The sequence below is a fragment of the Leptospira weilii serovar Ranarum str. ICFT genome (assembly GCF_000332415.1).
GTDB lineage: Bacteria > Spirochaetota > Leptospiria > Leptospirales > Leptospiraceae > Leptospira > Leptospira weilii_A.
Genome location: NZ_AOHC02000052.1, coordinates 1 through 57,671 on the forward strand (window position 1 = coordinate 1; position 57,671 = coordinate 57,671).

Here is a 57,671-nt window from a genome sequence, read left to right on the forward strand (position 1 = left end):
ACACCTAGTATGAAAAAAACTAAAAAACTTTTTCTCTAGATCGTGTCCCCAATGAAACAAAGTAAAAGTTGTGGCGGATTCCGTCGACGAATCCCGATTCCAGTAGAGTAAGGGGAGAAACATCGTAAAACTCGATCCGACTCCGTGGATAGAATCCGTTTTATGGATCAACAAAGGAAAAAAACCGGGAAACATATGGAAACTTTTTTCAAATCCCGGACCGGAAGAACTGGAATTGTATCCCAACCAATAAAAGTTCGTAAACTCTTTGGTTCCTTCCCCTCCATCGACGGGTTGTACGATGTTACGATAATAAATCGGCGAAAGGAAAGTTTTTTCTTCCATTCCGTTCGTTTCCACCCTGCGATAACTGAAAATAGGAAAAAGATAATTTAGGTCGGCCTTTCCGGATTTAGCTTCGATAGAATTATAAAACGGGAATATTCTAAATTGCTTAAATTTAGGATAATCCGTTCTTCGTAAAAACCAAAACGCGTGCCAGGATTTATGTCCGGGCCATTGTTCAACGTCCACAAAAAACATTCTGACGGGATATTTTTCGAACTTTTCGCTTCCGAAGATTTCCTTCTTCTCCTTAACGAGTTCGTCAAAAGGATCCCCCGATTGTGTCTGCGCCGTTAAAATTCCGGGAAGGAGAAACAGAATTGTAAGTAGGATTCGATTTCGCATTCTGAATGACGTTTAACGTTTATGGATCGATTTCGATCGTTTTCTTTTTATCTTTTTCAAATACGGTTTCACGCGGACAATCGACTTCCTATTCTCGTTCAAACGATTCGGTTTTTCCTGCGAAATTTCCCGACTAAAAGGTAGATCCCATCCACCCTAAAAACGAGACTGAAAACGAAAAAAATCAGAACCGCCGGAAGGATTACGACGCTCAGATTGATTCTCGCGGCCTGCACGTAATCGATTCCGATCGATTCCAAATAATTTACGAGCGGGGAATACAAGAATAATCGGTGAAAAAAAAGATAACTTCCTAATAACAAAAACGGAACCGACATTTTGGAAATTTTTTTTATCAGTTCGGCCCAAGGAAATCCGATCCTGTGTTTTTTCAAAAGGGTTCCCAAAAGAAAAAACGTGATCATCGCGGAAATTGCGGAAGAAAGCGCGATCGCGGAATGTTTTAAAAACCAAACCAAAGACAAGTTCAGAAGGATATTGATCGTAAACGATACGGACTGAATTTGCAGAGGCGTTTTCGTGTCTTGAAAGGCGTAATAGGAAGAAATCAATATTTTATTGATACTGAAAAAAGGAATCGCAAGGGAATAAAAGACCAAGGGCAAAGTCGCGGTATGAGTCGCAAGATGATCCCATTTTCCTCCGAAGTAAATAGAATCCAAAATCGGTCCCGCAAGGAGCGCCATTCCGATAGCCGCAGGAACCGTTAAAAATAATGCGAACTCGACGGCGGAGGCAAGCTCTCCGCTCACCGCGGACCATTCTTCTTTTTTTAAGGATTGTAAAAGCGCGGGAAGAATGGTGGTAGCGAGAGCGACTCCGATGATACCGGTTGGCAATTGTACGAGTCTTTGGGAATAATCCAAACTTACGACCGCACCGAGCCCGGGGTTATGGTTCTGCACCCAGTTTGCCAAAAAAATATCCACAAGAAGACTCAGTTGATAAAAACCTCCTCCGAGCGCGGCGGGAAGCATGAGTTTGAAAATCTTTCGAATGGAAGGATGTTTCCAATTCCAGTTGATCTTGGGCATGTCCTTCTTTTTCCAAACGTACCAGACCTGAATCGCAAGTTGTAAAAATCCTCCGGTTACGATCGCGGAACAAAGAACAATCACCCGATCGTGTAAGTCGCTAACGAACGGAAACAAACAGATAAAAACGAACAGATAACTCAGGTTCAAAACGATAGGAGAAAGAGAAGGAACAAAAAAACGATTCTTGGAATTGGAGATCGCCATGAAGATGGCCGACAAACTCGCCGTAACGATTAAGAAAAACAGAATATACGTGAGTTCTATCACCAAATCCGAATATTCTTTCGTTCCACCCACGAGCGCCGGAAGTAAGAAAGGAGCCAAAAGAAAAACGATTCCCACAAGAAGCGATAGAACGAAAAACAAAAAGGACAAAACCGCTCCACTCATCACCTTCGCTTCTTCCTCCCCGATTTTTCCGGACTCCGCGTAAAGAGGCAAAAAGGATTGGGAAAGAGTCCCTTCGGCGAGAAGGTTTCGAAACATATTCGGAAGTCGATAGGCCACCGAAAACGCGGAAGCGATCATACCAGTCCCGAAGGAAACGGCCATAAAATGATCTCGAATCAAACCGAGAATTCTGGATAAGAACGTATAAAAAGAAAGTGCGATACTTCGCGATGCTGCGTTGGACAACTCTCAAGTTCCTAGAAGTTTTTCTAGGTATCGAACTCCGTCCATGGCATTTAGGTCAAACTGAATCTGACAGGCCGGACATTGGTATCTTCCCGGTTTCGAAATCCGAATTCTGGAAGAACAAGCCCCGCAATAGATGATTCTTTTGGGAAAATTCTTTTGGGTCCGAATCGCTTTTTCAAACGCGGACTTTGCCGAATATTGATCGGAAGCGGAAGACTTCGGGATGGAAGGCGTATCGGACAAAGAAGAGGTTTCGGAAGAAGTCGATGATTCTTTCCGAGGAGTAAGAACGCTATTCTCTTCCTTTTCTTTGTTCTCTTCGTTTAAGGACGCCTGCGATCTAAGAGGTCCGCCTACAAGTCCGGAACTTACCGGTTCCGATTTTACTTCCTCCGATTCGGGAACGGTTCGAATTTCGGGAACGTAAACGGAAGAAGAAGCCGAAGCTCCGGAGCCCGCGTTTTTCAAAGAAGAGCCGGAAGAATAAAATTGTACCGGAGAATTTTTTTTGATCTTAGAGATCGGAGTCGATACGGATCTTTGATCCTGAATTTTGATCGAAGAAAGATATTCCTCGGCGCGATGCGGATCTTCAAAGAAGGCGATCGATCTTCCGAAACCTAAAAAACTCAAAAGTGTTTTGCATTCTTCGTTGAACGCGCAATAGGCGGAAGAGGCTCCCCTGTTTTTCAGGAAATTTTCGAACCTTGCCAAAACGGAAATACCCTCCGATTCGATATATTCCAATTCTTCGCAAGAGAATAAGAATTTACGAATTCCTTCTTCCCATTTCGATTTCAGATAAGAATAAAAATCCTCCGCGCTCTCGGAGTCCAAACGCCCTTTAAGTTTGAGCCTGAGAATGTTTTCGGAAAGTCTGGATCTGATTTCCACTTCTGTATCTTATCCTAAGTAAATCGCGTCCAAGACTTCTTCCGGAGAAGAGGCGATCCCTTGCGAAATAACCGGCGCCGTTGGAAGGATCGCGGGCTGAGTCGATCCGACCGGAACCGTTTCCATTGGCGCCGGAAACTGAGGTCCCCGTTCGATCTGAGTTTGAAGAATTGCGGACACGGGCGCCGTTTGTATCGATTCCGCTGCCGACGTCGATACGGAAGTTGTCGTCTCTACGTTTGGAACGAAACTTTCCGAACTTCCGGGAAAAACGATCGAATCCAAGGGACTGGATTGTTTTGCAAGAACCGGAACGTGCGTCTCTTTGGAATGAGAAACTTTTTCCACGAAAGGTCTGGAACTCAAATCCGGAACCGATTCCTTTTTGGAATTACCCAAAGTTAAAAGAAGATAGATGAATTCCAAAAACAAAGCCGCGCCGAGAGCGATCAGAGAATAATTGCGCAACAACCATTCTAAAAGTTCCGTCTGCCGGAAAACGAACTTACGAAAATTCCCCCGATCGTAGATCATGTGAATCGCCGCCACTCTCTCCAATTTTACGGGATGATAGACCGCAGCGGAAAGAAGGATTTCGGGTTCGCTGATTTCCGGAAAAAAACTTTCGAACTTGGAAAAGAAAACGCTCTTGGAAAGAACTTCCTTCTTTTGTCCTAAAAGAACCGGAATTCCGATCTGCCATTTACGAAGACGAAAGGCCCTCGTGTACAAAACGTCCTGATATAAGGCGACGGGTTTTCTTTTTTTCAAGGATTCCCCGAGATACTCCGAATTGGAATGAGCGAGAACGATTCCTTCCTCGCTCGTGAGGAAAATTTCCCGGATCGTATAACCGTCCGTATCCCGATCGGAAACCTGGGTCATTCTGGAAAAGACGAAGTTCATGTCGTCGTAAGAACCGCCCACACCGGAATTTTCCGCCGTCTTAGCAAGAGCGCCTAACGTGTCTCTCGCTCGATTGTCCGAACCGATTTTCAAAAGTTCAAAGGAGGCCAAGGAAGATTCCAAAAAGGACCAAGCGACGGCTCCGAGTGCGATCGATTCGCAGACGATCAGCAGTAAAAGAAAATAGAATATACTTTTGAAAATCTTCACTCGAGACCTCTACCCTACAAATCGGTAAAAAGTGAGTTTTCTCTTGAGGAGAAAAAAGGATTCTAGCTCACTTTTCGCCGAAAACGAACGATTTTAAAGGATTGAGTAGAATACTCTCAAAAATTGTCTCGGAAGATCAACGGATCGTATTGTGAGTTATTTTTGAAATCGGCCCTAAAAAAGAATTCAGATTTTCCCGAATGTGGAAAATCAATTCTTTCTTCTTTTCCAGATCACAGTCCAAACCGAGTTTTTTTACGCTCGTCATATCCGTCCAACTTCTACCGCAGGGATGGATACGACAAAAGGTTGTAAAATCGTTATCAAAATTGAAAGCAATTCCGTGACTCGTAAAAAAAGATTTAAAGTTCACGCCGATGGAACAGATCTTTTGGGAAAGATCGGACTCTACATACAAACCCGGAGAATCGGAATCGGCGACAAGACGCAGATCCCAGGTCGCAAGGGACGCATCGATGACGGACTGCAATAAATTCTCCAGATAAGAACGGATGGAAAGATTTCTCTTTTTTAAGTCCACGTGGGAATAAATGACGAGTTGGCCGGGTTCGTGAGCGGTGAAATCCCCTCCTCTTTGGATGAAGTGGAGCTGAATTCCCTGAGATTCCAGAAATTCCTTTCCAAAAAGAAGATTCTCAGGATTATAATTGATTCCGCCGGTGATTGTAGGAGCGTGTTCCAAAAAAAGAATACATTCCTTCCGGCACTTTCGCAGTGTTTCCTGCATTTCCAAGTAACGGAGGTACGGAATTTTTTTTCGAAATTCGATCATTCTCACAAGATTCTTTATATGGAAAAACTCTTAGAAGTCATCTCTTTTATCCTTCAAAAGTCTCCGAACGGGAGAGATCGCTTGTCCCTTTCTAAACTCATCTATTACGCGGACGGGGTTTACTTCCAAAAGAACGCAAAACTCATCACAAATCAGACCTATATCCATTCGGAGGATTCTCCGTGTGCTCTGGATTTTCAATCCGCCTTGCTTCATTTGAGAAAAAACGGTCTAATTGATATCCAACCCAAACTGACTGAAAAGGGAATCTCCGGATTTCAAATCGTCTGGAAGGGAGAACGGGGAGAAGAGGCCGTGGACCTGAACCGACAAGAAAAAAGAATCATCCGTAAGATTTTGGAAAACTTCAAAAATGCGGTTTATGATGAAAATAGAGTTTATCCCAACCTCTATGAAAATTACATCATTTCTCCTCTTTTTGCGGAAATTCCGTTCAGTATGGATACCTTAAATACCAAAATTCATTTTTTTAAGAGGAAAACGCTTTTAAATATCTCCGGTAAAATTTTTAAGGTACTATTTAGCGAGTAGCGGGGTCCTAAAATGCAAATAACCGTAATGAAAGGTAAAATCCACCGAGCTACGGTAACGGACGCCGATCTAAACTACGAAGGCAGTCTGACCGTGGATATGGATCTCGTGGACGCGGCCGGAATGCGCGTTTATGAGAAGGTTTCGGTGGTAAACGTAAACAATGGGGCTCGTTTTGAAACCTATATCATAGAAGGAAAACGCGGTTCCGGAGATATTTGCCTGAACGGAGCGGCCGCCAGACTCGGGATGAAAGGCGACAAAGTTATCATCATCACTTATGCTCAAGTGGAGGAAAAAGAACTTCCTTCCAACTACTCCCCAAAAGTAGTTCACGTTGACGAAAATAACCGAAAACGTTAATTTTTACCAAAAAACGATTTTCCCAACCTAAGTTCCGGCTTCCAAAGGCCGATATAAATTAGTAAGAATTCCATCGGACCAGAATAACTATGAAATCTTTTTTAAGAATCTCTGTTTGCCTGCTACTTCTTTTCGTTGGCCAAACGACCTTTAGCCAGAACGCAGAAAAACCCGATCCGAACAAAAAGGACGGAGGAACAGAATACTATCCCTTATCCTACTACGACGAACGGCTTGCGGTTAAGAACATTTCCTTTTTTCGCAGACATTCCGACAACGGTAAGGGAGAATTTCTGGATGTAATGGTGGAGATGGAAAACCGAGTTTTCGATCCCGCGAAATTTTCCATTTACATTTTAGCCATAAACGAAAGCTCCGCGATCAATCCCGAAAAAAGAGAGCTCGTTCCTTTTCCTAAGTGGAGAGAATACGACTTGGAAAACAGTACGTTTGTGATTAACTTTCAAAACTTAATGCCTCTGAAGTTGGAATCCAAATCCGTTTGGGGAGAGGAAAGGTACAATAAGGCAAAAAAAGATTACGACGATCGGATCGCTCGCGGAGAAGTCGTAAAAATGTCGATTCCGGCGCTGACCGAAATCGTTACCTACCTTACCAATCACTCGGAAAACGCTCTCGAATTTACGATTTACGGGGAACAAGGTCCGAAAAAAGATCAAGTGCTCATCAGTAACTTCGTGGATCAAACCGAAGAAGAAAAGAAAAAACAAGCTCACGAATCCCTGAACAAACATACTTATACGATCTACAGCGCGAAGTATAAAACAACCCTAATGTCTCACCACTTTACGGAATACAGACCCGGTTATGTAACGTATAATAAAGTCGTGATTTTGATTTTCAATCCTTTGAAAGAAAAGAATAAATTGGTCTATAGAAAATTTATCGACATTAGCGGAATCAAACTTCTCAATTAAGAATTTTTTATAGGGCGGAGAATCTTCCGCCCGTCCTCCACTCGACTTCGACCTCCCAATGTAATTCTTCTTTCATCCTAGAATACGATAACGTTGGAAGAAATCGTAAAAAATCTAATCGAAAATACCTTTTTTGAATAACGCGGGTTTTGGCTAAGAAAGTTAGAAAATCTTTTTCTTTCTGACAATAAAACGACGCCAGCGATTTCGGCACTCAATGGTAGCGTTGATAACGACGGTGTTAGAAAATCGGAATTTCCACGTTTCCAGTGGCGAGCCTAACAAACCCGCAAGTTAGCCGGCTTCGGGTGGAGAGGATTTAGATTTCAGCGTTAGGGCATTCGAACCGGGGAGGATTAGGAAAAGATTAGAACTTGATTCAACGGATTTTCTTCCATCGAACTCAAAATAAAATGAAAAATAAAAGGTTTCAGAGGAATACAAAATACGTTTTCTACGATGACTTACGAGAGGGTTTTGACCGTTTTTGATAACGTTCTATACTCTCGGGAACATAACGTGTCGACCAATCGACCTCGCTCATATTCTTTTCCATCCAGCCGGTACCATGATCCCAGCGCCCATCCGAAAGAAAATCGAAGAAATAGGAAGAATTCATATACCGATACGAATCCATGATATCAAGAATGTCCCGTTTTACCGGAAAACTCTGGATGTTTTCGCTTTCTGAAAAGAAGCTGTTGTCCATTGGTTCAATCCTAAGAATCTCTTCCAGGATTGTCCATCTTTTTATTATGTTCGCATATTGATCTGAGATTAAACCTCACCCCATAACGTCAATTGAACCTCCGCACTTATGCAGTCGACTTGGGCAGTGTTCGTTTCTTCCTTTTCGTTTTTTTTAGGATGAAAAACTTCCTGGCGCCGTTTTTTTACTTTCCGAGCCTCATCCAAAAGTCCTTCCAATTTCTCCTCTAAAAAATAACGAATTTGTCGATCGATTTCGTTTTGCGTTTCTCTGATCAAAGCCATCTTGAACCCTCCAACATCCGATCGGATACTTGGAAAGAATACTCGGAACCCCGGACAAAGATTTTCGGAAAGACTGGGTTTATTTGCGAAACGTGGAAAAAATTGTTCCGAAACGGACAAAGTAAATGTTAAACATACCCGAACTCACAGAGACTCTCCTCGGCGGAAAAGACATAGATATCGAATACAAATTCGTTTCGGAGGAAGATCATCAGCAACTCTATAATTTATTGCTCAATATCCTCGGAAAAATAGACAGACTTTTTTTAACGGAAGTCATTTCAACGATCCTAAAGGAAATTCTGATGAACGCGAACAAAGCAAACGCAAAACGAATTTTCTTTCTCAAAAAGAATTTAGACATTTATAATGCGGATCATTATACGAAAGGAATGAGAACCTTTCAAGAGGAGATAACGCATCATTGGGACGAACAAAAGGAGATTTTGCTGAATAGCAGTTTTCAAATTCATTTTCGCGCAAAGATGGTGAATAACAGTCTCGCGATTTTGGTGGAAAACGACTCTTCGCTTCTCCCGCAGGAATTGGATCGAATCAAAAAAAGGATAGAGTCCGCCAAAAAATACAACGATCTTTCCGACGCGTTCATGGACATATCCGATTCCCAGGAAAGCGCGGGACTCGGTTTGGTACTCATCCAACTCCTTTTAAAAAACTCGGGGATCGGCTCCGATAAATTCAAGATCGATACGGACGGAAAATTGACGAGAGTCACCCTTGTTGTGCCGCAACAAATCGTTCCGATCGAAATCACCACCAAACTCAAAGAAAAAATTCTGGTCGAAATAGAAGGACTTCCTCCTCTTCCGAACACACTTACTAAAATCATTTCGTTGTGCAACAATCCGGATTCCGATCTCGGAATCATAGCAAACGAAATCGAAAAAAATCCGGCGCTCAGCGTAGACTTGTTGAAACTTTCCAACTCGGCCGGTTTTGCGAGTAGAAACAAGGTCAATACGATCGTACAGGCCGTCAAGGTTGTCGGTTTGAAAAACGTCAGGAACCTTCTTTATGTTTCCGGAGTGAGGAAGATCATGGATGGACGTTATGCGAAATTGCAGGAGGTTTGGAATCATTCCAATATGTGCAGTTTTTTCATCCGTCAAATCGCGGGCAGAGGCGGAATGACGAGGGTCGCCGATATCGCGGCGGCCGGGGCGCTTCTTCACGACCTCGGAAAATTCATTCTACTTTCACTCAATCAGAGGTTATTCATTAAACTCACGAACTACCAAAAAGATCGGGACTTCGGAAGTTCCACGATTTTGGAGGAAATTTCGATCGGAATTTCCCATCCTACGTTAGGCGCTCTTCTCGCGAAAAAATGGGATTTTCCTCCCGATCTCGTTCAGATGATCGAATTTCACCACAGACCTTTTATGAGTGTGGGCAGCGTTTATCACGATTTGGTGGAACTCGTTTATCTCGCCAATATGATGATGGATTGTATCGATAAAAAAGCGTCCTTTTTCACGATAGACGAAACCATACTTCGTAAGTACGATCTCTCGGATAAAAAGTTATTCGAGGAAACCTGCGAGAAACTCAGAAAGTTGTATGACATCGCGAGAATGGAGAACTAAAAAATCGTTTGAAAACCGATTCTTTATTATCCGTCCGGGAAATCAGCTACAGACCCGACGGAAAAACGATTTTGGACTCGGTGAGTTTTGAAATCAAAGAAAACGAACACTACGTTCTTTTAGGAAGAAACGGAGCCGGAAAAAGCACTCTTGTAAATCTCATCTACGGAATGATCTGGGCGACCTCGGGAAAAATCCGTTTGTTTCAAGAAACCTACGGAGAAACTCCGATTCAAGACTTAAGAAAACGAATCGGAATCCTCGACTCTTCCCAACAAGAAAATTCCCTTCAAAAAAAACTAACCGTGACGGATGTCGTATTAACGGGATTCTTTCATACGATCGGTTATTATCGCGACCCGTCCCCCGAAGAAAAATCCCAAACGCTTCGAATCTTAAAAGAGGCGGATTTGTTTTCCAAAAAAGATCAGTTTTATACGACCCTTTCTTCCGGAGAAAAAAAGAAAATTCTATTCTTACGAAGTCTTGTAAATGAACCGGACTTTCTCATTTTGGACGAACCCTGCTCCTCTTTGGATCTAACCGCAAGAGAGGATTTTTTAGGATTTCTAAAGGAATATCATTCGAAAAAAAAATTCACTTCCCTCTACATCACGCATAAACCGGAGGAAATTCCGGAATTCTATTCCAAGGCGGTCTTATTGAAGGAAGGAAAGGTGATCCGTTTCGGTTCGATCGAAGAATGTTTTACTGAAAAAAATCTGGAAGATCTCTACGAGATTCCTCTTCAGGTTCAAAAAATCGACGGCACATGGTCCGTGATTCCGAAACGAAGATGAAAACCGACTTTGATCCGTCTTTTCCGCAAAACATTTCAATCCGTCCAAAATCCTTTCCGGAAATTTAATTTTTTAGTATATATAAATTCTAAAATATTCTTTTTATTGAAATCGATTTTAAAACGAGCTCCTCAAAAACGTAGACATATACTCGGAACATAATAGAGTTGTCTCAAAATTCAAAACTCCTTATTGCGGAGTTTGACGATTTTTATAAAACCGAGTACCGTTAACTTTTATCGCAAAATACCGTTTTAATTCAAAATATTAGGTACTGATTATATAGTTATGATCAGTAGCGAAATCTTCTATGCTAAAGTTCGGGGGAGTTCGTAACTTGCGTATTCACAATCCGGAAAACGGCTACACTGATAAAATTCTTTCTTTCGAGAAGTTTTCTTTTTTTGAAGGGAACCTTTTTTACAAAGCGGGCAGATTCCCCAGCCGGTCTCCTTTTTAGTTTTTAGAACCACAACCCATTCTTTACGAAACTTAGAAACAACGGATTTGCTGCCCTGAATTTGGGTTTGCAGATCGGACCAAAGTCGGTTTAATATGGAAAGAGAATCGGTTTCGTTTTTTTCGATCCTGTCCAAATCGGATTCGAGTTCCGCGGTGAACTTCTCCCGAAAAAGATCCCCGAAACCCGATTGAAGAAAAAAATTGACCTTTTCTCCCAAAGGAAGCGGATAAAAAAATTTCTTTTCCTGATCTACATATTTTCTTTTAACGAGGGTTTCCGAAACCGTTGCATACGTGGAAGGTCGACCGATTCCTTCCTTTTCCAGTTTTGCGACGAGGGTTCCTTCCGAATATCGAGAAGGCGGTTCCGTTTGTTTTTTATCACATTCCACTTTTTGAATGGATAAAAGCTCCCCTTTTTCCCAAGTTGGAATCGATTTTGTATCCGCTTCGTTTAATATTTTAAAACCCGGAAAAAGAGTTTTTTTGGTTTCAAGACGGAAATAGTTTTCGGCAACAAAAATAGAATATTCGGTTTTTAGAAACTCTTCCGGAGGCAGGAGAGAAGAAATCGTTCGTTTCCAGATCAGTTCGTAAAGAATCGCGTCTTCCTTTCCTAAAAACTTTTTCGCTTTTTCGGGGATTAAAAACGGATCTGTGATACGAATCGCTTCGTGAGCGTCCTGAATTTTTTTTCCCGACTTTCTAACCTTACGTTCGGATCGGTTCGTAAATTTCTCACCCAACTCGGAAACGATCCAAGAGTTTGCACGTTCTACAAAATCCGGACTCAAACGAACGGAATCCGTTCTCATGTATGTGATCAATCCCTCTCTTTTACCGTTTCCGAGATCCATTCCTTCGTAGAGTTTCTGAGCGATGTTCATCGTTTTTTTAGATGGAAACTGAAATCTTCGAAAGGCTTCCTGTTGTAAGCTCGCAGTTTGAAACGGAGGCGGGGGCGAATTTTTTCCCGGAGATTCTTTTTTTTCCGAAATGCGGAGGTTCTTTTCTTTTTGAACTGCCTTTAGAATTTGATTCGCTTTTTCTTCGGAAAAAATCCGATCACCCGTTCTTTGAAAAACGCCTTCGATCCCCTTTTTGTCCCGAACATACAATAGTATATTATAATATACTTCCGATTTAAAATTCCGAATTTCCTCTTCTCTGTTACAGATCCATTTTAATGCGACGGATTGGACTCTTCCCGCAGACAACCCCGGACCGATTTCCTTCCAGAGAACGGGACTTACAAAATATCCGATCAATCTATCTCCGATCCTTCTCGTTTTTTGGGCGTCGACCAAGGATTCGTTGATCGTATCCGGATTTTGTAAAGAATCAAGAACCGAGTTTTGTGTGATTTCCGTAAAACGAATCCGAAAGACATTCGATTTTTTTTTCAGACGATCTCGGATGTAGGCGCTGATAAATTCTCCCTCTCGATCCGGATCGGTCGCAAGAAAGATCCTTTGGGATTCCTTGGCCGCTTTTATGATTTCGGAAAGAATCTTTTTTTTTCCGGGGAGAACTACGTATTCCGGTTCGAAACGATTTTTCAGATCCAATCCGAGGGTTGTTTTGGGAAGATCGGCGACGTGTCCGAGAGTGGCGAGGACTCTAAATTCTTTTCCTAAATAACCGCCGATCGTTTTTGCTTTGGATGGAGATTCAACGATGATAAGAGAGGACACCGATCTTACGGTTTAGTTTTGTCCCAAGTTTTCAATCAAATATCGTTTTTGTCGTTCCGGTTTTTTGTTTTTGTCGCCGGAGACTCAATCTTCGATCAAAACGTTCCTAACGAAAACGATGATTTTTGATTTCGGAGGAAATGGGTTCTCGTTGTAAAACGCGTGAATGTTCGTTTCAAGGTTTAACTCTACAAACTTTGATGGATTGAACCTCCAAAAAGAAAAACCCCGGGTTTGTAAGCTCCGGGGTTTTTAGCGAAAAGAAATTTAGATTCAAAAACTTTTTACGCGTTCGCAGGAACCGGAAAAAGTCCTTCGATCGAAAGATATCTTTCTCCGGTATCATAAGAGAAAGTTAATATTTTAGATCCTTCCGGAATCTCCGGTAATTTTTTTGCAACGGCCGCAAGCGCCGCGCCGGAGGAAACTCCGATAAAAAGACCTTCTTCTTTTGCGGCTCTCTGTGCGTACTCGAACGCTTCGTCTTTACTGATTTGTATGGTTCCGTCCAAAAGATCCACATGGAGGTTTTTAGGAATGAATCCGGCTCCAATCCCTTGGATCGGATGTGGTCCGGGTTTTCCTCCGGAAATTACCGGAGAAGCTTCCGGTTCGACCGCGAACACTTTCAGTTTAGGAAATTTTTTTTTCAAAACCTGAGCAACCCCGGTGATATGTCCGCCTGTTCCTACTCCGGTAATTACGTAGTCGAGTCCGTCCGGAAAGTCTTTTGCAATTTCTTGTGCGGTTGTTTCAACGTGAACTTTTATGTTCGCTTCGTTTTCGAACTGCTGCGGCATCCAAGCTTTGGGGTTTTCAGCAACGATTTGTTTTGCCTTTTCAATCGCGCCGGGCATTCCTTTTTCTCTCGGAGTCAGTTCGAATTCCGCTCCGTAAGCCGCCATGATTCTTCTTCTTTCAACACTCATGGATTCGGGCATAACTAAAAGCAATTTGTAACCCTTAACGGCGGCAACGAGCGCCAATCCGATTCCGGTATTTCCGGAAGTGGGTTCTACGATGATACTGTCTTTGGTGAGTTTTCCGGTTTTTTCCGCGTCTTCAATCATGGAAAGGGCGATACGATCCTTGATGGATCCGCCTGGATTCGATCTTTCTAATTTTGCATAAACCTCGCTCTTTGTGTTAAACAAGCGATTGATTTTTACATGGGGTGTGTTTCCGATCGTTTCTAAAATATTCTGAGCTTTCATTTCTGTTTTCCTGCCTCTTACAAGGGTTCTTTGAGTTTAGATGTTGTTATATTAGACATTTATTTCAATATAACAAATGGATTCAAGAAAAAAAATCCTTTCCCAAGAACTCTTTTTGTAAAACCGGGGAAAATTTTTGAAACTTCAAGATTGTCCCGAAATGTGGGAACTCCCACGGATTTCCGTAAGAATTTTCAACTGCGTCGTGGGATTGGCTCCGGGTTTTGGAACACGAAAGAATGGCCCGGAGAGGGGGTGAGCGGAGACCTTGGCTCCGCTCAGGGGGAAACTTCCCCCGCCTAACATCTAATTCCTCCTACTGGAAACGTCCGAACTTCCGCAATTTTCTAGGAACTCCTAGATTTCCTGCAAAACAATACTTTGCAAAAAAGATTCCGCTTCCGGCCCGAATGCGATTTCCAGCCCACGAAAAACCGCATAAATCGTCGAGATATGCACGTTGGAGTCGCCGGGAGTCGCCGCATAACCTCGGATCTCTTTTTCCAAAACTTCCAAAGAACCGAGAGGAATCACCGCGTGAGAGAAAATTCTTCCGTAAAGCCCGCGATCTCTTCCCGAGGAAAAAATCGAGTTGGTAGAAATCAATTCGGTCGTCGACAAATACGGATCGTTTTGCAATCTCCTCAGGACGATTTCTTTCGGAATCGTTTTTTTCAACCGAAAACGAAATCGAACCAAGTGCATATACGGAGAATTGATCGTAACCGAGGAAGAAGTCAAAGGCAGTTGGATCCGAATCTGAGAATAGAGTTCGTTTAACAATCGGCTGTGGTGTGTTCCCCACTCCGCCTCGGGTTTGACAAGCAGCGGCCCGGTTACGTGCGGATCATCCTTTGCCATGTCCGCATCCCTTCGGATCACTAAAAAGTCCGCCTCTTCTAAAATCGATTCCAGTTCTTTTGGAGATTCTTCGATCAATAAACGAAGCGAACCCGCTAACGTATGCGTATTGCAGGTGGAAACGTGCAAGAATCTCGGAAGTTCTTTTTTTTCCAGAAACGTTCTCGTATCCGGATACAAAAACTGAGGTCCGAATTTGTGTTCGCTTCCCTGAGCGATAAACATACGAATTTTAGAATATTCTGAAGTATTGTACTCTTCGATTCTCGAATCGGCCACACCCGACGGGGAACAGTCGCAAAGAACTTCCGAACGATCCAACGCTTCTTTTTTTGAGATAAACTCGGGGAAGAATTCTTTGACCCCGTTATCTCCCGTATCGACTACGATTCCTCCCTTTTCCACAAGGGAAAGAATTGCCGGAATTTCGGATTTTTTAAGTAGATACGGCTCTATGTAAACCTGAAATTTGCCGAGTTTTCCTTGGAGTAAAAGCAACAAAGACGCAAGAGGCCAGCCGATGACCCCGATTCCTCGAACGTATACGCCCGGAAGTGATCGAGTCATGTGTAAATCCTTTTTGCGCGAGAGGGTTTTGTCGGAGATACGACCGATTTTTTACTACAAAACAAGTCTCGATTCCTCCTACTCATAACTATATAATAAAGATCTAATCTTTTAGATTGAAACTGTATTTCACGATAAAAGTAAACGGGAATCAATTTTATAGAGATCCGTATCGGACCGATTCGATTCCCTACTTTTAAGTATAAAACGAATCTTGCAGATAATTTTCTTTGTATCGGATATAATTTCCGGTCGTTCGAGTGATGATTTCTCTTTCCTTGTCTGTGATATCTCGAACGATTTTGCCGGGTGATCCCATAACGAGAACTCCGGGAGGAATTTTTTTTCCGGGTGTGACCAAGGCCCCGGCTCCGATAAAAGCAAATTCCCCTACTTCCACGTCGTCCATCAAAGTCGCACACATTCCCACGAACGCGTTGTCTTTGAGTTTACATCCGTGAAGCGTCGCTCTGTGTCCGATGGATACGTTATTTCCGATCTCAACCGGATACACGTCCCTTGCGACATGAATGATCGTGAGATCTTGAATATTCACATTTTCCCCGATCCGGATGTAATTGACGTCCCCTCGGACCAACGTCTGAAACCAAACGGAAGAATTTTTTCCGATCACAACGTCTCCGACTACTTGAGAACCCGGAGCCAAAAAAACGGACTCGTGAATTTGAGGTTTTTTCCCCATATACTCCAGGATTTGATAATTTGATTTCATGGATTCTTTCTCTCTTTCTACTTCCAGATATTTTTCCTTAGAGACGAAGGAACAAGTCTAAAAAAAAGATTTTCTTTTGACCCAATTCCGATCGGAAAAAGAATGCACGCATGGGTAGAAGTTCTTCCAACCAGGAAAAAGAAAAAAGGGAAAAAATAAAATCTCTTCTCAAACAAATCGGAATCGGACTTTCGATCGGTTTGGTTACGGCGATCCTGATTCGATCTTTTCTTTTTTTTCCGTTCACGTTGGAAACGAAAGAGATGCTTCCCGCTTATTCTCCCGGAAAAAGAATTTATTTCTCCCGCTTTGTGAATCGATCCAATCTTTATCTTGGCGATTTGGTTTTGGTCAAACATCCGACTCAAGAAGATAAGGTTGTTTTTTCAAGAATCTCCGGCAAACCGGGCGATACGGTTCAGATGAAAAATAAAATTCTCTATCGCAATCACAACCCGGAAGATTTTTCCGGCAGCGGCAACGGATTCGTTCTTCAGTTCGAAGATAAACGAGGACCGTTTCCCTCAAGTTTTTCCGGTCGGGACAATAGCGAACCCTGGATCCTCAAAGACCGGGATTATTTTCTTCTCTGCGACAATCGGGATTCTTGTTCCGATTCCAGAGACTTCGGTCCGGTTCCCATTGAAAATATTCTGGGAAAGGCGTTCTAAAGGGAACCTCCAAAAACCCGCATTTTTTAAAAATCTATATTATAGAATTCTTTAGAAGAGTATTTTACGTCTGCCCAAAGATCGAAACGAAAGTTTTTAAAGATTCTCTAAAATTTTCTTTCGAATTTCGGATTTTTTCCTTTTCGATTTCCGATCTCGTCTTTTCTATGTCCAATCGCTCCAATATTGTAAATTCGAATATTCTAATTTACGATTTGACACGAATTTATCATTATGATACCTTTATCCAATTCTATTTTTCTTTTTAACGTTCTTACTCAACTCATTGGATAAACAAAAAAATCTCAAATGATGAAACATTCGGAACTTACATTCCAGTTGATGGTCGAATCCGTTCCGAATGCGATTGTATTGCTGAATCGGGACGGTAAAATCGTTTATATCAATAGCCAAGCCGAAAAGTTATTCGGATACGAACGAATCGAATTGATCGGACAAGTTGTGGAAGAACTACTTCCGGTTCGATACCGTCAAAATCATCCCGCGTTTAGAGATTCTTTTTTTCTTTCTCCGAAAGTTCGACCGATGGGCGCCGGTCGGGAGCTTTTCGGTCTCAGAAAAGATAAGTCCGAGTTTCCGATCGAGATCGGATTGAATCCGCTCGTAACCGCGGACGGAACCCTTGTCTTAGCTTCCATCATCGACATCACGGAAAGAAAAAAGGCGGAACAAAGATTTCGTCTCGTTGTAGAATCCGCGCCGAACGCGATGGTCCTCGTAAACGAAGAAGGTACGATTTCTCTTGTAAACGCACAAACCGAAAAACTTTTCGGTTACGGAAGAGATGAGTTGATCGGAATTAAATTGGAAATCCTATTGCCGGAACGTTTCCGAGAGGAACATCCCGATCGAAGAAATCAATTCTTTCAGTCCCCTTCCGTTCGATCGATGGGCGCGGGCCGAGATTTATTCGCGCGCAGAAAAAATGGAACCGAAATTCAAGTCGAAATCGGTCTGAATCCGATCGATACCGACGAAGGTCTAATGGTTCTTGCTTCCATTATAGACATTACGGAAAGAAAAAATCAAGAAGCCACGTTAATCCGAAAGAACGAATTGGAAGTTAAGAATAAGGAACTGGAACAGTTCGCGTTTCTCGCCTCACACGATCTACAAGAACCTCTGAGAACCGTTTCCAATTACATTCAAATTTTGGAAGAGGACTACGGAAACACACTCGACGTAAACGCGACCCATCACCTCAAAACGATCGATCAAGCCACCAAAAGGATGAGCATTCTCGTAAAAGCGCTTCTGATGTATGCAAGAATCGGAAGGGATCAAAAATTAGCTCTTACGGATTTAAATCGAATTCTTTCGGAAGTTCTTTCCGATCTCGAAAATCTGATTCTCAGCTCCAATGCAAAAATCATTTCCGATCCTCTTCCGAGTCTGAACGTTTACGAAGTGGAATTCAGACAACTTCTTCAAAATTTAATTTCGAACGCGATCAAATTCTCTAAAAAAGGAATCGATCCGGAAGTTCGGATTCGTTGCGAAAAAGAGGATGCCTTCTGCCATTTTTTAGTCCAAGACAACGGGATCGGAATCGATCTCAAATATTTGGATAGAATTTTCTTTATCTTTCAAAGGCTTCATCTCAAAGAAGAATACGAAGGTCATGGAATCGGTTTGGCTCATTGTAAAAAAATTATAGAATTACACAACGGTCGGATTTGGGTCGAATCCGATCCGGAAGTAGGAAGTAAGTTCCACTTTATCATTCCTGATTTAAATTAAATTTATGAAATATCCAAAATTGAAATGTATCCTTCTCATTGACGACAACAAGGATGATAATTTTTTTCATGAAAGAGTGATCCGTAAAGGTGAATATGCGGAAACCGTAATCGCAAAACAATCCGGTCAGGAAGCTCTGGACTTTTTAAAAAACAAATCGAAGAACGAATTCCCCTTTCCCGATCTCATTTTCCTAGATATCAATATGCCCGGGATGAACGGTTGGGAATTTTTGGAAGAATATAAAAATTTGGACCCGGAACTCCAAACCAGCACGATCATAGTGATGTTGACTACTTCGGACAATCCGGACGATAAAAATAAATTCAATCAATTCGGTTCCCCATCGGATTTTAAAACAAAACCTCTTACGAATGTGATGATGGATGAAATTTTAGCACGATACTTCGCCGAATCCGATTCCATTTGAACTCTACGGAATTTAGCTCCCTTCTCTTGGATCCGGAACGTATTTGGTAAAGAATTTATTTCCAAGAAGGTTGTAATCTTTTACAACCTTCTACTTTTATTTTCTTTCGAAATGGAATCGAATCCTGTTAAGAAACAATTAGGATGAATTCCGGAATAAGCCTAATTCGATAACCTTCCTCACAAATTAACGTTTCTTTATTTTGCAGCCTGTAAAGCTGGTGCGGGACTATCCAATTAACGCACGAATCTCTTGGAAAAAATCGGAACTCATTCCCGAATTCTCCGGAAAAAACGGATTTTCAAGAGAATGTTCCAAGAAAATACTGTATTCAATCTTAAAAAAATTCTCTCTTCGAGCGTTCGCTGAAACGGGAGATCTTAAAATAAGAACTTTGTTCTCAAAGGACAAAAAATCTTGCGACTTTGGACCTTTTATAAAGAAAATTTGAATTTTGGGACAAGCCGTAAATCTAAAACAACAAAGGGAAAAAAATGACTAGAATAGCCATCAACGGATTTGGAAGAATCGGAAGACTCGTTTTCCGCGCAGGAATCAAAGACCCCAATCTGGAATTTGTCGCAATCAATGATTTAGTTACTCCTGATAACCTGGCTTACTTACTCAAATACGATTCTACTCACGGAAGATTTCAAGGAACCGTAGAACATACCGAAAATGAACTCATCGTAGATGGAAAAAAAGTTCTCTGCGTTTCGGAAAGGGATCCTGAAAAACTCCCTTGGAAAGATCTGAAAGTGGACTACGTGATCGAATCGACGGGTCTTTTCACAGACAGAGCCGGAGCCGAAAAGCACCTGAAAGCCGGAGCCAAAAAAGTGGTTATCTCCGCTCCCGCAAAAGATAAGGACATCCCTACCTTCGTAATGGGAGTCAACAATGAGAAATACAACGCGGCGTCCGATCACATCGTGTCTAACGCGTCCTGCACCACGAACTGTCTCGCTCCGATCGTAAAAGTCGTTCTGGATCATTTTGGAATCGAAGAAGGTCTGATGACCACCATTCACGCTACAACCGCGACACAACCGACCGTAGACGGACCTTCTAAAAAGGACTTCCGAGGCGGTAGAGGAGCGATGCAGAATATCATTCCCGCGTCGACCGGAGCCGCAAAAGCGGTCGGACTTTGTATTCCCGAAGTCAACGGAAAACTCACAGGGATGTCGTTCCGAGTTCCGACTCCGGACGTTTCCGTTGTCGACTTAACCGTAAGAACTACAAAAGAAACTTCTCTCAAAGAAATTTCCGCAAAAATGAAAGCGGCTTCCGAAGGTGCGATGAAAGGCATCCTCGGTTATACCGAAGACATGGTTGTATCCAACGACTTCATAGGTTCCACTCTTTCTTCCATCTTCGATATGGACGCTTGTATCGAACTCAACTCCAGATTTTTCAAATTGGTTTCCTGGTATGACAACGAGATGGGATACTCCAACCGAGTTCTCGATCTGATCCGTTATATGGCGAAGAAAGGTTAATTCATGGAATTACCCAGACTCGAAAACGTCGACCTCTCTGGAAAACGCGTTTTCCTGAGAGTGGACTTTAACGTCCCCGTTGAAAACGGTAAAGTCACCGATACAACCAGAATCGAAAAAACTCTGCCTACAATCGAGTTGCTTCTGAAAAAAGGAGCGCGGATCGTAATTGCAAGTCACCTCGGAAGACCGAAGGGACAAGTGAATCCTGAATTCTCACTGGTCCCCGTTGTGGAAACTTTCAAAGGACTTGTAAAGGCAAACGTTCTTTTTTCAAAAACCGTGATCGGAGACGAGGCGGTCAAACTTTCCAAGGAACTGAAAAACGGAGAAATCCTAGTCATTGAGAACGTTCGTTTCCATAAGGAAGAAGAAGAGAACGATCCCGGTTTTTCTAAAAAACTAGCCGCGCTCGCAGACGTTTATGTAAACGACGCTTTCGGTGCGGCGCATAGAGCGCACGCTTCGACCGAAGGAATCGCGCATCTTCTTCCATCGTATGCAGGACTTCTAATGCACAAGGAAATCGTGGAACTTTCCGCTCTACTTTCCAAACCGGCCCGTCCGTTTGTGGCGATCATCGGCGGTTCCAAGGTTTCTTCCAAAATCAAGGTTCTGACCAATCTGTTTGATAAGGTAAATCACCTTCTCATCGGCGGAGGAATGGCTTACACATTCCTAAAGTCCAGAGCGGTTCCCGTTGGAAATTCTCTTGTGGAAAAAGAATTCGAAGTCCAGGCGTTTCAGTTGATCGAAAAAGCGGGAGTTGCGGGAGTCGATCTTCAACTTCCGGTGGATCATATCATCGCGGATCAGTTCAGCGAAAAAGCAAAAACAAAGTCGGTGGATAAGATGGGAATTTTGGACGGTTGGATGGGAATGGACATCGGTTCCAAAACCGTTTCCAATTACGAAAAAATCATCAAGAACGCGGGAACCATTTTTTGGAACGGTCCGATGGGAGTTTTTGAGATGGATAAGTTTGCGGGCGGCACCATGGCTCTTGCCAAAGCGATCGCGAAGTCCAAGGCCAAAACCGTCGTAGGCGGAGGAGATTCCATCGCTGCGATCAACAAGGCCGGAGTCGCGGATAAGATCACTCATATCTCAACCGGCGGAGGCGCTTCTCTCGAATTTATGGAAGGAAGAAAACTTCCAGGCGTGGAAGCGCTGAAGAAAAAAGAATCCGAGTAAACCAGATTCAACGTTTCTTGCAAAGCTTATGAACCGGGCATTCGCTCGGTTTTTTGTTTTAAGAACAAGAACGCGGTAAAAGTTTCCATGAACGAAAAACGACCCAAATTCAAGATACGACCGCCGTGGATCGAGTATCCAGAGAGCTACCCAAGTTGGGGCGGATGGAGACAAGGCGAGAGCGAAAGTTGGTTCTGCAACACATGGTTGCCTTTCTGGAAAGGATTAGGACCGGAGGAACGAAGTTTGTATCTCGAAGATTGGGCGCCTCCGGATGAAGACTGGAATCTTTATTTGACTCATTACTGGTAAGTTCGGTTCCCCTCCCCCGATTCCACGCCTTGAATTGCAAAAGAGTATCTAAGGAATCAGATCGAACTTTCAAAATTCAAAATATTCTAAAATTTGTATATTATTCAGTCCTATAACTTTTCATTCCCCGCCCGCCCTATCGTCTACCGAATCGCCTATCGATACAAAGGCCCGTCCAAATCGTAAGTACATCGTAAAATATCCGGAAATTCCGATCCGAACTGAAAACGGAATACTCTTTTATCGGACCGGGCGGAAGAATGCTCCGGATTCAATTCTTTTGTTTTATAATCGTTTTTCCCTAAGTCAAAACAAGTTAGGTTACGCCTCCCCCAAAAAAAGAACCTCCGATTTTCCGGAAGGCTCATTTCAAACGTAAGACGAAAATTTTTAGAGATCCATTCCTTAGCCGGCCAAAGATCGTATTCGATCACCCCCCAAAAATCAGGATCTCCGAAAGATAAATATCCAAAACCGGTTTCATTCTGCCCAGGACGCATAACGTATCCGATTTCGACTTCTTGAATTCCTTTTTCCAAATTCAATTGAAACTCCGCAACATGAGGAGTGTCATAGACCTTATGCTCCGGATATTTCTTTTGTTCTTTCATAGAATCGGCGAGTTCTTTCAGATAAGGAGAAAGTTCTTTAATGGATTTTTCCGCCTTGGATACGGATGATATTCCATTTCGATTGTGAAGAATTTCCAAAGTAGCGGAGGCAGGAAGAACAAAGTAGAAAAGATAACGTCCTTTTTGTTCCGAATGGATCCGATACACCGCCTTGATCGAACACAGATTCTCGCAGTGTATAAATAATTTTTCCTCTTCTAAACGAACTTCTTTCGATTTGGAAAAAAGAACACTTCCCGGAGCCGCGTTAACCGCCCTCGGAGCCCTACTGTTCGATTGAAGAGAAAGAATCGGGGTCAGAAAACAGATCCAAAAAAATACTCCGACTCGATTGAATGCTAAGAGTAGATCGGAAAAAAACGACTCCGTATTTCGGTTTGTAGAAATTTTCAATCCAAACATAAAAGCCCTTATCCGTTTCAAAAATGTAAATTCTTCGCAAAGAATCGAATTTTTACAGTCAAAAAAATCAATGAAAAATAACGATATAAAAAATCGGATCAAATGATCGAGCGTAACCTCTGGAAAACTGGAATCCGATCGGTCTCAACCTTTTCCTAAAAGATGGATTGTTTATCTTTATGAGTTGGAACCGGTGTGTGGGAACTCTATAAAATCCGGAAACCGTTACTGAAATTCAAATCGTTTACAAAACGTAAAACTTGCGGGTAAAAACGCATGTAAAAAAGCGGAGGGTTTGAGTAGATCGAAGCGCGACGTAAGACAGATCTTTGCGAAAAAATCCTTGTAGTCATTTCCCTTTCCTCCAAACTCTTCCCATCTTTCATGAAATCATCAACGAGGAACGCATGCGTAAGACAGTGATCGCCGGAAATTGGAAAATGAATCTCTCCGAAAAGGAAGCGATTTCCCTGGCACAATCGATCCGAGAAAAAATCCCGTCCATCTCCAAAAACAAAATCTCGATGGTCTTTCCTTCGACACTCCATTTAACGAAAGTTGCAAACATTCTAGAAGGAAGCGGGATCATCGTCGGAGCGCAAAACTGTTATCCCTCCGGACTCGCCGCCTTTACGGGAGAAACCTCTCCCGATCAACTGCGAGAAATCGGAGTCAAAGTGGTGATGATCGGTCACTCCGAAAGAAGACAATTTTTAGGGGAGTCCAGTTTTTTCTGTAATGAAAAGATCCGTTTTCTTTTGAAGAACGGTTTTACGGCTCTTTACTGCGTAGGGGAAACTCTTTCGGAAAGAGAATCCGGAAAAACATTCGAAGTCATTTCTTCTCAAATCAAAGAGGGCCTCAAAGAAATCGAAAGCAACTCATTCTCCAATTTAATCCTGGCTTACGAACCCGTTTGGGCGATCGGAACCGGAAAGGTAGCCACTCCCGCAGAGGCCCAGGATGTACACGCTTTCATTCGCAAAGAAGTGGCGGGACTTTTTGTGGGCGCGTCTTTGGTGGCCGAATCTCTTTCGATCCTTTACGGCGGCTCGGTAAAACCCGACAATATTCAAGATCTCTTAAAACAAAAGGACATAGACGGCGGTCTCGTAGGAGGAGCCAGTCAGAAAATCGATTCGTATGCGGGACTTTTCTAAAACAACGGGACCCGATCGGTAGACCCTTAAGATGAGTATTTTAATTGTCAACCCTCACAGGCTCCATAATCTGGCAAAGGATTCAATTTTTTTTCAGGAACTGATATGTTAAACGGAGCGATTCTTACCCTTTTTGTTTTTGTTTCTCTCTTTCTGGTTCTACTCGTTATGATTCAGACCGGCAAAGGAGGAGGACTTTTAGGAGGAGGCTCCAGCCAATCCGTTTTCGGTTCTTCCACTGCGGATGTTCTTACCAAGGCGACGCGTGTAACGGCGATTTTATTCATCGCTCTTTCTCTGGTTCTTTCTTTCCTCTTTGCTAAAAAAGAAGACAGACTGATGCCGGAAACAACCCCGAATCTGACCGCACCGCCTGAGGAGACCAAAAGTGAAACAACCACACCGACTACGACTCCCGTTCCTACGACGCCGGCTCCTACCACCAATCCTTAATTTCAAATCGGGAAACAACGAAGAAGAATTTTTCTTTCACCGGGAAAACTCTTCTTCCAATCGAAAATCGGTTTCCTTTTTTTTAAACTTCCTGATTTTCCTTCTCGCATTCATAAACGTTTCCGTATTTTCCCAAAACGACGACAAACATCAGAACCGGTCCTCGGATACGGCTTCCATTTTAAACCGAAGAATCTTAAAAATCTACGAAGAACTGGGAGTCGCTCGGGAGTTGTTGAAATTGGAAAAAATGGAATCCGTTCCAAGCGGAACCTACGTTAGTTTCCTCGGAGCCTACCCGAATCGAAAGGGAATCAAGGTCGTAAAACATTCGATTCAGGAAGGAAAAAACGGAATCGAAAAAGCGGAAAGTAAATCGATTCTTTTGGAATTTACCGGGACCACTCTTTCCAAAGTTGTAACGGAAGTAAAAGCCGAGAACGCGGACGGTTCCGATTCGACTGTGATCCGTTTAACGGACGAAACTCCCTTGGATCAAAATGTAGACGATATTCTTCTACAAGCGGATCGAAACGGAAAGGAAGTTCGATATCCCATTCAACTTCTTCCGGATGATCGAGAGAGATCCGACTTTAAGCAGGGATTTTACTTAAAACTTCTGGAAGATTTTCTGATCCAACTCTTAAGGCTTCAAGAGATGCAAAGCCAGGAATCTGCAAAAAATAAAAAAAAGTTACTGCAAACTTTTAAAGATTCTCTACAATATTGAATCTTCATGTCCTCGTTGCAGGAAAATCTCTTAGAAAGAGCCGGTGAACTTCAATCCATCTTGGATGGGATTACCGAGCCGTTGGTATTGATCGATCCGGGATTTCGGATTCGCCGCGTCAATCGGTCTACTCTAGAATTTTCCGGTCAATCTTCGTTTTCTTCCATTATAGGAAAAAAATGTTACGAGGTTCTATACAATCGCGGCGACATTTGTCCTTATTGTCCGATGAAAGAAATGCAACCGGAAGAGGAGAATTTCAATCGATATTTTGAATATCCGAAATCGGACTTGAATCGTGAAATTTTTCATTCGGTCAAAGGTCAGAAAGAAACTTTTTATCTGGACTTTTATCCGATCGAGAAGGACGGAATGATCGGTTCCGTTCTCGAAAAGGTAAGTAATATCACTCGGATCAAGGAAAAGGAAGAGGAAAATCTGAGGATTCGTAACCTCGCCTCTTTGGGAATTTTTATTTCCGGAATCGCACACGAACTCAACAATCCTCTCACCGGAATGAGTTTAACTCTTCAAAGCCTTTTGAACAACCTGACTTCGATCGACCCGGAATTTTTCCGCAAACGTTTGGACATGATGAAAGAGGATCTAACGCGAGCCGCGATGATCGTTACGGACATCATCAGTTTTGCCAAACCGGATCGATTGGTGACCACAACCGCCGACATATACGATACCATTCAAAAGGCGAAAGAGAACGTGATCTGGGTATATCCGGTCCTTTCCAAAAACATTACTTGGGAAATTCTCAGCGAACCCGGAACCATGTTTCAGTTTAATCCCGTAAAGATGGAACGTCTTTTTATCAATTTATTTAAGAATTCCCTGCAAGCCTTAGACTACGGAGAGGGAAAAATCCGAGTGGAAGTCCGTAAAACAAAAAACAGGGTACATATCATCGTGGAAGATAACGCGGGTGGAATTCCGGACAATCTGATCGATAAGATATTTTCCCCGTTTTTTACGAAGAATAAAACCGGAATCGGAACCGGACTCGGACTTTCCATCTGTCATTCCATCGTCAGAGAACACGGCGGCGAACTATCCGTGAAGTCTTTCGAAAGAAAAACCAGATTTCGAGTTTCTCTTCCCTTCTCACAAAATCACGGATATTCCTCCTGATGTATCATATTCTTATCGTGGAAGACATTCATTCGATCCGAGAGGCGATCAAGGATTTACTTTCCGCTCAATATAAAATTTTCGACGCGGAAAACTACGACGAGGCGATTCGTATATTAAACAGCGAAGAGATTCATTTGGTCATCACGGATATTCGAATGCCGGGAAAAACCGGACTCGATCTGATCAAAACGATCCAAAACGAATTTCCGCACATACTTTATACGCTGATGACGGCTTACAACATCAACGACTATATCAACTTCGCCTACAAACACGGAATCTGGAATATCATCCCTAAGTATTCTTTTCTGGATATAAAATTGATCTCAGTGATGGTCCATAAACTTCTCACCGGAAATATTTTCGGCGTGGAAAAATATTTCGGACCCGGTTTTACCATTGAAGAATCCGGAGCCGAAGACAAGGACTTTTCGGTTCCTCACGCGGAAGGAATCGTTTTCAAAAGGATCTATTCGGACGAACAAAGAAATTTTCTCTGCAATCGAATCGCAAAGTTTTTGGTGGAAAAAGGAGCTCCTAACGCGATCAATCAAATCCTGGAAGAATTGACTTCCAACGCGATGATTCGAGCCCCCAGAGATTCCAAAGGAAATTATAAATACCAGTACGAACTCCCTTCCCGAGATCTTGTCATCCCTCTGGAAAACATCCAACTCGCGGAATCGGATTTTTTCGAGATCGGTTATGGAATCGCCGAAAATACGTTCATCATCGTGATTCGAGATCATTTCGGTTCCTTAGATAAGAAGGAAATTCTAAAACGACTGGATCGTCATATTACCGTGGACGAAAACACGGGATTTCCTCCGGGACTTGCCGACTCACACGGTAGAGGTTTGTATATTTGTAGGGAGATTTCGGATCAGTTGATCTTTAATATCGAAAAGGAAAGAAGAACCGAAATCATCGCTCTCCTCGATAAACAAGCGAACAAAAGTTATAAGTCCCTTTCGATTTACGAAGTTTAAACGGTTCGAAAAGATTCCGATTTTCGAAAATCGTAGACCGGTAAAATTTATCGGATCGTTCGATCTTAGATCCGTAGAATCGACTGAAATTCATTTTTCAAATCTCGACGTTCCCAAAAAAAAATCAACCCATCTCCGGAGGCGTAAGAACGTTATGCGGTTCTTTATCCGTACGTTTTGCCGTTCCTTAAGCGATACAAAACCGGAACCTGAACTGCTATATTAGAATAGGCTAAATTACCCTATTCCTAGTTAAATTTCTATCTCCGATAGTTTCGTAAGGATTCAGTGGACCTCGAAACCTTACGGAGAAAAAATATCGTGAACCGCTTTTTAATTTTTGTTTTTATTTTTCTTTCGGCTTGTGCGCCGGCTAAGATATTCAACGTAGCGGATCCCGGAACCGGCGATTTCTGGATTCAATTTTTACTTCGAGGAACCGCCGATCACGATCCGTTTTTACACGAAACGTTTCGCGAAGATTCGCCGCGCTCCTTGGAACTGGACTGGACCTTGTTGATCGGAGCTGTAAACGCGACCACGCGCAATCAAGGTTTTGTCGTGGATCAAAACGGTTTTATCTACGTCGTCGGAAACACAGAAGGAGGCGTTTATAACGCGGGACCGATCGGAACCAGGGATCTCATTCTTGGAAAGTATGATTCGAAAAAAAATACGGTCTGGACGCAACAAATCGGGTCCGCAGGCGTAGACTTAAAGGTTGTAAATTTAGCGGTCGATTCGAACGGAAACGTCTACGTAACCGGCAGCACGGATAATAACGGTTTTTTCACCGCCGCCCTCGCCGGTTCGGAAGATATGTTCGTAATCAAATTCAATCCGGACGGAACCAGAGCTTGGACGACTCAAGCCGGTCCGGCCGGTCCCGATTCCAGAACGATTCCCTCCGGTATTTCCGTAGATACATTCGGAAATTCTTATGTAGTCGGAGAGTCGTCCGGACCCTTCGGAGGTCCGGAGCTTGGGTTTAACGGATTTATCGTTAAGTTTGACTCGAACGGAAACCAGGTTTGGGTCCGTCAACTTTCAATCCCAAACGCTCGCATTCAATCGAATGGAATAACCTTTGACAAAGTTACCGGAAATCTTTATTTGGCCGGCTGGGGAAACGCGAATTTTGAGACGGATACAATTCCGGGCATCGGAACCGAAGACCTTTTTATTCTCAAATACGACTGCAACAACGGAAATAAACGATTTTTCGCCCAACTCGGTTTGCCCTTAAGGACAACTCAGAGCCATTCCGTAGCGGTGGATCCATTCGGAAACGTTTTTGTAAGCGGAGAGAGCGACGGTGATTTCGGATCCGGAGCGGACGGAACCACTGCACTCGGAACCGTAGTAAAATACGATTCGTTCGGCGTTCGGCAATGGATCCGGCAACTCGGTCCGATCCGCAATCGGAGGCACACCTCAATCCAGGCAATGGTAACGGATACGGCCGGGAACGTTTATACGACCGGCTTTACCGCCGGAAATATAGAGAATGAAAGCGACGCTTCCATAGGAACACAAGACGTTTTTCTGACAAAACACAATCCTTCCGGGCAAAGGGAATGGGTCCGGCAGTTTGGCGTTCCCGGAGGAAGTATGTTCGGCAAAGGAATCGGAGTCGATCTTGAAGGAAATCTCTATGTAGCCGGGAATACGGAGGACGGTTTGAACGGCCTTCCATTTCGAGGAGATATCGATCTATTCGTTGTTAAATACAAATAACTATGGGATCCGTATTTTAAAATATTATAATTTATAAAATTATAAATTTCGATAAAGAAACAATTCCTTTTTCGTTTCCAATAAGACCGATCCGTTTTTACCGGAAGGAAAAAAACGGATCGGCAATTCGGAACCTCGGATTTTTTCTTTTTTTAAGATTTTTCCGTCTTCATCGATGAAAAGAATTTCCTGATTTAACTCGGCGGTAAACCAACTTCCGTTGTGATACGCAGTCTGATAAACGCCGTTGTTCGAAGTTCGTTTTAGATCCAGAATTTTCTTTCCGGAAATATCGTGGAACTCGATCCGATTGGGCGCCGCAACGAGCACCTCTCCCGTATTAGAAATCGCTAAATAAAGTTTATGAGGATAAATCGTATCCAAATCAAAAGTGGAAATCTCCTCACCCTTCTCCCCTAAAACGAGAATCTTATCCTTACCCGCATTCAAAAGATGAACGGCGGTTTTGGTTCCGTCGGGAGAAATCGAAATACTCTTTGCAAATACGGGATTTTTTTCGGAACCGAGACCTTTTTTGATTTGAATCGCCCCCTTTGGATCGAGAACGAACAATTCCCCTCCCGAAAAAAGAACCCCCGTTATGAGAGAGGAAGAAGCGAACGTATAATCGGTCAAAAATCGTCCGTCTATTTTTTCGGCCCCGGTCGTGTTCCCGTTGATATCGGATAAGATTACCTGATTATGATCCCCGGCGATGAGTAACACAAGATTTCCGGAAGGGGAAATACGAGGATAACTTCTGTATTCCTTCGTCCAAAACATTTCTCCGGAGGGGGAATAAAAATTCACTTCGGAGCCTATCTTTTTGTATTCAAGATATCCTTTCGCGTTCAACGGATATTCGATCCTCCTTGTGTCGTCTAACGCGATTCCGTTTGAAGAGAGGATCGTATAATACGAATTTTCGAATTTATATCCGTTGATCGTGTCCTCCGAATTCCATAAAAATCTGGGATCGGGCGCCATTCCCGCGTGCGCCGATTTGGAAAAGGCCCATACTTTTTGGATTCCGATCGCGGTGGGATACGGATTCCCTAAAAGATAAAAAAACAAAACGGAAAAAAATAAGCCGAATCCCGTTATGGAAATGAGTTTCATACCGACCTCTTCAAACGATTGTATAACAAATACATTCCGGTATGAGCCGCAAATTCGCGGAAAGAACTTCTAGGAAACGGAAAGTAATGTTCGTGAATTTCCGTTTCTCCGTTTTTTTGTCCGATCCCGAAATAGACTAGTCCCACTTTTTTTTGAGGAGTTCCACCTCCCGGCCCCGCGATTCCGGTTACACTGATCGAATAATCGACTCCAAGAGCGACTAACGCGCCCTCTGCCATTTCTTTCGCCGTCTCCGCACTCACGGCTCCGAACTCGTCCAACGTACCGCGTTTGACTCCGAGAAGTCCGGACTTTACTTCGTTATCGTAGGAGACAACTCCCCCGTAAAAATACGCGGAGGATCCGGGGACATCCGTAAACGTTTTGGCGATCAAACCGCCGGTACAACTTTCGGCCGTCCCTACTTTGATTTTTCTTTCCACCAATAATTTGGGAAGTTCCTCGAATACGTCCGGTGTGGATTTGAGTCCGTAGACCGTGTCCAGTTTTTGGAGCAGATCCTCGACTAACGCGCGATCGGCGGATTGAAAACTTACTCGGATGTATCCCCTTTTGGCCGCTACACCCCATATCACCTTTCCGGTCGTTATCGTCTCCTCTTTAGAAATAAATTCTTTCTGAAATTGGGATTCGCTCATCCACCATATAAATCGAAATCCTGAATACAATTCCTGCGCGGAGAATGTTTTTGTCATCCAAGGTGCAAGTTCGTCCCGAAACATTTCGGTCATTTCTCCCGGAACCCCCGGCATACAAACCAAGTGCGTGTTTTCTCCCAAGGCAACGATAAAACCCGGAGCGATTCCGACGCCGTTATTTAGGATCGTAGAACCTTCCGGAACGGAAACTTGGCGGATCGCGGTTTGCATCGCTTCCTCAAAATTCTTTCCCCGAAGTCTGTACAACGTTTCGATCCTTTTCCTTGCGACCGAACTTTCTTGGGAAACGACTTCTTTTAATTTACAAACCACTTCCAGAGTATAGTCGTCTTCCGTGGGTCCAAGTCCGCCCGTCATCACGATAAGAACCGGGGTTTCCTTCGTCGCAAGAGCGGCTAACGTTCTTAATTCCTCGTCGATCGCGACCGGATCGTCCGGTAAAACTACGAACTTGGAAACCGTAAATCCCATCCCGAAAAGTTCGTTTGCAATCCAGGAGGAATTCGTATCCCGGCTTCTTCCCGCCGTAAGTTCCGAACCTGTGGACAAAACGACGATCCTAGGCGAAAACATCAACTTTCCTTTTCCATTCTTTCCGGCGCGGAAACTCCGATCAACCCGAGCCCTTCCGCAAGTACGTTCTTAGTCGCAAGACAAATTCTTGCAAGCCCGAGACGCACCTCCGGAGACGCATCCTTTAGTTTATTATTCTTTCCTAAATAAAAACCGGTAAAGGCTTTTGCAAAACTCTGCAGATAATTTGTGACACGATGGGGTTCCATCGCATTAGCAGAATCGAATATTTCCTCCGGGAACCTGGCGATCCAAAATAAAAGCCTTTTCCTTTCTTCAGACATTTCTAATATAGCAGCCGCCTCTTTCGAAGTTTCGTTTCCTACTTCCCGAAAAATGGAACAGATCCTTGCGTGTGCGTATTGCAGATAAAAGACCGGATTTTTATCCGATTCGTCTTTTGCAAGATCGAGATCAAAATCCAAAGGAGCGTCGAGCGATCGCATTACGAAAAAGTAACGTCCCACGTCCTTTCCGTGTTTTCCCAAATACCCGATGAGATCGCTCATCGTTTGAAAAGAACCGGCGCGTTTGCTCATTTTTACTTTCTGTCCCGATTCGAGGAGATTGACTTGTTGTGCGACGACCACTTTAAAATTCTCTTTTTTATATCCCAAAGATTGCACCGCTCCGGAAAGCCTCGCGATATAACCGTGATGATCGGGTCCCCAAATATCGTAGATTCTATCGTATCCGCGTTCGATCTTATCCTTATGATAGGCGATATCCGCCAAAAGATACGTGGGCCTTCCGTCGTCGCGAACGACAACCCTATCTTTGTCGTCTCCGTATTCCGTGGAACGAAATACTTTTTTTCCCTCCTCTTCGAAGATCTTTCCGGATTTTTCCAAATCCTTCATCACTTCGAGAACTTTGTCGGCCTCGTGTAACGTGCGTTCGCTGAAATAATTGTCGAACTCGACTCCGAACGAATCCAAATCCTTTCTTTGCCAAACGAGATTGTTTTCCACGGTCCACACCGAACAAAGTTCAGCCAGTTCACGGTATTTTTTTTCCTTCAACAACGTTTCGATTTTAGGGGATTTAACCGGATCTTTTAAGAGAGTATTTGCAATATCTTTAATATACTCCCCCCGATAACCCTCCGCCGGAAGTATGTTCCTTTCCAGGATCGTCTCGATCGGCGTGGAATCGTCCGTTTCCTGCCGGGCGCCGGATTCGCCTTTTAATTCGCGAATCCGAACCAGGGTCGAGACACCGAGCAGAAAAACCTGGTTCCCATAATCGTTAATGTAAAATTCCTTATCCACCTTATGACCGATCGCTTTCAAAAGGGAAGCCATCGCATCTCCGTTGGCGGCTGCGCGTGCGGATACGATATTGAGCGGGCCCGTCGGATTTGCGGACACAAATTCCAAATTGATTTTGAGAGGACGATCGACTTTCGGAAAATAATTTCCCGATAGGATAGACGATTCTATAAACCTTAAAAGAAACGTCGACGAGATCCGGAAATTCACGAAACCGGGAGGGGTGAAATCCACAGTTTCGAACAGATCCGTTCGTTTTTGCAGTATCGCGACCAAATCGCCGGAAACCTGAATCGGATTCTTTTTTAGAATTTTAGAATTTTCTAATGCAAACGAAGTGGAATAATCCCCGAACCTTTCCTCTCTGGAATATTCGATTTTGATCCGGAGCGTTTTTTTTTCAACGTCCGGAAATGCGACCATCAGGGAATCCACCCCTTCTTCCAATGCTTTTAGTACGATTTGTTTGAGTGTTTCATTTTCTTTCATAGAACACATTTTTCTTTCTAGACGTTTCCCAACTGATTTCCAATTCCTGAAATGCCATTTTTTTAAAATTCATCATGGAAACAAGTATTGATCTTTTTCCGCTTTCTTTCGTTTCCGCAACGACCGGAATTTGCACCGGATTTTTTTGATCCCACCGGATATCTAAAATTACGAGAAAAAGTAAAACGCAGAAATAAAACGTAAAAAGTATCGTTTTAAAAAAATTTTCCAAGATTTTCTCCCAAAGCCTCGTAGAGCGTAAGCGCCGATTTCAGCTTCTTTCTTAAGATGGGTTCGAGCATCCGATTACAAATTCTGTCCAGGTCCAGGATGTTTTCAACGGATATTTTTCTTTCCTTTAACTCCCGAAATCGGAGCATCAAAAACGTCTGAATCCACTGCACCAAACCCAGATCGTTCCGATCCCCATGAAGACAATTTCCGCAGATCAGTTCCAAAGGAGAAGTTTGTAAAGTGACGGATATCATCTCCTTCAACTCCGTCCCGCAGGAATGACACAGAAGTTCCTTGGAAAGAAATCCTCCGGAAACGAGAAGACGTAATTTGAAAAAAGGAATGAGTAAAGCGGATGGGCCGTTTTCCTCCAATTCTTCCAAAGCCCCGAAAAGAAGACGAAATTCTCCGGGATGTTCCCCTCCGTCCGGAGTAAAGGAAGAAGCCAACTCCACAAGATACGATACGAGTACGGTACCCAAATAACCCGACTTCGCTTTATCAAAACGATTGATAAGCGAAATCTCTTTTACGTTATGCGTCTCTTTGTTTTTGGAATGATAATAGTCCACGTCGGAAAGCGAACCCGGCTCCACGGACGCCATCGGTCTCGTTTTGCTTTTTTTTATTCCCCGGACACGAAAATTCTCCACTTGACCCGTCTCCGGCAAAAGCCGAATGATTGCGTCTCCGTCTTGAATCGTCTTCGATTCCAAAACGATTCCTCGCGTTTTTCTCAAAGCCCCCGGAGTATTTCCAGACATTCGTCTTCCTTCGATTTCATGATTTTTTCCTCTTCCTCTCCCCGTTCGTGATCGTAGCCGAGAAGATGCAAAAATCCGTGAACGAGAAGTCGATAAAACTCTTCCTTTGACGAATGTCCGATCTCGGCGGCCTGTCTTTCGAGCGTATCGACGGAGATAACAATTTCGCCTAACGCAATCGGCGGGAAAGAATCGGAATCGAAACGTTTTATTCCTTGAAGAACGTTTCGTAAAGGGGAAAAATCGAACTCCAACGGAAAGGAAAGTACATCCGTAGTTTTATCCTTCCCTCTTCTCAAAAGATTGATTTCCTTCATATCGAAATCGTCCACGAGCAAAAGGCTGAGTTCGCAGGGAGAATTTTCGAATTCTTTGCGGAAAAGAATTCCGCAGTTCAAAAGAACCTCTTCTTCGTTCCACCACGAAATATTTCCGTAATCGTTCGAAATGGAGACGATCGATTTCATTTCCCCGAAGCGGTTTTGGTTTGTTTGTGTCCGTTAGCGGAATGCGCCGCATTCTTTTTTTCTAATGCTTTGGTCGCTTCCATACTCGGATATTTCGGTCTGGAATGTAGACTGGACAACAAAACTTCCTTAAACGAAGCTTTGATTACTTCAAGATCGCCTAACGTTAGTCCGCATTCGTCCAGTTGATTTTCGGCAAGTTTGATTCCGATGATTTTCGTGATGAGGTTGTCCAAGGATTCAAGCGTGATTTCATCCAGAGAACGGGAAGCCGCTTCGAGAGAATCCGCGATCATTACGATGGCGGTTTCCTTTCTCTGAGGTTTCGGACCCGGATATTGAAAGTCCCGTTTGTTCAACTTTTTCTTTTGTGTCGGAGAAAGTTCGGACAATGCTTTATGATAAAAAAAAGCCATCGTGGACGTTCCGTGGTGTTCGGGTATGAAGTCGATCACCTCTCTCGGCAGTCTGGCTTTTTTCGCCATCTCGATTCCGTCTAACACGTGATCGATGACGATCTTTGCGGCAAGAGCCGGATTGTTCTTATCGATGTTTTCTTTTTTGGGAATCAAATGCTGGTTTTCCACAAAAAAACCCGCGTTCGGAATTTTACCGATATCGTGAAAATAAACTCCGACTCTTGTGAGGAGCCAATCGAGTCCGAGGTTTTGGCACGCACGTTCCGAAAGAGCCGCAACCAAAAACGTATGTGTGTATGTGGAAGGGGCCTTGGTTAAAAGATCCTGCAACAACGGATGTCCCGTATCCGCGAGTTCCATCAGTTTAAAACGAGTGGGAACGTTAAAAAGATATTCGTAGATCGGAAGCAAAAACTGAGCCGCGGTTGAACAGGCAAATCCGTTGATCAGACAAAGAACGTATAACTTAAAAATATTGGATTCGATCAAATCTTTGAGCCAGGAACCGCTCGGAATCGCGACCCAATAATTGCGGGAATCGAAAAGATAACCGCTGGAAGCGATGATGATCTGAACGCCCGCGATATACAAACCCGCTTTGATGAAGTCGATTCGTTTCCTGAGATTTCTTCCGTAACTCGCCGAAACGATGCAGGAAACAAATCCGAGCATAAACGAAGTCGGATTGTAATGCGAAGCCATAAATACGAAAAACGAAAGATAAAATCCGATCGCGATGGAAAGTTGTTCGTCGTAGATAAAACTGACGATCAGACAGACCATTCCCACGGGAACGAACAAGGCGAAATAAAAGATGGAATCGTATTTGGTTTCGAAGTTGAAAAAGATCCTGGAAGCGACAGTACAACTTAAAACCAAAAACCAAATCAAAGAGAACACGATCACGTTACTCGAAACGTCGTTCAACCGTTTCGGATTGTATTTTTTCAAAAAAATATAAATGATAACCACAAAAACGGTTTGAATGAGCAGAATCGATACGATCGATGCAATGTTCGCGCGAGTGGCGTACGTGTTTACAATTTGCAATTTTTTGAATATTTCCGGAGTGATGATCTCTCCGGACTTTACGATATTCTCCCCCGCTAAAATCCGCGAATTGATCGGCTCGGCTCGGTCCGCCGCAAACTTCTTAGCGGCAAGAGTTTCCTCGGCATTATAAGAACAGGAAGGATTGGAATAGATATAACTTAAGGAAATTTTTTGAATGATCGGAAGAACCGCCGGATCCATTCGGGAAAGTTTTTCCTGAGCCATCCGATTGAGAATATTAACCGTGTCCGGATCCCGATACAAAAACGACCTGGGAACGATATATGCGCCTTCCAAGTTCGAAATCTGTTCCTTGATCCCCTGATTACGGACGCGCGCACCCGAAACTTTCAGAGTCGCTTAATCGGGCGGCAAATCCCGCAATATGCAAAAAGAAGAAAATACTAAATTAGAATATTGTTGAACGAGGTCCTTGAGTTTTCCCTTCCCCGGTGTTTTGTATAAAAGTTCGATCTCTTCTTTGGAACGATTCTTCCATCGGGGAACAACACTCAAAAGTTCGGGATACGCTCTTCCCTCCGCACTCGGTTTGAAGGAACGAAAGTTTTCCATATCCTCTTGAATGGCGTTATTGATCTGATCTTGAAGAGGTGTATAGTCGCGATCGAAAACGAAAGGAGCCGATTGATAAGCGGAAAGTTTTTTGGCCTTGGTCTTATCCTCGTCTTCGTAGACGATCTCTTTTGCGGAAACGATCTTTTCGGGAGCGGTTTTACCTTCGGAATACAATCCGTCCGGAGAAAGGTCCATCTTATCCTGACCGAAAAAAGGAATGGCGAGCATCCAAGTCACCATGAACAAAGTGATGACGACTAGAACGACCTGAAGTCTGCGAACGAATAAAATCGGACGGACTCTCGTAAGAGTATCCGTAATCCAAGCCATAGCGGATTCGATCTGTTCTCCCGGACTGGGCATACGATCACAACTCCTCGAACTTACGAACGATTACTTCCACAAGCGGGTGTCTGGTGATATCTTCTTTGCCGAAAAACACCATTCCGATTTGATCCGTGTTTTTGAATAAAGTCACCACTTTTTCAAGACCCGAACGTCCGTGATCCAAGTCGATCTGAGTCGAGTCTCCGGAAATACACATTCTCGAATTACGTCCCAAACGAGTCATAATCATTTTGAGTTGCGCCAAGGTACAATTTTGCGCTTCATCCAAAATGATAAACGCATTGGAAAGAGTTCTGCCTCGCATAAACGCAACGGGAGCGATTTCGATTTTTGTAAGTGCGATGTGTTCCTGCGTTTTTTCGGCGCCTATACATTCGTTTAAAGCGTCGTAAACCGGACGTAAATAAGGATCCACCTTCTGGTTGAGATCCCCCGGCAAAAAACCCAGATTTTCTCCCGCCTCGACGGCAGGTCTTGTAAGAATGATTTTATCGATCGCGCCGCTCTGCAAAAGACGGCAAGCGGTCGCCACGGAAAGGAAGGTCTTTCCGGTTCCGGCGGGACCGAGTGCGAACGTGATCAGATTCTCCTGAAAGGATCGGAAATAAATTTCCTGATTTCTGGTTCGAGGAAATATCTGTTTTCCACGATATGTGGTGAGAATTTTTTCGCTCGGTTTCCAAGGAGTGGGTTCCGTTTCCCTCGCCCTTTTTTTGCGAAGTTCCTTACCTGCGTCTTTTAGAATATAAGAAAAATCGAATGAATCGATAAAATCCCGGTCCGGACGTTCCCTGTAGTTCGCCTCGAGTTTTTTAAAGAAGTCTAATGCGAATTCCACCTTGGCGGGATCGCCCTCGATCTGAAAACCGTTTCCCCTCGGGAGGATATCCATCTCGAGTTGTTTTTCGAGAGTTTTGACCCCGTCGTCGTTGATCCCGCAGATCTTACGATACAGATCCTGATTCTCGAAGTTAAACTGTTCTTTGCGCAATTTATACCTTTACCAGTTTGATCTTCAACTCTTGAAGTTGTTTTTCCTCGACGGGAGAAGGACATTCGCTCATGAGACAAATTCCTTTTTGCGTTTTCGGGAAAGCGATCACGTCCCGGATCGACTTGCCTCCCGTAAGGAGCATGAGTATTCTATCGATTCCAAACGCCAAACCTCCGTGAGGCGGAGCTCCGAACTCAAGCGCCTCGAGCAAAAACCCGAATTTTTCCTTGGCCTCTTCTTCTTCGATTCCGAGAACTTTAAAAACTTGATTTTGAATGTCGCGGGAATGAATCCGTATCGAACCGCCTCCGATCTCGACTCCGTTCATCACGAGGTCGTAGGCTTTCGCAGTCGTGTTACCCGCGTTCTTTTGAAGGGTCTCCATAGATTCAAAATACGGAATACTATCGTCCGAAGGAGAAGTGAACGGGTGATGCAAAGCGTCCCAACGTTTGTGGTCCTTGTTCCACTCGAACATGGGAAAGTCCACGATCCAAGTGATATTGATCTCCCCTTCTTTCGGAGTTTCAAAACGTTCGGAAAGTTTGAGACGAAGAGCGCCTAACGAGTGATTGACGATCTCCCTTTCGTCCGCGCCGAAGAACAACATGTCCCCTTCTTTCGAACCGCAGGCCTTGGAAATCGCGTCCAACTCTTCTTTTTTAAAACGTTTCGTGATTGTGGATTCGAGACCTTCCGCGCCGTGTTTCATGTAGGCGAGACCTTTCGCTTTGTAGTCCCGATTCAGCCATGCCGTGTAGTCTTCGATTTCCTTTCTGGAAATTGTAGAACCGCCGGGAACACAAACAACTTTTACTTTTCCACCGCCTTTTACGGCGCCGGAGAATACGTTGAAGTCGCAGTCCTGAACGATTTCGGAAACGTCCACGAGTTTCATACCGAAACGAAGATCCGGTTTATCGGAGCCGTATTCTTCCATCGCGGTTTTATAAGTCATTCTCGGAAACGGAGTCATCAGAGGAATATTAAAAACTTCCTTATAAACTGCGGAAATCAGTCCTTCCATTTCCGCGAGAATTTCTTCCTGACTGACAAAGGAGAATTCCATATCGAGCTGAGTAAACTCGGGTTGTCTGTCCGCGCGTAAGTCTTCGTCCCGGAAACACTTTACGATCTGAAAGTAACGTTCCATTCCTCCGACCATCAAAATCTGTTTGAAGATCTGAGGAGATTGAGGAAGCGCGTAAAACTGATTCGGATTGAGACGGGAGGGAACTAAAAAGTCCCGTGCTCCTTCGGGAGTGGATTTGTTTAAGATCGGAGTTTCGATTTCCATGAACTTGCGTTTGTTAAGATAATTACGAATTGCGAATATGAACTCGTGCCGTTTGAGCATCCGGTTTTTGAGTTCTTCCCTTCTGAAATCCAGATAACGGTATTTTAACTTTAGTTCTTCCGAAACGTCGTCGAACTCGTCCAAAGAAAACGGAGGAGTTTTGGAAACATTCAAAATTTCTAATTGATCCAAAACGACTTCGATCGTTCCGGTTTGCATTCTGGGATTGATGGATTCTGCGTCTCTTTTTTTGAGGGTTCCGGTGACTGCCAAAACGTATTCGGAACGAACCTTCTCGGCAAGGATAAACGCGTCGCCCAAAAGTTCCTTACGCGCCACAACTTGGATGATCCCGGTTCTATCTCTAAGATCGATGAAGATCACCCCGCCTTGATCCCTAAAACGAAACGACCAGCCGTAAAGAACGATCTTTTTACCTTCTTGGGATTCGTTCAATTCTCCCGCCCAAGAACGATGTTTATAATTTTCCTGAATCCACTGTTTCAATGATTTCCGTTTCCTATAAAAGACCTTAAAACCGGTCTATGATTAATCTATATTATCAAATCTGCTAAGCTCGGGCCTAAAGGCAAGATGAAAAGAACCGATAGGGCCCGAGCGGTTTTTAGCGATGATGATTTCCGCCTTACCTCGCATCTCCGGACTGATCTCGTCTTCTCCCTTTACCTTTTCTTCCCGATAAATAAACGAAACGATATCGGCGTCCTGCTCGATCGCACCCGATTCCCTAAGGTCGGAGAGTTGAGGTTTTTGGTCCTTGGATCTTTGTTCCACCGCGCGGGACATCTGCGAAAGTGCGATGATCGGACATCGCGCTTCCTTTGCCATCTGTTTGAGAGAACGGGAAATCGAAGCGACCTCTTGCTGACGACCCCCGTCCTTGTTTTTCGGATCGCTCATAAGCTGAAGATAATCCACGACAATCAGACCGATCTTTTCTGTGGTGAGAAGTTTACGCACTCTGCCTTTGAAGTCGTCTATCGTCAAACCTCCGGAGTCGTCGATGTAGATCGGAGCCGCGGTAACCCGAACGATGGACTCCAAAAGTTTGGGAGCGTCCGCGCGAGTGAGTTCCGATTTTTTGAGTTTCATCGATTCCACTTGAGAATCGGCGCAGACCATCTTGAGAAGGAGTTCGATCCGACTCATTTCGAGGGAAAAGATGACCACGGGTTGATTGTAGACCAAGGCCACGTTAGACGCTATGTTGAGAGCGAACGTGGTCTTACCGTTTCCGGGACGAGCCGCGAGGATCATGAGTTCGTGTTCTTTGAGACCGGAGGTCGCCTCGTCGAGTTTGGTAAAGTTGGTGCGAAGACCGGTGATCTGTCCCCGATTCTTCATGATTTCCATGATGTAATCGGAAAGAGCAACCTTGTCCGAAGAAACGGGAAGCAGACCTTTCGCGTCTATGTTTCTCGAAATTTCGGTGAGATTTTTTTCAACCGTATTGAAAACGGATTCGTTGTCGCCGGGTTCCTTGCGGATGAGTTCCAAAGATTCCTGAAGAATCTTGGCGTACATTCTCCGTTCCGAAAAACGTTTGATTCGGGTCGCGTAATACGCAAGAGGTTGAGTGACTACCGTATCCCGGTAAAGAGAATAGATATAATTGAATTCTTTTTCCTCGTCTTTGAGGAGAGAATTTTCTTTGAGAAAGTTCAGGACGGAAACAGGATCGATTGTGATCCGTTTGTCCACAAGATCGGCGATCCCCCGATAGACCCTTCTGTGGAGATCCACATAAAAATCTTCGGGAGCGACCGGAATGTCGATGAGATTGTCCGCTCCTTTGAGAAGCAGGAATCCTAAAAAGGCCCTTTCGGATTCCGGTTCGTATAAGGAGTCGGACTGCATGGTCCCTTAAAGAAAAATCACTCTTCTTCTTTTTTGACGTGGAGAGTAATTACAGGCTGAATTCCTTCCGCAAGACGAATCTTGATTTTATAAGAACCCAAGCTGCGAATCGGCTCCGCGATTTCGATCTTTCTTTTATCCAATTCGAAACCGTTCTTTTTCAGGATGGAAGCGACGTCCATCGGAGTTACGGCTCCGAATAATTTTTCACCCCCGCCGGTTTTAACGAGGATATCGTATTCTTTCCCGTTCAGGTTTGAAGAAAAACCTTCCATCGATTTCTTACGTTTTTCTTTTTTGAGTTCACCCAATTTCTTTTGGTGAAGAGCGGCTTTTGTGTTTCCTTCGTTGGCGCGAACCGCGAGCCGTTTCGGAAATAAGAAATTTCTGGCGTAACCGTCGGCTACTTCCTTCAGGTCGCCTGCATCTCCGAGGTTGATAACGTCTTTTTGTAAGATCACTCTCATGTTGGTACCTCAGTTCACCTTGTAAGGAAGAAGACCGATACTTCTTGCTTTGCGAATTTCGCGGGCAAGAACTCTTTGATAACGAGCGCTGGTTCCCGTGATTCTTCTCGGGATGATTTTACCGCGATTGGTAATGAATCTTTCCAAAAGTTCGATGTTCTTATAATTGATTTGTTTTGCAAGTTCCGGATCGGCCGTAAAACGGCAGACTTTTTTCTTGTATTTGTTCTGTTTTCTCTGCGGTTTCCCTTCCATTTCTCCGGAAGATGATTCGCTGGGTTCCGGTCTTTCGGAACGTTCTTCTTTGATTTCATTCTCGCTCATAAATTACCTCATTAAAACGGTATGTCGTCGTCGCCATCCGGCGCAGGGCTGTAGTATTCCGGAGAGGATGGATAAGAATTTCCTCCGGAAGAAGAGGATTCTCTCGGAGAGGAAGAAGAATCGTCTCTCGAACCGAGGAATTGAAAATTCTCCACGACGATTCGAATCCGAGACGCTTTTTTTCCTTCGGGCGTTTCCCATGTATCCTGTTTCAATCTTCCTTCAATGGCAATCTGCTTTCCTTTTTTGCAGTATTGTTGCATGATATCGGCCGGTTTTCCCCAGACCTCACAATCGAAGAAATGAGACTCTTCCCTTTTTTCTCCGTTAGACACATAGGTCCGGCCATTCGCCAGGGAGAAGTTTACGAGAGAAGTCCCGTTGATCGATTTGAACTCCGGGTCCCGCGTTAGGCGGCCGACCAGAGTCACTCTGTTGATATCATTAGCCATTGAGGCGCACAACCATGGAACGCAAAATGTTCTGGTTGATTAGGAATTCCTTTTCCACTTTTTCAATGGCGTTCGGATCCGCGCTGCATTTGTAGTGGTGGAAAATTCCCTGCTCTTCGTGTTGGATCGGATGCCAGAGTTTTCTTTGGCCCCAATCTTCGTCGGAGGTGACACTCACGGAAAATTTCTTCAAAGTATCCTGAACTTCGGACTTTGCAACTTCCCTAGAGCTCACGCGTGTAATGGTGGTGAGTTCGTAATTTCTCAAAAGTTTCCCCTATGGTTAAAGCCCGCCTACGTTTGCGACGAGCAGAAGAACCGATAATTTAGCCTATTTTTGGCGCTGAGAGGCCGGGGTCAAGGGAGAATTTGTCGGAAGATCGAGAAAGGCCCGATCCCCTTCCACTCGGAGTTGGGTGCCTAACTCCGCAGAAAGAACCGCAACCTCGTGTAGGAACTCCTGCGCCTCCGGACCCGTTACGGGACGGATTTTATGATCTTCTTTTTGGAACTTTCCGAAAATCGGAACCAATTCCAACCGTTCCAAACGATTACGACGGATATGGAGAATGGCGATCAGGTTGTGATTGAGATAGGAGTTCCTACTTCCGAAAATCAAATTTCCCAAAGAATAGAGAATCACCCCTCCTCTATAAATCTCCACTCCCTGCGGAATGTGAGGATGATGGCCGATCACGATCTTTACGCCGGAATCGATAAGCGCTCTTGCGATCTTTCTTTGATCGACGGTCGGAACGGGGGAATATTCCACTCCCCAGTGCAAAGAAACGATTCGAACGGGAGGAAAATGATTTTTAGAACGGATAGGACGTTTTTCAAAAAACGCAGACTGCAAAGAAGGAAGCAAAAAAGGAGCCACGCCGGACTTCGTCGGAGTCGCATAATGAGCCTGTTCCGCAATGGCCGTTACGGAATGGATCCGCAGGTCGGTGCCTTTCAGGTTTAAATTCAGAGGATCCAAAACGTCCGGAAGTTTTTTTCCGGCGCCTACGTTTAGAATATTATTTTTATTTAATATATCTAACGTCTCGTTCATTCCCTGATGTCCGTGATCGAAGGAATGATTGTTTCCGAGAAAAACCATATCCACTCCCAAAAATTTGAGAGAATCCAAATCCTTTTCGTGAGCGGTAAAGATATAAGCCTTTTTGGATTCTTCCGTTTTGGAAGCGACGACGGGAGTTTCGAGATTGACCATTCTAAAATCCGCTTCTCCGAAAAGGGATTTCAGACCTTCTACGGGTGCGATTTCTCCGTGTTTCTGAATCGTATCTCGAATCCCCCAATTGAACATTACATCCCCGCCCGCGAGGACCTTGAGTAACTCAGGATCGTGATTGTGTTCGGGATGTAAAACGGAATCGATCTTGTCTTGAAGAATGGAAAAAGCGGAAGTAGACTCGGAAGTTGTGTCTTCGGAAGAAGAATTTTTTAAAAAGGAAAATTGGCAGGAGAAAAAAAGAAAACCTATCCAGAAAAAAAGAATTCTGTATTTCCGATGATAAGAAAAAGACACTGAAGGTAAAGTATTCAATTTGTCCGAGATTGGAAAGATCTTTTTTTTGGATCGTAATTGGGTAAGATCGAAAAGAAGAACACTTTAGGAAGAATCATGCAAGTTTGGAATCAAGCTCTTCCGGGTCCAATGTAAAAAGATAAATTTCTCCGATCCGAACTCGGTGTTAAATGAAAGATCGCAGTTTCTAATTTTTATTTCCGATATCACTCACATCAGAATGGGAAATGGTTTCACATTCCTCTCTTTGGTTACGGATTTGTTTTCCGGAAAAATCGCTGGGTTCAAACTTCACGACGACAAAGTGAGGAACTTGTTTTATGAATTTGATCCCCATAAAATCAATAAACCGTTTCTTTTCGTTTTAACATATTCAAAAATTCTTTCATAAAGAGGAAAAATTCGCGCTCGGATAGTTTCATTGACACAGAAATGCCGACACTCCAAATGGGAAGAATCAAAAAAACAGATTTTTAAATTAAGAGCCTGTTCCAAAACTCAAAACAATCGCAGAGATTTGCGGCCATTCCGATAAAATCGGACGGTTGGCGGACAAACTCTAAAACAAAATCTTTCGACTTGTGTTCGATCGAAAATTCATTCCCTAAATCGCACTCCGCGGGAACAAAAAAAAATAACGATAGAGAAATTACATACAATTCCTATAATATTTTATTTTTAGAATATTCCATTGATTGAATATTTATAACTCGATCGGTCCGCGTCCACGGGATTAAGAGCCGGAATCAGATCGATAGCGGGGACAAATAGAATATTTTCCCGTAGAAGCCTAATTCGCGAATTCGTCTACAAAACAACGACTAAGCCGCGATCCATTCCAAATGTTCCTTTCCCCGATCGATCGCATCGTAAGGAATCTTAGAATCGAAAGTGGCTAATTTTATCTTATGGTTAGCGCTCAAAGCCAAAAGATAAATATCCGTAAGTTGTTTGGAACTTACGGAAACGACGTTGAGATAAAACGAAGGAGAATCGATCGAAATGTTATCCGGAATAAATCGATGCCCTTTTACTTTTAAGAGGGAATGTAAAATCGCAGAAGCGACCTCGACTCCTCCCGGACTTCCCGGATAGGAGGAATGACTCATAATTCGAACCAAAGCGTTTTGAGTGATCGGACAAGTCGACCAACCGTTTTTCGCTTTTCGATCGAACCATTGCCAAGCCTTTTCATGAAAGGTATGATTGGAATCGCTCAGAGCGATCAAAACGTTTACATCCAAAAGATATCCCATTCTAATTTTCTTCCTCCATGATTGTATTGATGATTTCGTTGGTTACTTTTACGCCTTTCTTTTTGGAAAGCACGGGCCATCCGTAACTGTTGGTTGCGAGTTTAGACGCCGCCTTTTCTCTTTTGACCGCCTCTTCCACTTTAAGATTGTGCTCCAAAGCCTCAATAAACAAGGCCCTCATGGAGATTCCCCTTTCTGCGGCTTTCACTTTCGCTTTTTTATACAATAGATCCGGTATTTCCAACGTAGTTTTCATCACATCATTATTGTCCCGTAAATATGGGGATTTTTCAAGCAAATTTATCCGGCGTATTGACTTTTTTAGGTCCGATTTTTAAAAATTTTTACTCAAAAACCGATCCATCCACGATTCGATTTTTCAAAAACTTTGAGTAAAGAGGGGGTAAAGGGGGACTTTAAAGGAGGGGTTTGTGAAACAAATCAAAGAAAAATAAATTACAAAAATATAAAATATCCCGCGAGGACTACAATCAAACCGAAAATTCCGACGGGCAAGCCGGCTCGAATCATATCTTTGATTTCAAAACCGCCAACCGCGTAAGCGATCGCGTTCGGAGGAGTACTTACCGGAAGGGACATGGCAAGAGATGCAGAAAGAGCGATTCCCAAACAAACCTCCAAGAGGTAAAGGTTCGATCCGGGAAGAACGAGCGCCGAAAGCGGAAATGCGAGCGGAACGAGTAGATTCGTAGCCGCCGTATTGGACATGAACGTGCTCAAAAGAAGCGCTAAAATACAGAGAAGAAACAACATACTTACTGCATATTCCGGTTTTGTAATGGGTTTCAAAATTTCTGAAAACCAGAGATCCAACCCGCTTTGTTGAAAACCGATTCCGATTCCGATCCCGCCCGCGATCAAAAGTAAAACCGACCAATCCAAGGAATTGATGTCCTTTTCATTCAAAATTCCGAATGCGGGAAATAGTATCAACGGTAATAACGCGGTCACCCCCGCAGGAATCCCGTGTAAATTTTCGGTGAACCAAAGAGCGACGGTTCCTAAAAAAATCGCGGAAGTCGTCCTGAACGGAAAGGATTGGCTCCCGCCTGCCGGTTCCGGAAATTCTACAATCAAATCCAAGGAACCGTTTTCAGGAAAAAGTTTTAAAAGAAGAACCCAAGCAAACCCTATCAATACGACTACGAGAGGAACCGCAAAAAGCATCCAGGTTCCGAAAGAAACAACGATTCCTTGTTGTCTAAGAATTCCCATCGCAATGATATTCGGCGGAGAACCGATCGGCGTTCCGATTCCTCCTATGTTCGCCGCAAATGGAATTCCGAGGATCAAAGCCTTTCTAAACGGTTCTTTTTCCGGTAGGATTTGAAACAACGGAAAACAAAGAGCGATCATCATCGAAGTGGTCGCGGTGTTACTCATCCACATGGAAATAAAGCCGGTCGTTATCATAAAACCCAGAAGCACTCGGTGACTCTTAACGCCAAATTTACGAATGATTCGATTTGCCAGAAATCGATCCAACCCGGTTTTTATACAGGCCTTTGCCAATATAAAACCGCCTAAAAAAAGAATAATCGAAGAGTCCGCTAAGGAAGAAAGAAAAACGATCGGACTTGGATTTTTATTTCGAGAAAACGTTAGTTCCGCAATTCCGAGCGGATTTGCAAAAAAAAGAATTTCAAGGAAAATGACGAGGATCGAAACGGCGTAACTCGGAATCGGTTCGGTCACCCAGAAAACGGCGGCCAAAACGAAAATACAAATCATAATAGCGACGTTCAAAGGAACTGAAAAACGAATTTGAATTAAAAATAAAATCCCTATAAATAACGTTGTCCATAAAATCGAAATTAAATTACGTGCATTTTGATTTCCTAAATTTCGCATAATTTTATAATATTCTAAATTACTTTCCAACCGAATTTCATGAAGAAACGTATCGCCGAAGTTACAAATAAGCGAATATGTAAAAAACCTTTTTTAGAAGAATTTCCGCCCTTATGAAAAATTCGGATCCTCGGAAAATAATCCTTCCGATGCAAACGCATCGAAAGATCAAAATCCTCGAAATACAAAAAGAATTTTTCGTCAAACCCTCCGATTTTCTTTAAGGATTCCGTTTTTGCGAAAATAAAACAACCGCTCACCAAAGGAACGGATTCTTGAATTTGATTCCAATCCCTTTCTTTGAGGTCGTATTTGTCCAAATGTTTTTGAAACGTTTTTTTAAGAATATTCGGGGCAAAAGATCTCAGAAAAAGTACGGAAACGGTCGGATAGGATTTAACCAAAAACTGCATGTTTCGTTCCTCGTCTTCCCAATCCCAAACGGAGGGAACAACCGCGTCGCAATCCGGATGTTCGTCCAGATAATGAGCGCATAACGTCAAGGTTTCCGGAATCATCTTAATATCCGGATTGAGAACCAGATGAAATACATTATCCGACTTTAATATAGAACGATTGTTGGCGGCGCCGTAACCCGGGTTTTCGGGAAAATGCGAATACTGAAATTCTACGCGTTTATCGGATAAAAACCTCTTCGATAAGTCGTCCAAGATCGCCTTTACATTCTCTCCGTAAAAAGGGGAATTATCCAATACGTCGATTTTATATCGAATCGATTGCGAAGTACGGGAAATTTGATAAGAGACGGAGTCCAAAAGGGACTCGAATGATTCTTTAAAAATCGTTAAATTAGGTTTATATAATACGATCGAGACGGTTATGCCGAAATTCAAAATACGATCCTCATTCAGATTTTAATTCCAAACCGCGCAACTCTAAATTTCAATTTTTCCTTTCCGACAAAAATAAAACCGGAAAAAATTAAATTTCATCCTCTTACGGCAGGCCCAATAATTTTTTATAAAAAGAAGATTCTTTTTTTGTGATTCCGTCCCGGATTCCCCGGAAGATATGACGATAGGTTTGATAAATCGAATTCGAAAAAAAAGGGAGGATCAGAAAACGAAAACACGTTTTCAAAATCACCTCTAATTTAAACCGAAAAGGGACATGCGGCATTTTACACATCAAGATCCCGTTTCGAAAAAGGAAATACCAGCGAAAGGGGGAATGAATTGCTACTTTAAAAAATCCTAATATATTTCTGGAATCGTTTCCGATCGAATGATCCATCTTGGTTTCGGAGACGATTTTGTGAACGTAACCTTTGTGATTCGCCCGAAAACACCATTCGTAATCCAAATAATCGATAAAAAAATCCTCGTAAATCGGACCTACGTCGTTCAAAACCTTCAGCGAATAAAAACTTCCGGATGTAATGATAAATTCAGCGTTCAAAATTCCGTTTTCATTTTCTTGAATGCCGTAAATATTACGGTTTTTGATCGTATCGAAAATGTTCGGGCCGAAGGAAGCGATTTTCCCCGTATCGTTTTCGGACTTGTATCCTTCGATTCTTCGTGTGTCGTTTTCTTTGACTTCATACTCTTTGACTCTTTGTAAAAAAACGCGTATCCCGGACGATTCCAAAAGACTATCCTGATCAAACAACCAAACGTGAGAATATCGATTGATTTGTGCGTATTCGATTCCTTGATTGAGCGCGGTTCCCAATCCGAAATTTCCGCCGTTCTCCATCAGAATATTCTGTTTCCCTGTTGAAGAACGAATTTCGGATACGTTTTTGGAATGATTGTCCACGATTAAAACGGGAACGCCGTTTGAATTCAAATTTCCAATATTTTTCAGAGTTGTGGAAAAATTCGGATTATACGTTACGATGACGGCTAACGGAGAAAAATTTTCGGACATGAAGTTTATTTTCTACGGAAAGGAGAAAACCATTTCCGATCCATCAACTTTACGATTTCCTCATACCGACCCGCGCGAATTTTAGCGATCTCCCGCCTTTTACGAATCAATCCCGGGAACATCCGTAAAAATCCGAAAGGAACTCCCAAAATTTTCGGACTCGTAAAAATAGAATGATAGAGAATACTCGCTCCGAAAAAAAGAAAATGATGAAAGAAGTAATACAAGCTATAACTCAATGGCATATTTTTCCAATAAACGACTAACGCGTTTCTTAAACCGAAATAGAGGGAGAAAGAACTTCGTTCTTTCGTGGATCCGAATCCGTGGTGATAAACCCTTATATTCGGCGTAAAAAGCGCCTTTTCTCCGATCAGTCTCGCGCGAAAACTCAAGTCCACGTCTTCCATGTAACAAAAAAAATCGGAATCGAACCCCCCCAACCTTTCAAAAACGGAGGTCTTAATCGCCATCGCACCGCCGCACGCGGAAAAGATTTCCTTTTCCTTCAAATATTCTTCCGAAAGAATTTGTTTGTAACCTCTCCTCCAGGCGGCTCCCGAAACGTGATACACATCGCCCGCTCCGTCTATAAGCTTGTCTTGATTTTCTTTGAGCATCAAAAACGATACGATGGAATAGTCCTTTCCCTTGGACTCCAAGGTCCGCTCGCATTCTTTGAAGAAATCGTCGCTCAAACGGGAATCAGGATTGATGAATAAAATCCAATCCCCTTTAGGCGCGATCTTGACCGCTTCGTTGTTTCCACCCGCAAAACCTAAATTCCTATCTCCACAATGAATGAATTTACGATCATTCTTTGGAAGTTGTTTCAACAAAAGAGGGGTATTGTCTTGAGAATGATTGTCCCAGATCACCCAATTCCAATTGGAAGGGAGTCTTACGGAAGCGTCCAGAGAGGATATATATTTTTCGGAATTGTATGTGATTGTTATAATATTATAATTTTCCATTGAATAAAAAAACGAATTTCAAAAAAGGAAACCGATCCAACGTCGAATAGGAAACGGATTTTTTCCTTTTTTTAAAACGATTACGCTTACGAATCGATTTCATTTTGTTAGACGAAAACTCCGATCGATCGCAGGTTTTCCGATTTCAAGAATTTGAATGTTAAACCCTTTTCCTCCCGGAAATCAAATGAATCTTTTAATTTGAATAGAGTTGTTGAAAAACGGTTATTCCCTGAGAATAAAAATCGCCTGAATCGCCCGATCCACACAATACAAGCCGATTCAAGAATTTATTTTTCAACAACTCTAATGTTTAACAACGACCTTCAATAGATCTTTTCGTGAAGCACCTTGGTCAGATATTCTCCGTAGCCGTTCTTCCTAAGAGGGGCAATCAATCGTTCAAGCTGATTTGCGTCGATAAATCCCTTTCGAAAGGCGATTTCTTCCGGACACGCCACCTTAAGACCCTGTCTTTTTTCGATCGTTTCTATGAACACGGAGGCCTCTAAAAGAGATTCGTGAGTTCCCGTATCCAACCACGCAAACCCGCGACCCATCACTTGAACGTTCAACGTTCCGCGTTCCAGATAAACTTTGTTTACGTCCGTGATTTCCAATTCTCCACGCGCAGAGGGTTGGATGGACTTGGCTATACTTACGACTTCTTCGTCATAAAAATACAATCCTGTTACCGCGTAATTGGATTTCGGTTTAACGGGTTTCTCTTCGAGCGAAATCGCACGTCGATCGGAATCAAATTCGACGACTCCGTATCGCTGCGGGTCGTGAACGGGATACGCAAATACGGTTGAACCGGAAGTTTTTTCCGAGGCGGATTTTAATAAGGGAGAAAGATCGTGACCGAAATAAATATTATCTCCGAGAATCAAAACGGAAGGATGACCTTGGACGAAATTTTCTCCGATCCAGTACGCTTGCGCCAATCCTCCCGGATCGGGTTGAACCGCATACTCGATGTCGATTCCCCACTGCTTTCCGTCCCCCAAAAGTTCCTTGTACATCGGGGTCGCCTGAGGCGTTGAAATCACCAATATCTCTCGAACACCCGCTAGCATAAGCGTTGTTAGGGGGTAATAGATCATCGGTTTATCATAAACCGGTAAAAGTTGTTTGGATACGACCTGTGTAACCGGATAAAGCCTGGTTCCGGAACCGCCCGCCAATATAATTCCTTTTCTAGATTTCATCTAACGTTTCTCGTACTGAGTTTCATAATATTCCTTATACTGGCCGGAGAGAATTTCCTTCCACCAGGATTCGTTGTCCAAATACCACCGAACGGTTTCTCTAAGGGCCGATTCAAAAGCGAATTTCGGTTTCCAGCCGAGTTCTTTTTCGATTTTGGAAGGATCGATCGCATAACGAAAATCATGTCCCGGTCTGTCTTTTACATATTGAATCAATCGGGAATGAGGCGCTCCGGCAACATGCAACTCGTCCATAATCGAACAGATGGAATTTACGATGTCGATATTCTTCTTCTCGTTTCGTGTTCCGATGTTATACGTTTCGCCGGGCGTTCCTTGGAACAAAGCGGCACGTAAGGCGTCACAGTGGTCCTTAACATACAACCAATCCCTAATATTCTTTCCGTCTCCGTAAATCGGAAGAGGTTTTCCGTGCAGACAATTTAAAATCATCAGGGGAATCAACTTTTCCGGAAAATGATAAGGACCGTAGTTATTGGAACAATTCGTCGTTACGACCGGCATATGATACGTATGAAAATAAGATCGTACGATATGATCGCTACCGGCCTTGGATGCCGAATAAGGAGAGTTGGGCGCATAGGGAGTTTCTTCGGTGAAATATCCAGTATCGCCTAACGTGCCAAATACTTCATCCGTTGAAACGTGAAGGAATTTCTTTCCTTCGTAAGAACCTTTCCATTGCAAACGAGCCGCGTCCAAAAGATAAAAAGTTCCGAGAACATTCGTCTTGATGAATTCCTCCGGACCCGAAATGGAACGATCCACATGACTTTCGGCCGCAAAATGCGCGACGTAATCGAATGTATGTTCCTTAAAGATCGAAAATACATCCTCTTTGTTTGCGATGTCCGCTTTTACAAAAATAAATCGAGGATCCTTTTTCCAAACATCCAGACTTTTCAGATTTCCCGCATAAGTAAGCTTATCAAATACGATGACCCGATATTCTTCGGTATCGTTTAAGATAAGATGTGCGAAATTGGAACCGATAAAACCGGCCCCTCCAGTGATCAATATTTTCTTCATATCATTTTTCCGGAATTTGCAGCGAGTTCTTTCAGACAAAGGTTTAGGTCTTCCTTCCAATGCGGAACAGAACCGAAAATTTTTCGAGTTTCATCCAAATCTAAAATCGAATATCTAGGCCTTGGCGCGGGTGTGGGATAACTTTCCGTAGGAATCGGAAAGATCGGTTTTAAATTTTCAATCAACGACAAGGAAAACGAAATATCCCGAACCGCAACCGCAAAATCGTACCAACTCGCGATTCCCGAATTCGAAAAATGCAGGACTTGAGGATACGACTCCCCTTTTAGAATTCCATGAATTAGGAATATTATAAAGTCGGCAAGTCTTCCGGCCCAAGTCGGTCGGCCCAATTGATCTTCGATCACCCTTAATTCGGGTCGATCGGAGTCGTTCAAAAGCCTTAGAATCGTTTTCGGAAAATTATTTCCGTGCGCGGAATAAACCCAACTTGTACGAATGATGTTCGTTTGAATAGAATCGGTAAAAATTTTTCGAATCCATTCTTCTCCTTCCGCCTTCGATAAACCGTAAATGCCTTTCGGAGAAAGGGGCGAATTCGGTTTCCAAAAACCGATCGGATCTCCTATCGTTTTAGAATTCGCATCGAACACAAAATCGGTGGATACATAAATCAGATGAATCTTTTTTTTACGGCATTCTTCCGCGATCCTTTTCACCGATAAGGAATTGATCTTATATGCGTTTTCCGAATCCGATTCGGCCTTGTCCACGGCGGTATAAGCCCCGCAATGGATCAGGATTTTGGGAGCTTTTTCCAAAATCCGCTCGACCGCGCTCAGATCCGCTAGATCCCATTCCTCCCGACCGAAACCCGTCGATTCCATCGGAACGGATTGGAGGCGTTTGGCTAACTCCCAACCTACCTGTCCGTTTTTTCCGGTGTAATAAATCATATTCTAATATACGAATGGACTTTTGAAGTCCGCAAAAAGAGGGGTTTCCTGATCCCTCCCGGATAAGATGAGTTCCCCGTCAGGCAACCATGTTTGCCAAGGAATGCCTAACGTGGGATCGTTCCAACGAATGCCCACTTCCTTCGTCGGATTGTATTCGCTCGTTACCTTATATAAGAAATCCGTGTTATCTTCCAAGGTGATAAAGCCGTGAGCAAATCCGGGCGGAACCCAAAAGATATTTTTATTCTCTTCGGAAAGTTCGACGGAAACCCATTTTCCGTAACTTGGAGAACCGACTCGAATGTCGATTACTACGTCCACGACTTTACCTCTCACCACACGCACCAACTTACCTTGTTCGTAAGGAGGAATTTGCATGTGCATTCCTCTCAAAACTCCGCGAGAAGATCGTGAATGGTTGTCTTGGGAAAAGTGAGTCGGTATGTTTTCCCTTTCAAAAACGGAGGACTTAAAGGTTTCAAAGAAGAAGCCCCGTTCGTCTCCGTACACTTTCGGTTCGATCAGAACCGGACCTTCGATTGGAAATCTTTTAAATAACATGGATTTTTAATTTTAAAGAAAACAAGAAACCTATAATTCAAACTCTACGATTACCATGAAATCTTACTTTCCAATGTTCGCGATCAAAATTTTATCGCTTCTCATAGAGACACGAGAAATTCAAATGGACGAACTTTCGTATTAGAGCTGTTGAAAAATTAATTCTCGATTTGTTTCCGTTCCATTGAAATGGACGACTGAAGCGGTTTTGTTAATCGCGACTATTGAATTTTTCGACAACTCGATTGAATTCCTCTTCTAACTTCGCGTCCATCTCTTCCGCCAAATCTTGTACTCAAAAAGATGAATTAAATTCTTGGGCCTCATATCACGACCAATCAAATCACTATGGGGAGAATAGAATCGATCCGATTCCAAAACATTTCCCCATTTTTTGATTAGGAACTCGCGATCCAATCGACCGGTTTTATACTTGGGATTATACTCTTGAAAAGATTTTTTGGGCGTGAAGGAAGAGACAAAACTTGAAAAAGGATTACTTACGATTCTGAAACCTTTCTCCAAAAGTCTTAAAGAGAGATCCACGTCCCAATAGTCGTTTTGAAAGGATTCGTCAAGTCCGTTTAATAAATCCCAATTTTTTCGAGAAATCAGAAACACGTTACGCGAAATCGCCGAAACGTTCTTTTCGATAAATTCACCCGACCAAATTTTAGCTTCGGTCGCAGAGATTCCGTTACCCGCAACACCGATAAATCCTTTTTTTCCGAGAAGTAGGGAGGAATAGATAAGTTCATTCTTTTGATTCAAAATGATCGGACAAACCGCGCCTATCCTCTCAGCCTGCGCGTGTTGTTGCAACTCGTACAACCAATTTTCGTTCTTCGGTTTAAAAAAAGGATTCCAAAATAAAATATAGGAGCCTTTCGTATCGGACACAATCGAATTGATGTTCTTAGCGGAAAAATCGGAATCGATTCGCTCAAGGATTTTAAATTGAACGCGATCTTGGAATTCTTTCAAAACGAATTTAGGAATTTCAAAACTCGCCCGTTTTTTTTCAACACACAAAAGAATTTCCAATCGAAAATCCGGAACCGATCGAATCATATTATAAATATCTTCAAAACCGTTTACTAATGTAGATTCGATATCGAACACGAAAACGGAAATCAGTTTAACCGGTTTTAACTTCCGGATCGGATGATAGGTGAACGGATAATAACCCGGAACGATTTTTTCCAGAACCTCGGAAGAATCTTTATAAAATTCGGTGATCGCTTTTTTCGAACTTCTCTCGCAAATTTCAGCTTTTGTTTTGGAAAAACTTTCTCCATGCAATCTCCATTCGTATAAAAAATAAGGTATCCTTCGAATCCGATCCGTATACCTACACGCACGAAGCGCAAATTCGTGGTCCTGACTGCCGTCGTAACCTTCCCGATACCCGCCCATCTTTCGAATCAAATTCCTCGAGACGACTACGAAATGACAGATATAATTGTGGGAAATTAATTTCTCCACGGAAAAATCCGGTTTTGTGGAAAGGGAAAATATACCTGGAATTTTAGATTGAAAAATTTCATCGGAATAAAGAAATTCAGGCCGATTTTTTTCCCCTTGCAAAGCATTCACGATTACGGTTAACGCATGTTTTGTAAGCGTATCGTCGTGATCTAAAAAGCCGATATAATCTCCGGTCGCATATTCCAAAGCCCTGCTTGTAGCGATGCTAATCCCGCCGTTCTTCTCGGTCCGAAAATAACGAATTTTAGGATTGGTCTTACTGATCTGTTTTAAGAATTCACCGGGCTCAAGTTTCGGAGAGGCGTCGTCCAGAAGGATCAGCTCCCAGTTTTCGTAAGATTGCCGCAAAACCGAGCGAACCATTTCCTCCAAATGATTTATTTTTGTGTTATAAACGGGTACAATTACGCTGATCAAAGGTTGATACGAATATTTTGATTTTTGAATATCGTTTCTTGAGGAATAGAGAAAAAAATAATATTGATACTGCCTTAGTAAATAAAAGATTTTTTGAATCAATATCTTCATATAAAATTTATAAATTACTCAGTTTTTCCCGTCTTTGAAATTTCCGACGAGGGATTGGTTGAGAACCGAACGGCACCGATATCCATCCGAAAAGAAAACCGTTTGGAATCGATTTAGAACTTGTTCCAATGCCTCAAAATGAGCTCAGCGTCGAAAGAATTCGGAAATTTTGGAACCCAATTCAGAATTTATCCGCAAAAACCGTTTTTTATTTTAGAACCGATAATCTCCGGAACGGAAGTTTCAAAAGATCATTAGGGAATTTGAATTCGTTCCGAATTAGGACCCGAAAAATTTATTCTTGAGTAAAAAGAAATACTTCAGCAAGTTGATCCATACTTTTGTAAAACCATAAACGAAAGAATTTTCGGTTAAAATTGCGAATTTATCCTCCAATTCTTTCGCCCTCAAGTGCCTTTGAAATAAAAATTGAATATTCTCGGAATATAATCCTTTATGATTTTCATATAACTGCATATACAAAGGTAGAAAATGATCGACGGATCGTCGGGAACGGGACGAATGTCCGATCCGATAATAAAACAAAACCTTGGGGATTCTATAAACTTTACGTCCTCTTTCGATTAGAGAAAGCCAAAAATCGAAATCCTCCCACTCGTTTTTCATATTCGGATTAAATCCGCCGACTTCCTTCCAATCGGATTTCCTAAAAACCGCCGATACGAAAATACAATTGTCCAAAAGTATTTCCGGAAACCGATAGTCGGGAAGATTCCATCTTCCTTTTGTGGAACCGAAAAATTCGGCCTCGCAATACACGATTCCGAAAGAAGGATCTTTCGCGTAAACCGACATCGCTTCCAAAAGATAATCCTTATGAATGATATCGTCGGAATCAAGAGGAAGTATAAACTCTCCATTGGCCCGGTTGATTCCTATATTTCTCGCCGCAGCCGGGCCGGATTGATCGATTCTGATTACGGTATATGTTTTTTCGAGTTTTTTGAGGATATCAATCGTGAACTCGTCGTTCGATCCGTCGTCTACGATGATGATTTCCCAATTCTTATAAGTCTGTTCCTGAATGCTTTGGATTGTTTGATCGATGTATTTTCCATAATTGTAACACGGGATGATTATGGAAACGAGGGGATTCATTTTATTATAATCTATATTCAAATAAGGTAAAATGCTAAACGTCTTCCCAGTTTATGGTAGACGGTTGAAAACTAAGAAAATGCGGACGAAAATCAGAAAGTATTTTTACTTGATTTCGGAAATTTAGAAAATCTTCAACTCAATCCAAAAAACGATCGTACGTCTACGAGTTTTATTGCTCGTCGACTTTAAGGTATTTTTGAATTCTCCTCTCCTCAGAGTTATATAATAGACTGTCCGGAATGCCGTCTTTAAAACGAGGATTCGTTTCAAAATTCATGATACTCTATTATATAAAGATCAGTAATCACTGAAAAAAACTTTTCGTAGTTTTTCTCAAAAGAAGTTCCATAAAAAAAAACATTGTATTGATTGTCTTAGGAATATCTCTATATAAGAATAAAGTTATACGATTAAAATAAAAAGACTGGGCCTTTTTTCTCTCTTGGCGAAGATAATTTTGATTTTGAGGCGCGGAACTCAATCCTTCCAAATTAAATCGAGAGAACGGCACGGGAATATATTTTGTTGAAACGCCGAATGAAAAAACTTTTAACCAAAATTCGTAATCCGCAGCAATTCTAAAATTAAGATCGTATAATCCATGTCGTTCAAATAACTCCTTTTTGATTAAACAAGCCGGATGCCAAATCGTATCGAGCAAAAGATGTCTTAACGTCATTGTAGAAGGTTGTCTACCTAAACGATGACGACCGTCTTTTGATTCAATATACATATCTCCATAAATCAAGTCGGCATTTAATTCG

55 protein-coding genes and 3 pseudogenes (1 of these 58 running past the window's edge) are annotated in these 57,671 nt (G+C 42.9%); 17 read left to right on the forward strand and 41 right to left on the reverse strand.

What is annotated here, in order from left to right:
- The 5 genes and pseudogenes from LEP1GSC060_RS16475 to lipB all read right to left on the reverse strand — a co-directional run.
- A pseudogene (locus LEP1GSC060_RS16475) lies at positions 1–690 on the reverse strand (LA_1737 family protein); the annotation flags it as partial.
- Between the two features lie 98 nt (positions 691–788).
- Positions 789–2,384 carry a murein biosynthesis integral membrane protein MurJ gene (murJ, locus tag LEP1GSC060_RS16480; RefSeq protein ID WP_003009911.1) on the reverse strand — a complete coding sequence of 532 codons (1,596 nt, stop codon included), beginning with the start codon at positions 2,382–2,384 and terminating at the stop codon, positions 789–791.
- A gap of 3 nt (positions 2,385–2,387) precedes the next feature.
- Positions 2,388–3,281 carry an STAS domain-containing protein gene (locus tag LEP1GSC060_RS16485; protein ID WP_003009364.1) on the reverse strand — a complete coding sequence of 298 codons (894 nt, stop codon included), beginning with the start codon at positions 3,279–3,281 and terminating at the stop codon, positions 2,388–2,390.
- Positions 3,282–3,290: 9 nt separating this feature from the next.
- Complete coding sequence (locus LEP1GSC060_RS16490; protein ID WP_003009668.1) at positions 3,291–4,397, reverse strand: LIC_12071 family protein; 1,107 nt, start codon at positions 4,395–4,397, stop codon at positions 3,291–3,293.
- Between the two features lie 136 nt (positions 4,398–4,533).
- Entirely contained in the window at positions 4,534–5,190 is a 657-nt protein-coding gene (lipB, locus tag LEP1GSC060_RS16495) for a lipoyl(octanoyl) transferase LipB (protein ID WP_003009604.1), read from the reverse strand.
- Positions 5,191–5,208: 18 nt separating this feature from the next.
- On the opposite strand from lipB, the gene LEP1GSC060_RS16500 reads away from it, so the two are divergent.
- The 3 genes from LEP1GSC060_RS16500 (at position 5,209) to LEP1GSC060_RS16510 (ending at position 7,043) form a co-directional block, all read left to right on the forward strand.
- Complete coding sequence (locus LEP1GSC060_RS16500) at positions 5,209–5,742, forward strand: type II toxin-antitoxin system antitoxin SocA domain-containing protein (protein ID WP_003009415.1); 534 nt, start codon at positions 5,209–5,211, stop codon at positions 5,740–5,742.
- Positions 5,743–5,769: 27 nt separating this feature from the next.
- Positions 5,770–6,105: an aspartate 1-decarboxylase gene (gene panD / locus LEP1GSC060_RS16505; RefSeq protein WP_003009844.1), complete on the forward strand. Its 336-nt coding sequence runs from the start codon at positions 5,770–5,772 to the stop codon at positions 6,103–6,105.
- 89 nt (positions 6,106–6,194) lie between these two features.
- Entirely contained in the window at positions 6,195–7,043 is an 849-nt protein-coding gene (locus LEP1GSC060_RS16510) for a hypothetical protein (RefSeq protein ID WP_003009437.1), read from the forward strand.
- A gap of 454 nt (positions 7,044–7,497) precedes the next feature.
- Here LEP1GSC060_RS16510 and LEP1GSC060_RS16520 read toward each other — a convergent pair whose 3' ends face one another.
- The gene (locus tag LEP1GSC060_RS16520; protein ID WP_196221666.1) at positions 7,498–7,779 is read right to left on the reverse strand and encodes a hypothetical protein; all 282 of its coding nucleotides are present in this window, start codon (positions 7,777–7,779) and stop codon (positions 7,498–7,500) included.
- Positions 7,780–7,820: 41 nt separating this feature from the next.
- The gene (locus LEP1GSC060_RS20390) at positions 7,821–8,036 is read right to left on the reverse strand and encodes an LIC12077 family protein (RefSeq protein ID WP_051061458.1); all 216 of its coding nucleotides are present in this window, start codon (positions 8,034–8,036) and stop codon (positions 7,821–7,823) included.
- Positions 8,037–8,161: 125 nt separating this feature from the next.
- Here LEP1GSC060_RS20390 and LEP1GSC060_RS16530 point away from each other — a divergent pair, with 125 nt between their 5' ends.
- Positions 8,162–9,643 carry an HDOD domain-containing protein gene (locus LEP1GSC060_RS16530; protein WP_003009393.1) on the forward strand — a complete coding sequence of 494 codons (1,482 nt, stop codon included), beginning with the start codon at positions 8,162–8,164 and terminating at the stop codon, positions 9,641–9,643.
- Between the two features lie 8 nt (positions 9,644–9,651).
- A complete protein-coding gene (locus tag LEP1GSC060_RS16535) occupies positions 9,652–10,443 on the forward strand; it encodes an ABC transporter ATP-binding protein (RefSeq protein ID WP_003009543.1) in 792 nt (263 codons plus the stop codon).
- Between the two features lie 308 nt (positions 10,444–10,751).
- Here LEP1GSC060_RS16535 and topA read toward each other — a convergent pair whose 3' ends face one another.
- The 4 genes from topA to LEP1GSC060_RS16555 all read right to left on the reverse strand — a co-directional run bounded on the left by topA (position 10,752) and on the right by LEP1GSC060_RS16555 (position 15,974).
- Entirely contained in the window at positions 10,752–12,599 is a 1,848-nt protein-coding gene (gene topA, locus LEP1GSC060_RS16540; protein WP_003009917.1) for a type I DNA topoisomerase, read from the reverse strand.
- Positions 12,600–12,883: 284 nt separating this feature from the next.
- A complete protein-coding gene (cysK, locus tag LEP1GSC060_RS16545) occupies positions 12,884–13,813 on the reverse strand; it encodes a cysteine synthase A (protein ID WP_003009595.1) in 930 nt (309 codons plus the stop codon).
- Between the two features lie 357 nt (positions 13,814–14,170).
- Positions 14,171–15,241 carry a hypothetical protein gene (locus LEP1GSC060_RS16550; RefSeq protein WP_003009738.1) on the reverse strand — a complete coding sequence of 357 codons (1,071 nt, stop codon included), beginning with the start codon at positions 15,239–15,241 and terminating at the stop codon, positions 14,171–14,173.
- Positions 15,242–15,437: 196 nt separating this feature from the next.
- On the reverse strand, positions 15,438–15,974 hold the full coding sequence (locus LEP1GSC060_RS16555) for a gamma carbonic anhydrase family protein (protein WP_003009958.1): 537 nt from the start codon (positions 15,972–15,974) through the stop codon (positions 15,438–15,440).
- Positions 15,975–16,084: 110 nt separating this feature from the next.
- On the opposite strand from LEP1GSC060_RS16555, the gene lepB reads away from it, so the two are divergent.
- The 6 genes from lepB (at position 16,085) to LEP1GSC060_RS20395 (ending at position 21,844) form a co-directional block, all read left to right on the forward strand.
- Positions 16,085–16,645: a signal peptidase I gene (lepB, locus tag LEP1GSC060_RS16560; protein ID WP_003009659.1), complete on the forward strand. Its 561-nt coding sequence runs from the start codon at positions 16,085–16,087 to the stop codon at positions 16,643–16,645.
- 342 nt (positions 16,646–16,987) lie between these two features.
- Entirely contained in the window at positions 16,988–18,406 is a 1,419-nt protein-coding gene (locus LEP1GSC060_RS16565) for a sensor histidine kinase (RefSeq protein WP_230458350.1), read from the forward strand.
- Between the two features lie 4 nt (positions 18,407–18,410).
- Positions 18,411–18,836 (forward strand): response regulator, encoded by a 426-nt coding sequence (locus tag LEP1GSC060_RS16570; RefSeq protein WP_036096911.1) that lies wholly within the window; start codon positions 18,411–18,413, stop codon positions 18,834–18,836.
- 494 nt (positions 18,837–19,330) lie between these two features.
- Positions 19,331–20,338 (forward strand): type I glyceraldehyde-3-phosphate dehydrogenase, encoded by a 1,008-nt coding sequence (gene gap, locus LEP1GSC060_RS16580; RefSeq protein WP_003009496.1) that lies wholly within the window; start codon positions 19,331–19,333, stop codon positions 20,336–20,338.
- Between the two features lie 3 nt (positions 20,339–20,341).
- Complete coding sequence (locus tag LEP1GSC060_RS16585) at positions 20,342–21,532, forward strand: phosphoglycerate kinase (RefSeq protein ID WP_003009680.1); 1,191 nt, start codon at positions 20,342–20,344, stop codon at positions 21,530–21,532.
- Between the two features lie 87 nt (positions 21,533–21,619).
- The gene (locus LEP1GSC060_RS20395; protein WP_036096913.1) at positions 21,620–21,844 is read left to right on the forward strand and encodes a hypothetical protein; all 225 of its coding nucleotides are present in this window, start codon (positions 21,620–21,622) and stop codon (positions 21,842–21,844) included.
- Positions 21,845–21,999: 155 nt separating this feature from the next.
- Here the strand turns inward: LEP1GSC060_RS20395 and LEP1GSC060_RS16595 are convergent, their stop codons facing one another.
- The gene (locus LEP1GSC060_RS16595) at positions 22,000–22,878 is read right to left on the reverse strand and encodes a hypothetical protein (protein ID WP_003009654.1); all 879 of its coding nucleotides are present in this window, start codon (positions 22,876–22,878) and stop codon (positions 22,000–22,002) included.
- A gap of 407 nt (positions 22,879–23,285) precedes the next feature.
- On the opposite strand from LEP1GSC060_RS16595, the gene tpiA reads away from it, so the two are divergent.
- The 6 genes from tpiA (at position 23,286) to LEP1GSC060_RS16625 (ending at position 29,090) form a co-directional block, all read left to right on the forward strand.
- On the forward strand, positions 23,286–24,038 hold the full coding sequence (gene tpiA, locus LEP1GSC060_RS16600; RefSeq protein WP_036096992.1) for a triose-phosphate isomerase: 753 nt from the start codon (positions 23,286–23,288) through the stop codon (positions 24,036–24,038).
- A gap of 105 nt (positions 24,039–24,143) precedes the next feature.
- Positions 24,144–24,491: a preprotein translocase subunit SecG gene (secG, locus tag LEP1GSC060_RS16605; RefSeq protein WP_003009396.1), complete on the forward strand. Its 348-nt coding sequence runs from the start codon at positions 24,144–24,146 to the stop codon at positions 24,489–24,491.
- A gap of 91 nt (positions 24,492–24,582) precedes the next feature.
- Positions 24,583–25,221: an endostatin-like outer membrane lipoprotein LenA gene (gene lenA, locus LEP1GSC060_RS16610; protein ID WP_036096994.1), complete on the forward strand. Its 639-nt coding sequence runs from the start codon at positions 24,583–24,585 to the stop codon at positions 25,219–25,221.
- A gap of 6 nt (positions 25,222–25,227) precedes the next feature.
- Positions 25,228–26,361 (forward strand): LIC_12097 family sensor histidine kinase, encoded by a 1,134-nt coding sequence (locus LEP1GSC060_RS16615; RefSeq protein WP_003009930.1) that lies wholly within the window; start codon positions 25,228–25,230, stop codon positions 26,359–26,361.
- Positions 26,361–27,353 (forward strand): response regulator transcription factor, encoded by a 993-nt coding sequence (locus LEP1GSC060_RS16620; protein ID WP_003009714.1) that lies wholly within the window; start codon positions 26,361–26,363, stop codon positions 27,351–27,353. Before LEP1GSC060_RS16615 ends, LEP1GSC060_RS16620 begins: the two co-directional genes overlap by 1 nt.
- A gap of 321 nt (positions 27,354–27,674) precedes the next feature.
- The gene (locus LEP1GSC060_RS16625; RefSeq protein WP_003009898.1) at positions 27,675–29,090 is read left to right on the forward strand and encodes an SBBP repeat beta-propeller lipoprotein, LipL53 family; all 1,416 of its coding nucleotides are present in this window, start codon (positions 27,675–27,677) and stop codon (positions 29,088–29,090) included.
- 39 nt (positions 29,091–29,129) lie between these two features.
- Here the strand turns inward: LEP1GSC060_RS16625 and LEP1GSC060_RS16630 are convergent, their stop codons facing one another.
- The 29 genes and pseudogenes from LEP1GSC060_RS16630 to LEP1GSC060_RS16775 form a co-directional block, all read right to left on the reverse strand.
- The gene (locus LEP1GSC060_RS16630; RefSeq protein ID WP_003009913.1) at positions 29,130–30,209 is read right to left on the reverse strand and encodes a hypothetical protein; all 1,080 of its coding nucleotides are present in this window, start codon (positions 30,207–30,209) and stop codon (positions 29,130–29,132) included.
- The gene (locus LEP1GSC060_RS16635; RefSeq protein WP_003009482.1) at positions 30,206–31,462 is read right to left on the reverse strand and encodes a nicotinamide-nucleotide amidohydrolase family protein; all 1,257 of its coding nucleotides are present in this window, start codon (positions 31,460–31,462) and stop codon (positions 30,206–30,208) included. The genes LEP1GSC060_RS16630 and LEP1GSC060_RS16635 overlap by 4 nt, the downstream gene beginning before the upstream one ends.
- Positions 31,462–33,222, reverse strand: a complete 1,761-nt coding sequence (gene argS, locus LEP1GSC060_RS16640) for an arginine--tRNA ligase (RefSeq protein ID WP_003009718.1) — start codon at positions 33,220–33,222, stop codon at positions 31,462–31,464. The genes LEP1GSC060_RS16635 and argS overlap by 1 nt, the downstream gene beginning before the upstream one ends.
- Positions 33,209–33,454 carry a hypothetical protein gene (locus tag LEP1GSC060_RS16645; protein ID WP_003009838.1) on the reverse strand — a complete coding sequence of 82 codons (246 nt, stop codon included), beginning with the start codon at positions 33,452–33,454 and terminating at the stop codon, positions 33,209–33,211. Before LEP1GSC060_RS16645 ends, argS begins: the two co-directional genes overlap by 14 nt.
- The gene (gene recO, locus LEP1GSC060_RS16650) at positions 33,438–34,220 is read right to left on the reverse strand and encodes a DNA repair protein RecO (protein ID WP_003009937.1); all 783 of its coding nucleotides are present in this window, start codon (positions 34,218–34,220) and stop codon (positions 33,438–33,440) included. Before recO ends, LEP1GSC060_RS16645 begins: the two co-directional genes overlap by 17 nt.
- Positions 34,193–34,618: an rRNA maturation RNase YbeY gene (gene ybeY, locus LEP1GSC060_RS16655; protein ID WP_036096996.1), complete on the reverse strand. Its 426-nt coding sequence runs from the start codon at positions 34,616–34,618 to the stop codon at positions 34,193–34,195. The genes recO and ybeY overlap by 28 nt, the downstream gene beginning before the upstream one ends.
- Before the next feature lie 65 nt (positions 34,619–34,683).
- A pseudogene (locus tag LEP1GSC060_RS16660) lies at positions 34,684–37,098 on the reverse strand (HD family phosphohydrolase).
- Positions 37,099–37,102: 4 nt separating this feature from the next.
- Positions 37,103–37,975 (reverse strand): PhoH family protein, encoded by an 873-nt coding sequence (locus tag LEP1GSC060_RS16665; protein WP_196221667.1) that lies wholly within the window; start codon positions 37,973–37,975, stop codon positions 37,103–37,105.
- Between the two features lie 100 nt (positions 37,976–38,075).
- On the reverse strand, positions 38,076–39,881 hold the full coding sequence (gene aspS / locus LEP1GSC060_RS16670; protein ID WP_003009630.1) for an aspartate--tRNA ligase: 1,806 nt from the start codon (positions 39,879–39,881) through the stop codon (positions 38,076–38,078).
- 42 nt (positions 39,882–39,923) lie between these two features.
- Positions 39,924–41,252, reverse strand: coding sequence for a replicative DNA helicase (gene dnaB / locus LEP1GSC060_RS16675; RefSeq protein WP_003009921.1), 1,329 nt, complete (start codon positions 41,250–41,252; stop codon positions 39,924–39,926).
- Positions 41,253–41,269: 17 nt separating this feature from the next.
- Positions 41,270–41,719 (reverse strand): 50S ribosomal protein L9, encoded by a 450-nt coding sequence (gene rplI, locus LEP1GSC060_RS16680; RefSeq protein ID WP_003009773.1) that lies wholly within the window; start codon positions 41,717–41,719, stop codon positions 41,270–41,272.
- Between the two features lie 9 nt (positions 41,720–41,728).
- Complete coding sequence (gene rpsR, locus LEP1GSC060_RS16685) at positions 41,729–42,043, reverse strand: 30S ribosomal protein S18 (protein WP_003009547.1); 315 nt, start codon at positions 42,041–42,043, stop codon at positions 41,729–41,731.
- 11 nt (positions 42,044–42,054) lie between these two features.
- A complete protein-coding gene (locus tag LEP1GSC060_RS16690; protein WP_036096914.1) occupies positions 42,055–42,495 on the reverse strand; it encodes a single-stranded DNA-binding protein in 441 nt (146 codons plus the stop codon).
- Positions 42,488–42,763, reverse strand: a complete 276-nt coding sequence (gene rpsF, locus LEP1GSC060_RS16695; RefSeq protein WP_036096915.1) for a 30S ribosomal protein S6 — start codon at positions 42,761–42,763, stop codon at positions 42,488–42,490. Before rpsF ends, LEP1GSC060_RS16690 begins: the two co-directional genes overlap by 8 nt.
- 63 nt (positions 42,764–42,826) lie before the next feature.
- Entirely contained in the window at positions 42,827–44,002 is a 1,176-nt protein-coding gene (locus tag LEP1GSC060_RS16700; RefSeq protein ID WP_420805498.1) for a CapA family protein, read from the reverse strand.
- 851 nt (positions 44,003–44,853) lie between these two features.
- Positions 44,854–45,288 (reverse strand): TA system VapC family ribonuclease toxin, encoded by a 435-nt coding sequence (locus tag LEP1GSC060_RS16715; RefSeq protein ID WP_003009425.1) that lies wholly within the window; start codon positions 45,286–45,288, stop codon positions 44,854–44,856.
- Between the two features lies 1 nt (position 45,289).
- Positions 45,290–45,544: a hypothetical protein gene (locus tag LEP1GSC060_RS16720; protein WP_003009762.1), complete on the reverse strand. Its 255-nt coding sequence runs from the start codon at positions 45,542–45,544 to the stop codon at positions 45,290–45,292.
- A gap of 200 nt (positions 45,545–45,744) precedes the next feature.
- Positions 45,745–47,160 carry a DASS family sodium-coupled anion symporter gene (locus tag LEP1GSC060_RS16725; RefSeq protein ID WP_036096920.1) on the reverse strand — a complete coding sequence of 472 codons (1,416 nt, stop codon included), beginning with the start codon at positions 47,158–47,160 and terminating at the stop codon, positions 45,745–45,747.
- Positions 47,161–47,174: 14 nt separating this feature from the next.
- Entirely contained in the window at positions 47,175–48,014 is an 840-nt protein-coding gene (locus tag LEP1GSC060_RS16730) for a glycosyltransferase family protein (RefSeq protein WP_003009886.1), read from the reverse strand.
- 103 nt (positions 48,015–48,117) lie between these two features.
- A complete protein-coding gene (locus tag LEP1GSC060_RS16735; protein WP_003009525.1) occupies positions 48,118–49,053 on the reverse strand; it encodes a glycosyltransferase family 2 protein in 936 nt (311 codons plus the stop codon).
- A 5-nt stretch (positions 49,054–49,058) separates the two neighbouring features.
- A complete protein-coding gene (locus LEP1GSC060_RS16740) occupies positions 49,059–50,027 on the reverse strand; it encodes a glycosyltransferase family 2 protein (protein WP_003009876.1) in 969 nt (322 codons plus the stop codon).
- Positions 50,028–50,353: 326 nt separating this feature from the next.
- On the reverse strand, positions 50,354–51,238 hold the full coding sequence (rfbA, locus tag LEP1GSC060_RS16745; protein WP_003009449.1) for a glucose-1-phosphate thymidylyltransferase RfbA: 885 nt from the start codon (positions 51,236–51,238) through the stop codon (positions 50,354–50,356).
- Entirely contained in the window at positions 51,239–52,288 is a 1,050-nt protein-coding gene (gene rfbB, locus LEP1GSC060_RS16750; protein ID WP_003009724.1) for a dTDP-glucose 4,6-dehydratase, read from the reverse strand.
- A complete protein-coding gene (rfbD, locus tag LEP1GSC060_RS16755; RefSeq protein WP_003009327.1) occupies positions 52,285–53,205 on the reverse strand; it encodes a dTDP-4-dehydrorhamnose reductase in 921 nt (306 codons plus the stop codon). The genes rfbB and rfbD overlap by 4 nt, the downstream gene beginning before the upstream one ends.
- 3 nt (positions 53,206–53,208) lie before the next feature.
- Positions 53,209–53,769 (reverse strand): dTDP-4-dehydrorhamnose 3,5-epimerase, encoded by a 561-nt coding sequence (rfbC, locus tag LEP1GSC060_RS16760; RefSeq protein ID WP_003009748.1) that lies wholly within the window; start codon positions 53,767–53,769, stop codon positions 53,209–53,211.
- Between the two features lie 91 nt (positions 53,770–53,860).
- Positions 53,861–54,043 (reverse strand): annotated as a pseudogene (locus LEP1GSC060_RS21060) (hypothetical protein).
- The gene (locus tag LEP1GSC060_RS16765; protein WP_036096929.1) at positions 54,028–55,785 is read right to left on the reverse strand and encodes a glycosyltransferase family 2 protein; all 1,758 of its coding nucleotides are present in this window, start codon (positions 55,783–55,785) and stop codon (positions 54,028–54,030) included. Before LEP1GSC060_RS16765 ends, LEP1GSC060_RS21060 begins: the two are co-directional and overlap by 16 nt.
- Before the next feature lie 279 nt (positions 55,786–56,064).
- Positions 56,065–56,904 carry a glycosyltransferase gene (locus tag LEP1GSC060_RS16770; RefSeq protein ID WP_003009471.1) on the reverse strand — a complete coding sequence of 280 codons (840 nt, stop codon included), beginning with the start codon at positions 56,902–56,904 and terminating at the stop codon, positions 56,065–56,067.
- A 307-nt stretch (positions 56,905–57,211) separates the two neighbouring features.
- Positions 57,212–57,671: the 3' portion of a glycosyltransferase family 2 protein gene (locus tag LEP1GSC060_RS16775; protein WP_003009932.1), read on the reverse strand. The gene runs 326 nt beyond the window's last position; only the last 460 of its 786 coding nucleotides appear in the window; its start codon lies off the right edge, out of view; the stop codon is at positions 57,212–57,214.

Excerpts from the sequence above, each read along its gene's own strand:
- LEP1GSC060_RS16630 (WP_003009913.1), bottom strand. The coding sequence starts at position 30,209 with ATGAAACTCATTTCCATAACGGGATTCGGCTTATTTTTTTCCGTTTTG.
- LEP1GSC060_RS16740 (WP_003009876.1), bottom strand. The coding sequence starts at position 50,027 with ATGGAAAATTATAATATTATAACAATCACATACAATTCCGAAAAATAT.
- LEP1GSC060_RS16500 (WP_003009415.1), top strand. The coding sequence starts at position 5,209 with ATGGAAAAACTCTTAGAAGTCATCTCTTTTATCCTTCAAAAGTCTCCG.
- LEP1GSC060_RS16555 (WP_003009958.1), bottom strand. The coding sequence starts at position 15,974 with ATGAAATCAAATTATCAAATCCTGGAGTATATGGGGAAAAAACCTCAA.
- LEP1GSC060_RS16725 (WP_036096920.1), bottom strand. The coding sequence starts at position 47,160 with ATGCGAAATTTAGGAAATCAAAATGCACGTAATTTAATTTCGATTTTA.
- secG (WP_003009396.1), top strand. The coding sequence starts at position 24,144 with ATGTTAAACGGAGCGATTCTTACCCTTTTTGTTTTTGTTTCTCTCTTT.
- LEP1GSC060_RS16715 (WP_003009425.1), bottom strand. The coding sequence starts at position 45,288 with ATGGGATATCTTTTGGATGTAAACGTTTTGATCGCTCTGAGCGATTCC.
- lipB (WP_003009604.1), bottom strand. The coding sequence starts at position 5,190 with ATGATCGAATTTCGAAAAAAAATTCCGTACCTCCGTTACTTGGAAATG.
- cysK (WP_003009595.1), bottom strand. The coding sequence starts at position 13,813 with ATGAAAGCTCAGAATATTTTAGAAACGATCGGAAACACACCCCATGTA.
- LEP1GSC060_RS16765 (WP_036096929.1), bottom strand. The coding sequence starts at position 55,785 with ATGAAGATATTGATTCAAAAAATCTTTTATTTACTAAGGCAGTATCAA.
- LEP1GSC060_RS16565 (WP_230458350.1), top strand. The coding sequence starts at position 16,988 with ATGGTCGAATCCGTTCCGAATGCGATTGTATTGCTGAATCGGGACGGT.
- rfbD (WP_003009327.1), bottom strand. The coding sequence starts at position 53,205 with ATGATTTATTACACCGGAAAAAACGGACAGGTAGGTTGGGAGTTAGCC.
- lepB (WP_003009659.1), top strand. The coding sequence starts at position 16,085 with ATGGGTAGAAGTTCTTCCAACCAGGAAAAAGAAAAAAGGGAAAAAATA.
- rfbB (WP_003009724.1), bottom strand. The coding sequence starts at position 52,288 with ATGAAGAAAATATTGATCACTGGAGGGGCCGGTTTTATCGGTTCCAAT.
- LEP1GSC060_RS16690 (WP_036096914.1), bottom strand. The coding sequence starts at position 42,495 with ATGGCTAATGATATCAACAGAGTGACTCTGGTCGGCCGCCTAACGCGG.
- panD (WP_003009844.1), top strand. The coding sequence starts at position 5,770 with ATGAAAGGTAAAATCCACCGAGCTACGGTAACGGACGCCGATCTAAAC.
- tpiA (WP_036096992.1), top strand. The coding sequence starts at position 23,286 with ATGCGTAAGACAGTGATCGCCGGAAATTGGAAAATGAATCTCTCCGAA.
- LEP1GSC060_RS16635 (WP_003009482.1), bottom strand. The coding sequence starts at position 31,462 with ATGTTTTCGCCTAGGATCGTCGTTTTGTCCACAGGTTCGGAACTTACG.
- LEP1GSC060_RS16770 (WP_003009471.1), bottom strand. The coding sequence starts at position 56,904 with ATGAATCCCCTCGTTTCCATAATCATCCCGTGTTACAATTATGGAAAA.
- recO (WP_003009937.1), bottom strand. The coding sequence starts at position 34,220 with ATGTCTGGAAATACTCCGGGGGCTTTGAGAAAAACGCGAGGAATCGTT.
- dnaB (WP_003009921.1), bottom strand. The coding sequence starts at position 41,252 with ATGCAGTCCGACTCCTTATACGAACCGGAATCCGAAAGGGCCTTTTTA.
- LEP1GSC060_RS16665 (WP_196221667.1), bottom strand. The coding sequence starts at position 37,975 with ATGGATATCCTCCCGAGGGGAAACGGTTTTCAGATCGAGGGCGATCCC.
- rfbC (WP_003009748.1), bottom strand. The coding sequence starts at position 53,769 with ATGTTATTTAAAAGATTTCCAATCGAAGGTCCGGTTCTGATCGAACCG.
- LEP1GSC060_RS20390 (WP_051061458.1), bottom strand. The coding sequence starts at position 8,036 with ATGGCTTTGATCAGAGAAACGCAAAACGAAATCGATCGACAAATTCGT.
- argS (WP_003009718.1), bottom strand. The coding sequence starts at position 33,222 with ATGAAAGAAAATGAAACACTCAAACAAATCGTACTAAAAGCATTGGAA.
- rfbA (WP_003009449.1), bottom strand. The coding sequence starts at position 51,238 with ATGAAATCTAGAAAAGGAATTATATTGGCGGGCGGTTCCGGAACCAGG.
- LEP1GSC060_RS20395 (WP_036096913.1), top strand. The coding sequence starts at position 21,620 with ATGAACGAAAAACGACCCAAATTCAAGATACGACCGCCGTGGATCGAG.
- LEP1GSC060_RS16550 (WP_003009738.1), bottom strand. The coding sequence starts at position 15,241 with ATGACTCGATCACTTCCGGGCGTATACGTTCGAGGAATCGGGGTCATC.
- LEP1GSC060_RS16620 (WP_003009714.1), top strand. The coding sequence starts at position 26,361 with ATGTATCATATTCTTATCGTGGAAGACATTCATTCGATCCGAGAGGCG.
- LEP1GSC060_RS16585 (WP_003009680.1), top strand. The coding sequence starts at position 20,342 with ATGGAATTACCCAGACTCGAAAACGTCGACCTCTCTGGAAAACGCGTT.
- LEP1GSC060_RS16735 (WP_003009525.1), bottom strand. The coding sequence starts at position 49,053 with ATGTCCGAAAATTTTTCTCCGTTAGCCGTCATCGTAACGTATAATCCG.
- LEP1GSC060_RS16595 (WP_003009654.1), bottom strand. The coding sequence starts at position 22,878 with ATGTTTGGATTGAAAATTTCTACAAACCGAAATACGGAGTCGTTTTTT.
- rplI (WP_003009773.1), bottom strand. The coding sequence starts at position 41,719 with ATGAGAGTGATCTTACAAAAAGACGTTATCAACCTCGGAGATGCAGGC.
- LEP1GSC060_RS16720 (WP_003009762.1), bottom strand. The coding sequence starts at position 45,544 with ATGAAAACTACGTTGGAAATACCGGATCTATTGTATAAAAAAGCGAAA.
- gap (WP_003009496.1), top strand. The coding sequence starts at position 19,331 with ATGACTAGAATAGCCATCAACGGATTTGGAAGAATCGGAAGACTCGTT.
- LEP1GSC060_RS16530 (WP_003009393.1), top strand. The coding sequence starts at position 8,162 with ATGTTAAACATACCCGAACTCACAGAGACTCTCCTCGGCGGAAAAGAC.
- LEP1GSC060_RS16615 (WP_003009930.1), top strand. The coding sequence starts at position 25,228 with ATGTCCTCGTTGCAGGAAAATCTCTTAGAAAGAGCCGGTGAACTTCAA.
- LEP1GSC060_RS16570 (WP_036096911.1), top strand. The coding sequence starts at position 18,411 with ATGAAATATCCAAAATTGAAATGTATCCTTCTCATTGACGACAACAAG.
- rpsR (WP_003009547.1), bottom strand. The coding sequence starts at position 42,043 with ATGAGCGAGAATGAAATCAAAGAAGAACGTTCCGAAAGACCGGAACCC.
- LEP1GSC060_RS16510 (WP_003009437.1), top strand. The coding sequence starts at position 6,195 with ATGAAATCTTTTTTAAGAATCTCTGTTTGCCTGCTACTTCTTTTCGTT.